General features: G+C 71.6%; 45 protein-coding genes and 1 pseudogene (1 of these 46 cut by a window edge). 29 read left to right on the top strand and 17 right to left on the bottom strand.

Annotated elements, in window-relative coordinates; genetic code table 11:
• Positions 1-647: the 5' portion of a sugar phosphate isomerase/epimerase family protein gene (locus tag ACFWPS_RS15040; RefSeq protein WP_383704945.1), read on the bottom strand. The gene continues 241 nt to the left of window position 1, outside the view; the window shows 647 of its 888 coding nt (coding positions 1-647); its start codon is at positions 645-647; its stop codon lies off the left edge, out of view.
• Positions 648-1,160: 513 nt separating this feature from the next.
• On the opposite strand from ACFWPS_RS15040, the gene ACFWPS_RS15035 reads away from it, so the two are divergent.
• Positions 1,161-1,859 carry a helix-turn-helix transcriptional regulator gene (locus ACFWPS_RS15035; RefSeq protein ID WP_383704942.1) on the top strand — a complete coding sequence of 233 codons (699 nt, stop codon included), beginning with the start codon at positions 1,161-1,163 and terminating at the stop codon, positions 1,857-1,859.
• Positions 1,860-1,890: 31 nt separating this feature from the next.
• The gene (locus tag ACFWPS_RS15030) at positions 1,891-2,403 is read left to right on the top strand and encodes a DUF3291 domain-containing protein (protein ID WP_383704940.1); all 513 of its coding nucleotides are present in this window, start codon (positions 1,891-1,893) and stop codon (positions 2,401-2,403) included.
• A 76-nt stretch (positions 2,404-2,479) separates the two neighbouring features.
• On the opposite strand, the gene ACFWPS_RS15025 is transcribed toward ACFWPS_RS15030, so the two are convergent.
• From ACFWPS_RS15025 to ACFWPS_RS15010, 4 genes are all read right to left on the bottom strand, one after another.
• A complete protein-coding gene (locus tag ACFWPS_RS15025) occupies positions 2,480-3,868 on the bottom strand; it encodes an MFS transporter (RefSeq protein WP_383704937.1) in 1,389 nt (462 codons plus the stop codon).
• Between the two features lie 303 nt (positions 3,869-4,171).
• Positions 4,172-5,074, bottom strand: a complete 903-nt coding sequence (locus ACFWPS_RS15020; protein ID WP_383704935.1) for a LysR family transcriptional regulator — start codon at positions 5,072-5,074, stop codon at positions 4,172-4,174.
• Positions 5,075-5,225: 151 nt separating this feature from the next.
• Complete coding sequence (locus ACFWPS_RS15015) at positions 5,226-6,929, bottom strand: NAD-dependent malic enzyme (RefSeq protein ID WP_383704933.1); 1,704 nt, start codon at positions 6,927-6,929, stop codon at positions 5,226-5,228.
• 261 nt (positions 6,930-7,190) lie between these two features.
• Positions 7,191-7,667, bottom strand: a complete 477-nt coding sequence (locus ACFWPS_RS15010) for a MarR family winged helix-turn-helix transcriptional regulator (RefSeq protein WP_383704931.1) — start codon at positions 7,665-7,667, stop codon at positions 7,191-7,193.
• A gap of 289 nt (positions 7,668-7,956) precedes the next feature.
• Here ACFWPS_RS15010 and ACFWPS_RS15005 point away from each other — a divergent pair, with 289 nt between their 5' ends.
• The 3 genes from ACFWPS_RS15005 (at position 7,957) to ACFWPS_RS14995 (ending at position 10,425) form a co-directional block, all read left to right on the top strand.
• Positions 7,957-9,051, top strand: a complete 1,095-nt coding sequence (locus ACFWPS_RS15005) for an MBL fold metallo-hydrolase (RefSeq protein WP_383704929.1) — start codon at positions 7,957-7,959, stop codon at positions 9,049-9,051.
• 161 nt (positions 9,052-9,212) lie between these two features.
• The gene (locus tag ACFWPS_RS15000) at positions 9,213-9,914 is read left to right on the top strand and encodes an SDR family NAD(P)-dependent oxidoreductase (protein ID WP_383704927.1); all 702 of its coding nucleotides are present in this window, start codon (positions 9,213-9,215) and stop codon (positions 9,912-9,914) included.
• 94 nt (positions 9,915-10,008) lie between these two features.
• Positions 10,009-10,425: a nuclear transport factor 2 family protein gene (locus tag ACFWPS_RS14995; protein WP_383704925.1), complete on the top strand. Its 417-nt coding sequence runs from the start codon at positions 10,009-10,011 to the stop codon at positions 10,423-10,425.
• A 122-nt stretch (positions 10,426-10,547) separates the two neighbouring features.
• Here the strand turns inward: ACFWPS_RS14995 and ACFWPS_RS14990 are convergent, their stop codons facing one another.
• The 5 genes from ACFWPS_RS14990 to ACFWPS_RS14970 all read right to left on the bottom strand — a co-directional run bounded on the left by ACFWPS_RS14990 (position 10,548) and on the right by ACFWPS_RS14970 (position 15,228).
• Complete coding sequence (locus ACFWPS_RS14990; RefSeq protein ID WP_383705116.1) at positions 10,548-11,246, bottom strand: LuxR C-terminal-related transcriptional regulator; 699 nt, start codon at positions 11,244-11,246, stop codon at positions 10,548-10,550.
• Between the two features lie 130 nt (positions 11,247-11,376).
• The gene (locus tag ACFWPS_RS14985) at positions 11,377-12,036 is read right to left on the bottom strand and encodes a response regulator (RefSeq protein WP_383704923.1); all 660 of its coding nucleotides are present in this window, start codon (positions 12,034-12,036) and stop codon (positions 11,377-11,379) included.
• Positions 12,033-13,406 carry a sensor histidine kinase gene (locus ACFWPS_RS14980; protein WP_383704921.1) on the bottom strand — a complete coding sequence of 458 codons (1,374 nt, stop codon included), beginning with the start codon at positions 13,404-13,406 and terminating at the stop codon, positions 12,033-12,035. The genes ACFWPS_RS14985 and ACFWPS_RS14980 overlap by 4 nt, the downstream gene beginning before the upstream one ends.
• Before the next feature lie 68 nt (positions 13,407-13,474).
• Positions 13,475-14,299 carry an ABC transporter permease gene (locus tag ACFWPS_RS14975; RefSeq protein ID WP_383704920.1) on the bottom strand — a complete coding sequence of 275 codons (825 nt, stop codon included), beginning with the start codon at positions 14,297-14,299 and terminating at the stop codon, positions 13,475-13,477.
• Positions 14,299-15,228 carry an ABC transporter ATP-binding protein gene (locus tag ACFWPS_RS14970; RefSeq protein WP_383704918.1) on the bottom strand — a complete coding sequence of 310 codons (930 nt, stop codon included), beginning with the start codon at positions 15,226-15,228 and terminating at the stop codon, positions 14,299-14,301. Before ACFWPS_RS14970 ends, ACFWPS_RS14975 begins: the two co-directional genes overlap by 1 nt.
• 429 nt (positions 15,229-15,657) lie before the next feature.
• On the opposite strand from ACFWPS_RS14970, the gene ACFWPS_RS14965 reads away from it, so the two are divergent.
• Positions 15,658-17,583, top strand: coding sequence for a hypothetical protein (locus ACFWPS_RS14965; protein ID WP_383704915.1), 1,926 nt, complete (start codon positions 15,658-15,660; stop codon positions 17,581-17,583).
• A 1-nt stretch (position 17,584) separates the two neighbouring features.
• Here ACFWPS_RS14965 and ACFWPS_RS14960 read toward each other — a convergent pair whose 3' ends face one another.
• Positions 17,585-18,784 carry a serine hydrolase domain-containing protein gene (locus ACFWPS_RS14960; protein WP_383704913.1) on the bottom strand — a complete coding sequence of 400 codons (1,200 nt, stop codon included), beginning with the start codon at positions 18,782-18,784 and terminating at the stop codon, positions 17,585-17,587.
• 277 nt (positions 18,785-19,061) lie between these two features.
• Between ACFWPS_RS14960 and ACFWPS_RS14955 the strand changes: the two genes are divergently transcribed.
• Positions 19,062-20,744: an RNA polymerase sigma factor gene (locus ACFWPS_RS14955; protein WP_383704911.1), complete on the top strand. Its 1,683-nt coding sequence runs from the start codon at positions 19,062-19,064 to the stop codon at positions 20,742-20,744.
• A gap of 79 nt (positions 20,745-20,823) precedes the next feature.
• Here the strand turns inward: ACFWPS_RS14955 and ACFWPS_RS14950 are convergent, their stop codons facing one another.
• Positions 20,824-21,501, bottom strand: coding sequence for a glycerophosphodiester phosphodiesterase (locus ACFWPS_RS14950; RefSeq protein WP_383704909.1), 678 nt, complete (start codon positions 21,499-21,501; stop codon positions 20,824-20,826).
• Positions 21,502-21,545: 44 nt separating this feature from the next.
• A complete protein-coding gene (locus ACFWPS_RS14945; protein WP_383704907.1) occupies positions 21,546-22,742 on the bottom strand; it encodes an adenosine deaminase in 1,197 nt (398 codons plus the stop codon).
• Between the two features lie 37 nt (positions 22,743-22,779).
• On the opposite strand from ACFWPS_RS14945, the gene ACFWPS_RS14940 reads away from it, so the two are divergent.
• Complete coding sequence (locus ACFWPS_RS14940; RefSeq protein ID WP_383704905.1) at positions 22,780-23,511, top strand: DUF4190 domain-containing protein; 732 nt, start codon at positions 22,780-22,782, stop codon at positions 23,509-23,511.
• Positions 23,512-23,593: 82 nt separating this feature from the next.
• Here ACFWPS_RS14940 and ACFWPS_RS14935 read toward each other — a convergent pair whose 3' ends face one another.
• Positions 23,594-24,166 (bottom strand): NADAR family protein, encoded by a 573-nt coding sequence (locus ACFWPS_RS14935; RefSeq protein ID WP_383704904.1) that lies wholly within the window; start codon positions 24,164-24,166, stop codon positions 23,594-23,596.
• 235 nt (positions 24,167-24,401) lie between these two features.
• On the opposite strand from ACFWPS_RS14935, the gene ACFWPS_RS14930 reads away from it, so the two are divergent.
• The 11 genes and pseudogenes from ACFWPS_RS14930 to ACFWPS_RS14880 form a co-directional block, all read left to right on the top strand.
• Positions 24,402-25,937 (top strand): gamma-aminobutyraldehyde dehydrogenase, encoded by a 1,536-nt coding sequence (locus tag ACFWPS_RS14930; protein WP_383704902.1) that lies wholly within the window; start codon positions 24,402-24,404, stop codon positions 25,935-25,937.
• A 52-nt stretch (positions 25,938-25,989) separates the two neighbouring features.
• On the top strand, positions 25,990-27,225 hold the full coding sequence (locus ACFWPS_RS14925; RefSeq protein WP_383704900.1) for a PotD/PotF family extracellular solute-binding protein: 1,236 nt from the start codon (positions 25,990-25,992) through the stop codon (positions 27,223-27,225).
• A 7-nt stretch (positions 27,226-27,232) separates the two neighbouring features.
• Complete coding sequence (locus ACFWPS_RS14920; RefSeq protein WP_383704898.1) at positions 27,233-28,378, top strand: ABC transporter ATP-binding protein; 1,146 nt, start codon at positions 27,233-27,235, stop codon at positions 28,376-28,378.
• On the top strand, positions 28,378-29,310 hold the full coding sequence (locus tag ACFWPS_RS14915) for an ABC transporter permease (RefSeq protein WP_383704896.1): 933 nt from the start codon (positions 28,378-28,380) through the stop codon (positions 29,308-29,310). The genes ACFWPS_RS14920 and ACFWPS_RS14915 overlap by 1 nt, the downstream gene beginning before the upstream one ends.
• Positions 29,311-30,111 (top strand): ABC transporter permease, encoded by an 801-nt coding sequence (locus ACFWPS_RS14910; RefSeq protein WP_383704894.1) that lies wholly within the window; start codon positions 29,311-29,313, stop codon positions 30,109-30,111.
• Positions 30,112-30,164: 53 nt separating this feature from the next.
• On the top strand, positions 30,165-31,592 hold the full coding sequence (locus ACFWPS_RS14905) for an NAD(P)/FAD-dependent oxidoreductase (protein ID WP_383704892.1): 1,428 nt from the start codon (positions 30,165-30,167) through the stop codon (positions 31,590-31,592).
• Between the two features lie 143 nt (positions 31,593-31,735).
• Entirely contained in the window at positions 31,736-32,179 is a 444-nt protein-coding gene (locus ACFWPS_RS14900; protein WP_383704890.1) for a hypothetical protein, read from the top strand.
• 79 nt (positions 32,180-32,258) lie between these two features.
• Positions 32,259-32,369, top strand: coding sequence for a helix-turn-helix domain-containing protein (locus ACFWPS_RS14895; RefSeq protein ID WP_383704888.1), 111 nt, complete (start codon positions 32,259-32,261; stop codon positions 32,367-32,369).
• A complete protein-coding gene (locus ACFWPS_RS14890) occupies positions 32,336-33,226 on the top strand; it encodes an RNA-guided endonuclease InsQ/TnpB family protein (protein ID WP_383704886.1) in 891 nt (296 codons plus the stop codon). The genes ACFWPS_RS14895 and ACFWPS_RS14890 overlap by 34 nt, the downstream gene beginning before the upstream one ends.
• Positions 33,190-33,459 (top strand): zinc ribbon domain-containing protein, encoded by a 270-nt coding sequence (locus ACFWPS_RS14885; protein WP_383704884.1) that lies wholly within the window; start codon positions 33,190-33,192, stop codon positions 33,457-33,459. The genes ACFWPS_RS14890 and ACFWPS_RS14885 overlap by 37 nt, the downstream gene beginning before the upstream one ends.
• A gap of 43 nt (positions 33,460-33,502) precedes the next feature.
• A pseudogene (locus ACFWPS_RS14880) lies at positions 33,503-33,679 on the top strand (hypothetical protein); the annotation flags it as partial.
• Here the strand turns inward: ACFWPS_RS14880 and ACFWPS_RS14875 are convergent.
• Entirely contained in the window at positions 33,618-34,505 is an 888-nt protein-coding gene (locus ACFWPS_RS14875) for a phosphatase PAP2 family protein (protein ID WP_383704882.1), read from the bottom strand. The pseudogene ACFWPS_RS14880 and the gene ACFWPS_RS14875 overlap by 62 nt on opposite strands.
• 192 nt (positions 34,506-34,697) lie before the next feature.
• Positions 34,698-36,032, bottom strand: coding sequence for a 4-aminobutyrate--2-oxoglutarate transaminase (gene gabT / locus ACFWPS_RS14870; RefSeq protein ID WP_383704880.1), 1,335 nt, complete (start codon positions 36,030-36,032; stop codon positions 34,698-34,700).
• 302 nt (positions 36,033-36,334) lie between these two features.
• Here gabT and ACFWPS_RS14865 point away from each other — a divergent pair, with 302 nt between their 5' ends.
• The 3 genes from ACFWPS_RS14865 (at position 36,335) to ACFWPS_RS14855 (ending at position 41,814) form a co-directional block, all read left to right on the top strand.
• Positions 36,335-38,497 carry an ATP-binding protein gene (locus ACFWPS_RS14865; RefSeq protein ID WP_383704878.1) on the top strand — a complete coding sequence of 721 codons (2,163 nt, stop codon included), beginning with the start codon at positions 36,335-36,337 and terminating at the stop codon, positions 38,495-38,497.
• Positions 38,498-38,646: 149 nt separating this feature from the next.
• On the top strand, positions 38,647-40,212 hold the full coding sequence (locus ACFWPS_RS14860) for a PucR family transcriptional regulator (RefSeq protein WP_383704876.1): 1,566 nt from the start codon (positions 38,647-38,649) through the stop codon (positions 40,210-40,212).
• A gap of 153 nt (positions 40,213-40,365) precedes the next feature.
• Entirely contained in the window at positions 40,366-41,814 is a 1,449-nt protein-coding gene (locus tag ACFWPS_RS14855; protein ID WP_383704874.1) for an aldehyde dehydrogenase family protein, read from the top strand.
• 155 nt (positions 41,815-41,969) lie between these two features.
• Here the strand turns inward: ACFWPS_RS14855 and ACFWPS_RS14850 are convergent, their stop codons facing one another.
• Entirely contained in the window at positions 41,970-44,891 is a 2,922-nt protein-coding gene (locus tag ACFWPS_RS14850) for a glycoside hydrolase family 3 C-terminal domain-containing protein (protein ID WP_383704873.1), read from the bottom strand.
• Positions 44,892-45,269: 378 nt separating this feature from the next.
• Between ACFWPS_RS14850 and ACFWPS_RS14845 the strand changes: the two genes are divergently transcribed.
• The 7 genes from ACFWPS_RS14845 to ACFWPS_RS14815 all read left to right on the top strand — a co-directional run bounded on the left by ACFWPS_RS14845 (position 45,270) and on the right by ACFWPS_RS14815 (position 56,402).
• Entirely contained in the window at positions 45,270-46,958 is a 1,689-nt protein-coding gene (locus tag ACFWPS_RS14845) for an extracellular solute-binding protein (RefSeq protein ID WP_383704871.1), read from the top strand.
• 27 nt (positions 46,959-46,985) lie between these two features.
• Entirely contained in the window at positions 46,986-48,035 is a 1,050-nt protein-coding gene (locus ACFWPS_RS14840) for an ABC transporter permease (protein WP_383704869.1), read from the top strand.
• Entirely contained in the window at positions 48,032-48,976 is a 945-nt protein-coding gene (locus ACFWPS_RS14835) for a carbohydrate ABC transporter permease (RefSeq protein ID WP_383704867.1), read from the top strand. Before ACFWPS_RS14840 ends, ACFWPS_RS14835 begins: the two co-directional genes overlap by 4 nt.
• 251 nt (positions 48,977-49,227) lie before the next feature.
• Positions 49,228-51,429, top strand: coding sequence for a 1,4-beta-glucanase (locus tag ACFWPS_RS14830; protein WP_383704865.1), 2,202 nt, complete (start codon positions 49,228-49,230; stop codon positions 51,427-51,429).
• Positions 51,426-53,411 (top strand): beta-galactosidase, encoded by a 1,986-nt coding sequence (locus tag ACFWPS_RS14825; RefSeq protein WP_383704863.1) that lies wholly within the window; start codon positions 51,426-51,428, stop codon positions 53,409-53,411. The genes ACFWPS_RS14830 and ACFWPS_RS14825 overlap by 4 nt, the downstream gene beginning before the upstream one ends.
• On the top strand, positions 53,408-55,645 hold the full coding sequence (locus ACFWPS_RS14820) for a glycoside hydrolase N-terminal domain-containing protein (RefSeq protein WP_383704861.1): 2,238 nt from the start codon (positions 53,408-53,410) through the stop codon (positions 55,643-55,645). The genes ACFWPS_RS14825 and ACFWPS_RS14820 overlap by 4 nt, the downstream gene beginning before the upstream one ends.
• 43 nt (positions 55,646-55,688) lie before the next feature.
• Complete coding sequence (locus ACFWPS_RS14815; RefSeq protein WP_383704859.1) at positions 55,689-56,402, top strand: hypothetical protein; 714 nt, start codon at positions 55,689-55,691, stop codon at positions 56,400-56,402.
• Positions 56,403-56,512 lie beyond the last annotated feature (110 nt).

The raw sequence follows: 56,512 nt of genomic DNA, 5'->3' as shown, positions 1-56,512 counted from the left end.
TTGGCGGCGAGGGAGGCGTCCACGTCCTTCATGTGGGTGTGGGCGATCCGCTCGGGTGCCTGCCGGGTGAGTTCGGCGGGGTCGGTGCCGCCGATGAGCAGGTGGCCGGTGTCGAGGCAGAGGGAGATCGAGGAGTGCTCCAGGACGCGGCGGACCTCGTCGCCGTTCTCGATCATCGTGCCGACGTGCGGGTGCAGGACCGCGCGCACCCCGCGCTCGGCGGCCAGTGCGGTGAGGCGGTCGAGGTTGGACAGGAGCAGCTTCCAGCCGTCGGCGTCGAGTTCGGGCCGGGAGTCGTAGCCGTCCTGGCCGGTGACGGCGGAGAGGACGAGGACCTCGGCGTTCGAGGCGGCATAGCCCGCCAGGAGCTGTTCCGCCTCGGGCAGCGGGTCGTGGCCGGGCGCGTGCAGCAGCAGCGGGGTGAAGCCGCCGACGGCGTGCAGGTCGTGGTCGGCGAGGACGCGGGCCATCGCCTCCGGGGCGGCGGGCAGGAAGCCGTCGGGGCCGAACTCGGTGGCGGCCAGGCCGACCTCGCGCATCTCCTTCAGTACCCGCTCGGGCGTCAACTGGTAGCCCCAGCCGGGCACTTCGCACACGCCCCAGGAGATGGGCGCGCCGGCGATCCGGTTCAGCTGTGGGGTGGTCATGCCGTGGCCTTTCGGTGGTTCCAGTGGGGGTCGGCGCCCGCGGCCGTCGGGCGGCGGGTGAGAAGTGCGTCGGGGAGGGGCGGGCCGCCCCGGCCGCGGTACGGCGCCACACCGCGGCTCCGGCGAGCGCCACCGTGCCCGCCGTCGGACCGCGGGACCGCCGAACGGGGACGTGACCTCGCGGGCCTGCCCGGCTCCCGGGCCGTCTGCCACCGACCGCCGATCAGCAAGTCCACGGGCGTCATCGCCCTCTCCGTTCGGGAAACCGTCAGAGCGCGGCCGTGGCGAACACGCCGATCGGTCTCGCACGGCCAACGGCCAGGCCGTTCGCGTGCTCGCAACGCTAGGTTCGCGAGGGAATTTGGTGAAGCCCTCGAATCCATCAAATTCCCGTCATCGGGGCCATCATTTTCCCGTGCGTCGTGCGGGTCCCGGCAGCACCGTCCGCCACGTCCGCCGCGGCGGCGGCCCGGGCCTTCTAACTCCAACCTGCGTTGTTCCTAGAATGGTGGGGTGAACGACATCGACGCGATCGCGGCGTTGCAGGATCCGGTGCGCCGCAGGCTGTACGAGTACGTGGCGGCGCAGGGCCGCGAGGTCGGCCGCAACGAGGCCGCCGAGGCGACCGGGGTGGCGCGCACACTCGCCGCGCACCACCTGGACAGGCTGGCCGAGGCCGGACTGCTCGACACCGGCAGCCGCCGCCTGACCGGGCGCTCGGGGCCGGGGGCGGGCCGGCCTGCCAAGGTGTACACGCGGGCGCGGGACGAGCGGATCGTGTCACTGCCCGCCCGCGACTACCGCACCGCCGCCGAGCTGCTCGCCGAAGCCGCCGAGCAGGCCGGGCTGGACGCCGGGCTCTGCGCGACCGCGCGCCGCCGCGGCGAGGCCCTGCGCGGCTCGGCGGCGCCCTGCGGCAGCCTCGACGAGGCCATGGAGGTGCTCGCGGCCCGCGGGTACGAACCGCACCTGGAAGGCGCCGGGGGCACCGACGAGACCGAGGGGGCGACCGGGGTCGCCGCGCCCGTCGTCCGTATGCGCAACTGCCCCTTCCATGCCGTCGCCGAACGTTTCCCGCCGCTCGTCTGCGGCATGAACCTCGCCCTGCTGGAGGGGCTGATCGGCGTCGACGGGCCCGTCCGGGCCCGTATGGACGCCCGGCCGGGGGAGTGCTGTGTGGTGCTGGAGCCTTCTAAAAACAATGGTGATTGACATAGAAGAGGGGGCGTGCTGGTATGAGGCCATGACCGCATCCGGGTACGACGCCCACCTCGCCCAGCTGAACGTCGCCACGCTCCGGTTCCCCCTCGACGACCCGCGCATGGCGCCGTTCGTCGAGATGCTCGACACGGTCAACGCCGCTGCCGACGACGCGCCCGGCTTCGTGTGGCGGCTCGTGGAGCAGGGGGCGGACGACGCCACCGCCCTGCGCCCGGCGGGCGAGGACGTCATCGTCAACCTGACGGTGTGGGAGACCCGGGAGGCGCTGTGGGGCTTCACCTACCGCAGTGACCACCTGGACGTGATGCGGCGGCGGCGCGAATGGTTCGAGCGGCACGTCGAGGCGCATCTGGTGCTCTGGTGGGTCCCCGCCGGTCATCTCCCGACCACCGGCGAGGCCCTGGAACGGCTCGCGGACCTGCGCGCGCACGGACCGTCGGCGCGCGCGTTCACCTTCGCTTCCTCCTACTCCGCCGACGAGGCCGCCGCCGACGGGGCCGCCCTCGGGGCGCACCACGTCGCGGATGTCCGGTGACGTTCGCGCGCCCGGCACGCGCCCGGCACGCGCCCGGCACGCGCCCGGCACGCGGCCGGACGCCGCCCGCCACGGGTCATGACGCCTGGGCGGTCTCCGGCCGGCCGTCGACGGGCAGGTGCGCCGGGGCGTCCGCGCCCGTGCCGGTGGTGAGATCGGTGCGGCCGGTCTCGCCGAGCAGGGCCAGGCACACCACCGTCAGCAGACAGAACCCGGCGATGATCGCGGAGATGAGCAGCGTCGCCCCGGAACCGGCGTCGGCCTGTACCTCGGTGAAGAGCAGCGGGGCGAAGCCGGCCCCCAGTCCCGCGATCTGGTAGCCGAGAGAAGCGCCGGTGTAGCGGCTCCGGGTGGAGAACAGCTCCGTGTACAGCGCGGCGAGCGGGCCGTACATCATCGGGTGGACCAGCGACTGCCCGAGCACCAGCGCCAGCACGAGCAGCCCGGTGCTGCCGGTGTCGACCAGCGGGAACAGTGCGAAGGCGTAGGCGCCCACGGCCACCGCGCCCGCCATGACCACCGGCCGCCGGCCCCGCCGGTCGGACAGCGCCGACCAGCCGATGATGCCGGCCACCGCCAGCGTGGAGGACACCGCGAGGCTGTTGAGCACCGTCTGCCGGGGGAAGCCGCCCTGCACCGCGTAGGAGATGAGGAACGTGGTCACCGTGCCCTGGAAGACGAACGCGGACAGGCCGACCCCGATGCCCAGCAGCAGCACCCGGGGGTGATGGCGCAGCACGTCCCACAGGGGCAGGGACCGGCGCGGCGCCGACGCCCGCGTCTTCTGCTCCCGCTCCGCCCGGGCGAACACCGGTGTCTCGGTCACCCGCACCCGGATGAACAGGCCGATCGCCAGCAGCACCACGCTGAGCAGGAAGGGGATGCGCCAGCCCCAGGAGAGGAAGGCGTCCTCGCCGACCGCGGCGGACGTCGCCGACATGGCCACCGTGGAGACCGCCATGCCGAAGGGGGCCCCGGCGTTGGTGAAGCTCGCCCACAGCCCGCGCCGGCCGGTCGCGTGCTCGGCGGACAGGAGCACGGCGCCGCCCCACTCGCCGCCCACCGCCACGCCCTGGACGATGCGCAGGAGCAGCAGGCAGACCGGTGCCAGGGTGCCGGCCTGGCCGTAGGTGGGCAGGGCGCCGATGAGGAAGCTGGCGACACCCATGAGGGACATCGTCACCACGAGCATCCGCTTGCGGCCGAGCCGGTCCCCGAAGTGCCCGAAGACGATTCCGCCCAGTGGCCTGGCCAGGTAGCCGGTGGCGAAGGTGGTGAAGCTGGCGAGGGTGGCGGCCGTGGGACTGAGGTCGGAGAAGAAGACGTGCGGGAAGACCACCGCCGCGGCGGTGGAGTACAGCAGGAAGTCGTAGTACTCGATGACGCTGCCCAGGAAGCTGGAGGTCACCGCCCGGCGCAGTTGCCGGGGTGCGTGTGCTGTCTGGTGGGGAGAAGCGGCCTGCATGTCGTGAGCTCCCTTGCCGGCGCTGAGGTGAGTCAGCCCGAAGCGGATGTGACATCGGTGGCGGGTGACGGGAGTACCCGTCGTGCGCGGGGGCTCGCAGCGCTGAGCGGCGAGGGACTGGCGTCGGCCCCCGGACGGCCGACCCCGGGATGTGGGGCATCTTTTTTGCCCGCGTCGAGATTCTGACCAACATTGCTCGACTCGTCTACCCTCCGGGCGCGAAGTTCGAAGACGACGACGAACGGACCGCATCCGCCTCGGCCACCCGTGCCCGCCGGCCTCCAGTGGCGCGACCGTGTTCCGTCAGGGCTGGGCCGCGGTGTTCAGGGCGTGGTCCATGAAGCGGCGGGAGGCCGGGGGCAGGGTGCGGGAGGCCGGCCAGGCGATGCCGATGTCACGGACGGCCTGCACATCGGTGAGTCTGAGGTAGCGGACGGGGAGGTCCGGGTTGGTCTCCGGATCCGTGGTGGCGTCCGGCGCGGCCGGGATCAGGGAGACGCCGAGACCCGACGCGACCAGGCCGCGCAGGGTCTCCACCTCCTCGCCCTCGAAACCGACGAGGGGGCTGAACCCGGCCTGGCGGCACAGGGTCTCGGTGACGCTGCGCAGGCCGTAGCCGGGCTTGAGCACGATGAACTGCTCGTCCGCTACCTCGGCCAGCCGGACGCGCCGGCGCTGGGCGAGGCGGTGGCGGGCCGGGACGGCGAGCCAGAGGGGCTCGACCAGGAGCCGGCGCCAGGTGATCAGCGGGTGGCCGGGGTCCCTGCCGGTGATGATCAGGTCCGCGGTGGCGTCCAGGAGGTGCTGGGCCAGACCGTTCTCGTCCGCCTGGTGCAGTTCGAACCGGACGGCGGCGAAGCGCTGCCGGAACCCGGTGACCAGCCTGGGTACGAGCCAGGTGCCCAGGGTGTGCAGGAAGGCCAGCGAGACCACGCCCGCGTCGGGGTCGACGACCTCGGCCACGGCCCGCCGCCCCCGGTCGTAACTGTCGAGCACGGCGTCGACGTACTCCTTGAACACCCGCCCGGCCGGGGTGAGCCGCAGTACCCGGCCGGCCCGCTGGAGGAGTTCCGCGCCGACCTCGCTCTCCAGCCGGTTCAGGGCCCGGGAGAGAGCGGGCTGGGTGATGTGGGCGGCCGCCGCGGCCTCCGTGACCGTCATGCCCTCGGCCACGGCCTGGAAGGAGCGGAGTACCTGGAGATCCATGCTCCTATTCTCGTGCCGCATCGGACGGGCCGTATCAAGGCGCCGGATGCATGGAAGACCCCCGTCGCCGGATGCGTGGAAGTCTCCCGGGGCGGTAACCGGGGCGGCCGGCCGCCCAGGGAGCCGGGCAACCGCCCGACGCCCCGGCCGGTCAGACGGCCTTGACGGGCGGGTACACCGGCTGCCACACGGCGGCCCTGACCTGCTTCTCGACGGAGTCGTCGACGGTCGTGCCGGCCACCCCGTCGGCGGCCGCGGCACGGGCCACCGCCACCGCGACCGCCACCGAGGTCTCGCGCAGCTGGTCGGTGAGGGGCAGGATCGGCGCGCCGGGGCCGTCGGTGTCCGTCTGGCCGGCGACGGCGTGCGCGGCCGCGACCAGCATGCCGTCGGTGACCCGGGTGGCCCGGGCGACGATCGCGCCGAGACCGAGGCCGGGAAAGACCAGTGCGTTGTTGGCCTGCCCGATCAGGTACCGGACCCCGTCCTGCTCGACCGGGCGGAACGGGCTGCCGGTGGCGATCAGGGCCCGGCCGTCGGTCCAGGCCAGCAGGTCGGCGGGGACCGCCTCGGCCAGGTCCGTCGGGTTGGACATCGGCAGGATGATGGGGCGCTCGGCGTGGGCGGCCATGGTGCGGACGATCTCCTCGGTGAAGGAGCCGCCCTGTCCGGAGGTACCGATCAGGACCGTCGGCCGGACCCGCTCCACCACCTCGGCCAGCGCGATGCCGCCGACCTTCTCGTCCCTGCGCCAGTCCGCGACCTCGGCGGCCGGGCGGGCGTAGCGGACCTGGAAGTCGCGCAGGTCCTGCTGGTCCTCGGTGAGCAGGCCGTAGCGGTCGACGCCGAAGATGCGGGCGGTGGCCTCCTCGGCGGTCAGCCCGTCGGCGGCCATGGCGTCCCGCAGCTGGTCGGCGATGCCGATGCCGGCGGTGCCCGCGCCGAAGATCACGACCCGGTGGTCGCGCAGCGGGACCCCGCTGGCCTTCACCCCGGAGAGCACGGCGGCGAGGTTCACGGCACCGGTGCCCTGGACGTCGTCGTTGAAGGTGAACTCGGTCGGGCGGTAACGCTCCAGGATGCGGCGGGCGTTGGCGGGACCGAAGTCCTCCCAGTGCAGCAGGGCGGTCGGGAAGAGCCGGCGGGCGGTGGTGACGTAGGCGTCGATGAAGGCGTCGTACGTCTCCCGGTCCACGCGCGGGTGCCGGTTGCCGAGGTAGAGCGGGTTGTCGAGGAGTTCCTGGCGGTTGGTGCCGACGTCCAGCATCACCGCCAGGGTGCGGTTCGGGTCGATGCCCGCCGCGGCGGTGTAGACGGCGAGCTTGCCCACCGAGATGTCTATGCCGCCCACTCCCCAGTCGCCGATGCCGAGGATCGCCTCGCCGTCCGTGGCGACGATCAGGTCGATGTCGCCCGGGCCCAGACCGGAGGCCGTCAGCGCGCCCTCGATGTCCTCCGGGGCGTGCACCGACAGGTACACGCCGGCCGGGCGCCGGTACTCGTTGCTGTAGTGCTGGATCGCCTTGCCGACGGTGGGGGTGTAGACGATGGGCAGCATCTCGTCGAGGTGGTCGCAGAGCAGGCGGTAGAAGAGCACCTGGTTGCGGTCGTGCAGCCCGGTGAGGTTGACGTTCTTGGCCAGATCGGTCGGCTGCGCGGCGTACTGCCGGTACGCCCGCTCGGCCTGCTGCTCCAGGGTCAGTACCGCCGGCGGCACCAGGCCCACCAGGCCCAGCATCCGCCGCTCCTCGGGGGTGAAGGCGGTGCCCCGGTTGAGGCGGGGCTGGGAGAGCACGGCACGGCCGCGGTCGGTGGTCTCGACGCGCCCCTCTTCGGCATTCCACTGGGTCGTCATGATCGGCTCCTTGCCGTTTCCGTATCGCTTCCAGGATCGCGTCCGGGACGCTCCGAGTCGCTTCCGGGGAACTGGTGATGCCGGCAAGCCTCGGCCGTCGGGCATGCATGCGTCCAATGCCTGGAACGCGGGTGATCCATGAACCTCGCGCATGGGTGGCGCACCACCTGGGTGTTTCACGGATTCCTGACGGCGGACCGGGGTCCCTCTGTGGCGCGCATCGCAGGCGCCACGGGGCGGGGTGGCGGTGCTTCTCGGTCGTCAGCCGCGGCGGGCGGTGGCGTAGGCGCGTTCGAGTTCCGCGACCGTGCTGAGGAAGTCGGCGCCCTTCAGCCGGTGCAGGGTCTCGGTGGCGAGGCGGTCGAGCGTGGTCCAGAGGTCGGCGAGCGGCTCGCGGAGCGCCTCGCCGTCGGCGGTGAGCGAGACGATGAAGGCCCGGCGGTCGTGCTCGGCGCGGGCCCGGGCGACCAGGCCGGCGTCCTCCATACGGCGGATCGACCGGGAGACCGTGGAGTGGTCAAGGCCGACCGCCTGCTGCAACTCGGCCTGGGTCTGGCCGTCCCGGTCGAAGAGCCGCATCAGGATCAGTTCCTGGCCGGGATGCAGGCCGAGCTTCAGGAGGAGTTCGGCGCCGTAGCCGTGCAGTTCGCGGGAGAGCGCGAAGAGCCCGAAGCTGACCGGGGCGCGCTCGACGAGGCTGGGCCGAGGCATCACCGGGTCGGGCTTCGCGGCTGGCATGGCACTCCTCGTCTGGCGGGCGGTGGCGGGCGGTGGCGGGCGACGGCGGGCGGAAACTCGCTGCCCGGCTGCTTCCGGGGCTGGGAATACCTTAGTCGCAGCGGGTGTTGAGGGCCGGTTCTCCGGCGGACTCCCGAGGGTCTCCGCATGTCCGGGGCCGCACCGTACCGGGAGACAAATTGCTTGCTTAGGCAAGCTGTTCGGGGCTACGGTAAGCGCGTTGCGCCGGGCGGGAGCCGATGGGGCGGATCGCCCTGGCCTGCCCGGAACCGTTCCGAAAGGAATCGACATGTCATCCAGCTCCGCATCCGGAACCGACCGCCGTTCGTTCCTCGCCAGAGTCGCCGCGGCCACCGCCGTGCCGGCGGCAGCGGCCCTGGTCGCCGGGGGCACCGCGACGGCGGCCTCGGCGGCCACTCCCTCGGCCGCCGGATCCTCCGGTGCCGGCCTGCCGGACTACGCGCCGGTGCCCGCGGGCTCCCTCGGTCCGGCAGTGAACAGCCAGGGCTACTACATGGGTCGCATCCAGCGCAATCTCTACTGGGTGACCGACGGCGACTACCAGGCCGCCTTCCTCACCACCCGGGACGGGGTCGTGCTGTTCGACGCCCCGCCGACCATCGGCCACAACCTGCAGCGCGCGGTCGACGAGATCGCCGCCGCCAACGGCACCAGCAACAAGGTCACCCACATCGTCCACTCGCACCACCACTCCGACCATGTCGGCGCCTCCGGGCTCTTCGGGCGCCATGTGGTCCGGATCGGGCACGAGGAGAACCGCCGGCTGCTGCTGCGCGACAACAACCCGAACAAGCCCGCGCCCGACGTGACCTTCGCCGACCGCTACACCCTGCACGTCGGCGGCGAGCGGGTCGAACTCGCGCACCACGGCAGCAACCACGCGCCCGACAACATCTACATCCGGTTCCCGCACCACGACACGCTGATGCTGGTCGACATCACCATCCCGGGCTGGGCCCCGTTCGGCGCGCTCAACTACAGCGAGGACATCCAGGGTTACCTCGCCGCCCCGGCCAAGGCGCTGTCGTACCCCTGGAAGCACCACATCGCCGGCCACATGGGCCGGCTCGGCACCCGGGCCGACGTCACCGTGCACCAGCAGTACATCGACGACCTGACCACGTCGATCGAGCAGGCCCTCGGGACCGTCGACTACGGCGTCTACGCGGCGAAGTACGGCAACAACATCTGGACCGTCGTCAAGACCTGGCTCGACGAGGTCTGCAGGCAGGCGGCGGCCCCGGTCGCGGCCAAGTACACCGGCACCCTCGCCGCGGCCGACGTCTTCACCGAGAGCAGCGCCTTCTCGCTGGTGGAGTCCCTCCGGCTGGACCTGGGCCTGGGCAGCGCCATCCACGACTGACGGGATCCCGTCTCCCCATCCCTGAATTATTGCTTACGCGAGCAACAAAGACGGCCGGTGCGGTACGTCGACGGCCGGGGCAGCCGCCGACGTACCGCACCGGCGCATGCGCCGCCCACGCCCTCCCCCCGCCCTACCCTCACCATCGTCAGGAGCACTTGATGCCTGAAACCCCCACCACCCCCGGGGTCGCCGTCGTCGTGGGCGGGGCCGGGGCCATCGGCGGCGCCATCGTGCGCGAGCTGACCGGGCGCGGCCATGTCGTACGGGTCCTGGACCGCGCCGGCGACATCGTCTGCGACCTGGCCGACGCCGAGGACGTACGGGCGGGTGCGCGCCGCGTGCTGGCCGAGAACGGGCGGTGTGACGTGCTGGTGCACGCGGCCGCCGCCACCGACCTGATGGACGTGGAGACCGTAGACCTGGAGGCCTGGCGCCGGGTCCAGGCGGTCAACGTCGAGTCCGCGGTGCTGCTCGCCCAGGCGTTCGTGCCCGGGATGCGGGAGCGCGGCTTCGGCCGGATCGTGCACATCGTCTCCGACACCTTCTGGAAGCCGCCGAGCCCGGACCTGCTGGCGTACGTGACCAGCAAGGGCGCGCTGATCGGCCTCACCCGGTCGCTGGCCGCCTCGCTCGGGCGGCACGGGATCGCGGTGACCGGAGTGGCGCCCGGGCTGACCCGGACCGCGTCCACCGCGTACCAGCCGGACACCGCCTTCGAGGCCTCGCAGGCCGGGCAGGCGCTGCCCCGCGCGCTGACGCCCGAGGACGTGGCGGCGACGGTCGGCTTCCTGGCGAGCGGCGCCGCCGAGGCGCTGACCGGCCAGGTCCTGACCGTTGACGGCGGCGGCCTGTTCACGTGAGCCGCGGATCGCTTGACTTATGTGGCTAGCCAAGTAATTATGTGGCTAGCCACATTAATGTGTGGCCCACTTCGCATCACGATGGGAACGAACCATGAGCGAGACCCTCACCGCCGCCGGACTGGTGCGGCGCAGCCTCGACATCTTTCTCTCCAAGGACATGAAGGCCTGGGCGGACCAGTGCGACGAGAACGTCGTCGTCGAGTTCCCCTTCGCCCCCGAGGGCAGCCCCGCCCGGCTGGAGGGCCGGGAGGCCGTCTACGAGTACCTGAAGGGCTACCCCGACCTCATCGACGTGCACCGGATCACGTCGGCGACCATCCACGCCACCGAGGACCCGGACACGGCCGTCGCCGACTGGAGCGTCACCGGCCGGGTGCTGGCCAACGGGAACCCGTACGAGATGAGTTACGCGACGTTCGTGACGTTCAAGGGCGGCAGGATCGTCAAGTACCGCGAGTACTGGAACCCGTTGGCGTTCATCAAGGCGCTGGGCGGCGAGAGCTTCTGAGCGTTCCGCTGGAAGGGCCGCGATCTGTCGTCTGCTGACTGCGGCGCCGTCGTGGCTGGTCGCGCCCACGCGGCGGAGCCGCATATGGATGCAGCCCCGCGCCCCTTCGGGGGCGCTGCCGCTCAGGCTGCCGGTCGGATCAGTCCCGACTCGTAGGCGAAGGTCACCGCCTGCACCCGGGCCCGGGCGCCGATCTTCGCGAGGACGTTGCTGACGTGGGTCTTCACGGTGGTCGGGGCGATGGACAGCCACTGCGCGATCTCGGCGTTGGTCCAGCCGGCGGCCACGGCGATCAGGACGTCGCGCTCGCGTTCGGTGAGGGTGCCGAGTCCCGAGGTGCGGGGGAGGGGGCGGACGGTGTGCTGCTGGCGGACGGCGTCGATGAGCGCGCGGGTCAGACCGGGCGTGATGACGGCGTCGCCGGCGGCCACCACCCGGATGGCCGCGGTCAGTTCGGCCGGGTCGGCGTCGTCGAGCAGGAAGCCGCCGGCGCCCGCCCGCAGGGCCGCCCAGGCGTCCGCCTCCTGCTCGGCCGCGGTCAGCACCAGGACCCGGGAGGCGGCCGCCGCCTCGCCGGTGAAGCCGGGGGCGCGGGTCCGGGCGGCCGGGCGGGCGATGCGCCGGATGGTGTCGATCGCGTCCGCCCGGGCGAGGTGGCTGTCCATCAGGACGACGTCGGGGCGGAGCGCGGCGCTCGCACGGATCGCCTCGTCCCCGTCCGCCGCCTCCCCGACGACCGTCAGGCCGGGCTCGGCGGCGAGGAGCATACGCAGGGCGAGGCGCTGGAGGGATTGGTCGTTGACGACGAGTACGGAGACCATGCCTGTCTTCTCCATGCGAGGTCCGTTCCCTGAACGAAACAGTTTCGTTCACATGCTACGCCCGGAGCCGCCGTACCGGGAGAGGGGGGTCCGACTGCCCGGCAGGCCGGTGCCGGGAGCGGCGGTCCGCCTACTTGGCGCGGACCAGTCCGGCGTCGTACGCCGTGATCACGGCCTGGATCCGGTCGCGCGCCCCGATCTTGGCGAGGACCCGGCCGACGTGCTTCTTGACGGTCGACTCGGTGAGCACGAGGCGCTCGGCGATCTCCGTGTTGTTCCAGCCCAGGCCGATGGCGACCAGCACCTCGCGCTCGCGGTCGGTCAGCGAGCGCAGCCGGGGGTCCTCGACGGCGGCGGTGGGCGCCAGCACCCGGTGGGCGTAGGCGTCCAGGAGCCGCCGGGTCAGCGAGGGGGCCACCACGGCGTCGCCGCTCGCCACCGCGTGGATGGCCGCGACCAGTTCCTCCGGGCGGGCGTCCTTGAGCAGAAAGCCGCTGGCCCCGGCGCGCAGCCCGTCGTACGCGTACTCGTCGAGGTCGAAGGTGGTCACGATGAGGACGCGGGTGCGGCCGCCGGTGGCGACGATCCGCCGGGTCGCCTCCAGGCCGTCCATGCCGGGCATCCGGATGTCCATGAGGACCACGTCGGGGCGCAGTTCGGCGGCGAGCCGTACGGCCTCCGCGCCGTGCTCCGCCTCACCGACCGGCTCAAGACCGGGCGTGCCCTCCAGCAGCATCCGTACGCCCATCCGCTGCAGGGGCTGGTCGTCGGCGATCAGTACGGTCGTCACAGCTGCTCTCCCGGAACCGGCGGGGCGGATGGTGCGGGTGGTGCGGGCGGTGCGGAGGGCACGTCGAGGACGACGTCGACCAGCCAGCCGGGGCCGCCCGCGCGCGGCCCGGCGACGACCGTGCCGCCGTACATCGCGGCCCGCTGCCGGATGCCGACCAGGCCGTGCCCGGCGGTGTCGCCGGACGGCCGCGGCTGCGGCTGCGGATCCGTGCCGGTGTCCGCGATCCGGATCCGTACCTCGCCCGGCGCGACGGCCACCGTCACCTCGGCGGACGCGCCCGGCCCCGCGTGCTTGAGGGTGTTGGTCAGCGACTCCTGGACGATCCGGTAGACGGTGAGCTGGACCCCGTCGCCCAGCGCGTCCGGGTCGCCCACCGTCCGGTACGTCACCGGCAGCCCCGCCGCCCGGACCCGGGCCAGCAGCGGGTCCAGGTCCCCGATGCCCGGCTGCGGCGCGAGTGACCGCTCCTCGTCGGCGCCCTCGCGCAGCACGCCGAGGACCCGGCGCAGCTCGCTCATCGCCTGCCGGCCGGTGTCGCCCAGGATCCGCAGGGCGTCCGCGGACCGCTCGCCCCGGTTGCCGGCGAGGACCGCCGCGCCGTCGGCGACGCTGACCATCACGGAGAGGTTGTGGCCGACGATGTCGTGCATCTCCCTCGCGACCCGGGAGCGCTCGGCGGCCGCGGTGAGCCGTACCCGCTGCTCCTGTTCGACCTCCAGCTGCCGGGCGCGGTCCTCCAGGGCCGCCAGGTACAGCCCCCGGATCCGGACCGTCAGGCCGACGGCGACCGCCGCGGTCAGCGTGCCCAGCAGGAAGAACGTGCCGAGCAACGGATGCTCGATCGGGGCCAGTGCGTAGACGCCCAGGGCCAGCGCGCCGACGCTGAGCCCGACCGCCCAGCCCAGCACGCGCAGGGAGCCGTTGCGGGCCAGGGTGTACAGGGCGATGAGCGTGGCGGTGCCCGCCCGCAGCCAGATCCCCGCCGACCACTCGACCAGGTTCACCGCGAGGATCGTGAAGTACACGGCGGCCGGGGCCCGCCGGCGCCACCACAGCGGAACGACCAGCGCGGCGACGAAGGCGTACAGGACAGCGGGCCGCAGCGCGTCCCGGGCGGCCTCGCCCCCGAAGGGGGACCCGTGGTCGACCATCAGCAGGTCGGGCAGGCTGATCAGCAGCATGAACAGCACCGTCGCGGTGTCGAGCAGCCACGGATGCCGCCGGTCCAGCTGCCGCCGGCGGCTGCGGTCGCGCAGCATCCGGCCCAGCAGCGGATGTGCCCAGGCCGCGTCGAACCCGGGGGACGGCGTGCTCGCCGTCCCCCGGGCGGTGTCCCCGGCGGCTGCCGCTCGGTGCGGCGTACTCATGTCGGCCATTGTCCTCGGGTCCAGAGGGTGTCTCGTGTGCCGGGCCCGGCTCGGACGTCGGTCCTGGCTCAGACGTCGGTCCTGGCCAGCCGGTACGCCGCCCCGGCCAGGGTCAGGGCCACCCAGCCGGCGAAGACGGCGATGCCCGCCCCGGGCGAGAGGGCGTCGGAGGACTGGTGCAGGGCGTACACCGCCTGGCCGGCGTTGCTCGGGAAGTAGGGGCTGAGGGTGTCGTACCAGGAGTCGGGCAGCAGCGAGGCCAGCCCGGGCAGGATCAGCAGGATGCCGACCAGGGACGCGATGGCCCCGGCGGAGTTGCGCAGCAGCACGCCCAGGGCCACGCCGAAGACGGCGACCAGACCGAGGTAGAGACCGGCCCCGGCCAGGCTGCGCAGCACCCCGTCGTCGCCGAGCGACAGGGAGATCTTCTCGCCGTCCAGACCGGGCGAGCCGAGACCGAACGCGGCCAGCGCACCGAGCGTGGTGAGGACCAGGGCGATCGGGCCGAGCACGGCGGCCTTCGCCCACAGCACCGGGAGGCGGCGCGGGACGGCGGTGAGCGTGGACCGGATCATGCCGGTGCTGTACTCGCCCGCCGACAGCAGCACCCCGAGCACGCCCACGGCCAGCGACGCGAAGGTCACGCCGGTCAGGGCCAGGCTGACCGCGTCGCTCGCGCCGCTGCTCCGGCCGGGCGGGCCGCCCGCCGTGGTGCCCGCGCTGTAGGTGTAGCTGGCGATCGTCCCGAACAGGACCAGCAGGAACACGGCGACCGCGAGGGTGATCCAACTGGAGCGCAGCGACCAGAACTTGGCCCACTCCGAGCGCAGCACCCGGCGGCCGGTCACCTTGTACGGCGCCGGGCGGGCGATGGCGATGCTGGTGACGGTCATCAGGCGGCCTTTCGTGCGGTGCCGGCCGGAGCGCTCTGGTACTCGACCACGTCCCGGGTGAGGTCCATGAACGCCGTCTCCAGGGAGACGGCCTGCGGGGTGAGTTCGTACAGCGGTACGCCGTGCAGGGCGGCGATCGTCCCGATCTCCCGGGCGTCCCGGCCCGCGACCAGCAGTTCCTCGGCGGACGAGGAGGTGATCGTGACGTCCGGTCCGGCCAGCAGCGAGCGCAGCTTCGCGGCCTCGCCGGTGACGACCTTCACGCCACCGCCGCCCGCCTCCCGGGTGAAGTCCTCGACCGTGGTGTCCGCGAGCAGCCTGCCCCGGCCGATGATCACCAGATGGTCGGCGATCAGCGCGGTCTCGCTCATCAGGTGCGAGGAGAGCATCACGGCCCGTCCCTCGTCGGCCAGTTGACGCAGCAGGTTGCGGACCCAGAGCACGCCCTCGGGGTCCAGGCCGTTGACCGGTTCGTCGAGCATCACGATCGCCGGGTCGCCGAGCAGCGCCGAGGCGATGCCGAGCCGCTGGCCCATACCGAGCGAGAAGGCGCCGACCCGTTTGCCGGCCACGCTGGTCAGCCCGGCCAGCTCGATGACCTCGTCGACGCGGCTGCGCGGAATGCCGTGCGTGTACGCGAGCGCCAGGAGGTGGTTGGCCGCGCTGCGCCCCGGGTGCACGGACTTGGCCTCCAGGAGGCTGCCGATCTCGTGCAGGGGCGCGGGGTGCCCGGCGTAGGAACGGCCGTTGACGGTGACCGAGCCGTGGGTGGGGGCGTCCAGGCCGACGATCATCCGCATGGTCGTGGACTTGCCCGCGCCGTTGGGGCCGAGGAAGCCGGTCACCTCGCCGGGTTTCACGGTGAAGCTCAGACGGTCGACGACGGTCTTGTCGCTGTAGCGCTTTGTCAGTTCGCGCGCTTCGATCATGGAGCTGGGCCTTCCTGCCTCGCACTCGGCCGCGGTCGGTCTCGTCGCGGTGTCTGCTGTCGAAGGTAGGAGCGGGCGGCGTCCGGACCCTGGGACCCCGGGGGAATCTTCGGCGGGGGACTGGTACCGGGGTACCAATGGCCGGTCATCCCCAGGGGCGACCCTCACGCCCCGGCTTCCCGGCGCCCCGGCGACCCTCACGCCCCGGCGCCCCGGCACTCGGGCGATCGGGCGATGGGGCGATCGGGGGTTCGGGGGTTCGGGGGTTCGGGGGTTCGGGCAATGGTTCATATCTCGCATGGCCATGACCCGGCGGCCGATTCACAGGGGCGGACCGCTTCTGCCGCTCCCCGGTCGCTGCTTCACTCCCTCCCGCCCCCCTGACGTCGATCGCCCCGTGAACAGCCTTGGGGCACAAGGGAGTTCCGCATGTCCACAGAGACCCGGAGGACCAGGGAACCGGCCGGCGCCGAGCGCGGGGTGCCCCTGCGGGCGCGGGTGCGCGCGCTGCTCGTCGTCGCGGGCGTCACCGCCGCCCCGGCGCTGCTCGCGCCCACGGCGGCGCGGGCGGCGGGACGACGGACCAGGACCGTCGCCTCGGGAGAGACCTGGGAGGTCACCGGGATCACCCGCCTCGACGAACTCGTGGTGGCGGAGGGCGCCGTCCTCACCGCCCCCGACGGCCGGATCCTCTCCCTGACCGTGAACGGCGTGGAGACGGGCTCCGCCCTGGACGGCACCTACGGCTGGACCACCGTGATCGCGGCGGGGACATACCGAGGCGATGTGGTCCTCACGCCCGCCGTGGAGCACCTGGAGTCCTTCGCGGGCGCCACCTTCCACCTCCGCCAGGCCGTCTACGTCGGCGCCTCCGGGGTCGTACCGGAGAGCTCGGTACTGTCCGCCGTACGCGGCGGCCGCCTCACCGACGCCTACGCGCGGGGCGTCGACCTCGTCTCCACCGGCGAGGCGTTCAACGGCTTCTTCGTCGCCGACGGCGCCTCCTACGTCGTGGAGCGTCCCCGCATCGGCTTCGACGGCAACGGCCGTCTGGACTTCGCCAGTTACGGCGCCGCCGTCACCGGAGCCGGCGACGGCACCCGTCTGGTGGTGGACGGCGCGGAGATCGACAACCGGGGTTCGGTCCGCACCGGGGTCATCGCCCGCGACGGCGCCCACGTGATCGTCAAGAACTCCCGCATCCACACCCGCGACGGTGTCCTCCCCGCCGACTACCAGCCCGGGTTCGGCGCCGACATGATGACCGTGCCCTGGATGCTGGGGCTCAGCGGCAACGTCCGCGCCACCAACGTCCTCGGCGAGAACACCAGGGCCACCTACATCGGCTCGCACATCTCGTCCGAGGCCTGGGGCGTGCTCTCCACCGACTCGGTCCGCAACTCCCGCCTCACCGCGATCAACAGCAACGTCACCCTCACCGGCGACTCCGGCTACGGCACCTACGCCGACGGCGGCAGCCAGCAGGACGTCTTCCTCGGTACCCGGTTCGACGTGGCCACTTTCGCCGCCATCTCCACCGGGAGCCCGGTCACGTTCGGGGACAGCACCCGGGAAGCGGTGGCCGCGCTCGACGCGGAACTCGATCTCGGGCTCACCGCACAGGAGCTGGCGACCATCGAGCCGAGGCCCTCGGTGGTCGCCTCACGCGGCTTCGGCGTGATGTGGCACAGCGGCGACGGCGGGTCGGTGACCATCGGCGGCTCCACCCGGTTCAGCACCGCCGAGACCATGTTCCTCGACAAGGCCAAGCAGGTCACCATCACCGTGGACGGCTCGGCGGGCGCGCGCCTGCACGCCGGCAACGGCGTCCTCGTCCAGATCATGGAGACCGACGACCCCGGCTCCATGACCGGCACCTACACCGAGCCCACCGGGGACCCGGCCAGGGACACCACCTTCGACGTCACCGCCGAGCACACCAAGGACGCCACCGCCGTCTTCACCGACATCGCGCTGCGCGGCGACTTCTACAACGCCATGCGCACTGGCAAGAACCTGGTCGTCTCCTTCGGGCGCACCCGCGTCGAGGGCGTGATCTCCGCCTCGGCGTCCCGGCACGCCGTGTCCACCATCACCTCGACGGAATGGCAGCAGATCAACCACGTCACCAACACCGCGCGGACGGCGGTCAACAACGGCGTGATCGTGAAGCTGGGCGCGGGATCGGTGTGGACGGTCACCGGCACGTCGTACCTGACGAAGCTGGTCGTCGACGCCGACGCGACGCTCCGGGCGAAGGCCGGCCGGACCCTCACCCTCACCGTCGACGGCACGGTGACCGCCCTCACCCCGGGCACCACCTACACCGGCGCGCTCACCCTCACCCCTGCTTGACCTACTTGAGCGCGGCGAGCGCGATCCGCTCGGCGACCGGGTTCGTGTCCTCCCCCTTCGCGTCGGTCGCGTTGACCGAGTAGACGAGGGTCCGGCTCAGGTCCCGGGTCCCGGCGATGACCGCGCTGTAGCCGTACCGGGACCCCGACTTGACCCAGTACACCCGGCCCTCGTACGCGAAGCGCTGCAGCCCGGCGCTGTAGGTGGCCCCCTCGATGTTCGCCGGGACCGTGAACATCTCCTCCAGCTGCGGTCCCGGCGGCACGATCCGTCCCCGGAAGAGGGAGGTGAGGAGCCGTTCCAGGTCGGCGGTGGTGGAGATCATGTCCCCGGCGGCGAACCGGTCCGCCTGGTTCCACTCCGTGACGTCCACGAACTCCGTCGTCCCGTCGGCCTTCGTCACCTTCTGGTAGCCGTGGTTGTGCGGGCCGCGGATGCGCGGATCGGTGCCCGGGAAGTAGGTGTCCCGCATCCCGGCGGGCCGCAGCACCAGCCGCTCGGCCACCGAGGCGTACGACCGCCCGGTCACCTTCTCGATCAGCAGCCCGAGCACGGTGTAGTTGATGTTGAGGTAGTCCTGCCGGGTGCCCGGCGCGAACTCGGGCCCCTTCGCCACCGCCGACCGCACGACCTGCTGCGGGGTGAGCGTGTCGAAGCGGTGCGCGTACTGCGCCTCGAAGGAGTCGCCCCAGCCGTCGCCCGCCTGGATGCCGCTGGTGTGGTTCAGCAACTGCCTTACCGTGATGGGCCGGAAGGCCGGCGTGAACAGGCCCGGGAGGTAACGCTGGACGGGTCGGTCCAGGTCGATCCTCCCTTGCGCGGCCAGCTTCAGCACGGCCGCCGCGGTCACCACCTTCGTCGTGGAACCGGCGCGGAAGCGGGCGTCCGGGTCCGCCGCCCGGCCGCTCGCCAGGTCGTGCACGCCCGCGCTGCCGCGCCAGACGCCGTCGGTGCCGCCCACCCGGACGAGCGCGGCGGTGGCGTCGGCGTCGGGCAGCCCGGCGATCGCGGCGCGCAACGCGTCCGTGTCCGGGCCGTTGGCGGCAGTGGCGGCAGTGGCGGCAGTGGCGGCAGTGGCGGCAGTGGCGGCAGTGGCGGCGGGCGCCGGGGCGGTGGCGAAGGCGGGGGCGGCCAGCGGTCCGGCCGCGAGGGCCAGGGCGAGGGCGGCGGCAGGTGCGGTGCTCCGGGTGCGGACACGCATGCGTGAGCTCCAGGGGAGGGGATGGGGTGGGGCGACCTGGTCATCCTCCAGGGGTGCGGCGGCCGCCGGATCGTCGGCGAGGAGGGCTGGTGGCCCTGAGCCGTCCCTCAACAACTGGCTCTGAAAATAGGGGAGTTGCAAGGGTTCTGCCCTTAGGGGGGCGCGAGCGGCGGGGAACCGGGAACGAAAAAGTGTTATCCCGGAACCCCGCACTCCGTCTCCACACTGTGATCCCCGACATTGCGAAGGCCACCGCCCCTGCTGAGAGGGTGCGGTTATGAGGACGGACGTGCAGCTGTCGCGGCAGTGGCGGGCCACGGTCGCGGCCGCGCAGGCGGGCGACCGGCGTGCGCTGGACGAACTGGTCGAGGGCTGGCTGCCGTTGGTCTACAACGTGGTCGGTCGCGCCCTCAACGGCCACGCCGACGTGGACGACGTCGTCCAGGAGACCATGCTGCGCGCCGTCGACAACCTCGGCACCCTGCGCGACCCGGACAGCTTCCGGTCCTGGCTGGTGGCCATCGCCATGCGGCAGATCCGGGACCGGGCGCGCCGCAGGCAGGACCGGAAACTGGACGAGGCGGTCCCGGACGGTGCCGCCGACTTCGCCGAACTCACCGTGCTGCGCCTCCAGTTGGCGGGTCAGCGGCGGGAGGTCGCGGAGGCCGTGCGCTGGCTGGACGCCGAGGACCGGCAGCTGGTGTCGCTGTGGTGGCTGGAGGTGTCGGGCGAACTCACCCGGCGCGAACTGGCGGCGGCCGTCGGCATCAGCCGGCAGCACGCCGCCGTCCGCGTCCAGCGGATGAAGGAACGGCTGGAGACCTCGCGCGGCATCGTGCGCGCCCTGGACGGGGCCTGCCCCGAACTGCGCGAGCTGACCGCCCGCTGGGACGGGCGGCCCGACTCCGTCTGGCGCAAGCGGCTGGCCCGGCACATCCGGGGCTGCGGCTACTGCGGCGACACCCGTGACTCCGTCGTACCGGCGGAACGGCTGCTGGTCGGGATCGCCCTGGTGCCGGTCCCGGTCGGGTTCACGCTGGCGCTGGCGCTGGGCGGCAAGACGGCGGCCGCGGCCGGTTCCGCGTCCGCCGGGTGGTCGGCGAAGGTGCTGGGCGCGCTGACCAAACCGGCGGTGGCGGTGACCGCCGGGGCGACGATCGTGGCGGGCGGCGCGTATGTCGTCGTACAGCGGCCGCACGACCCGGCGCCGCGGACCGCGGTGTCGCCGACCGCGGCGGTCACGCGTGCGGTACCGCAGGCGCCGGTGACCACTTCGTCGCCTTCCCCTTCCCCTTCCGCCTCGCCGTCCCCGTCGGCTTCGGCGAGCGCGGCGGTCTACGGCTCGGTCGTCGACGCGGTGGACGCGGCGCCGGACCCGGACGCGAAGCCGGGTGCGTTGCCGCACCGGCCGGAGGGCGGGATCACCAGCAGCGGCGGGGCGCACGCCGTTCTGAACCACCGCGGGGACAGCGTCACCCTCTCCGGGCAGGGCTATGTGCTGGTCCGCTGGCAGATCTCACCGCAGTACCGGGCCGGGAGCCTGGTCATGCCGTCCTGGACCGGGCTGAAGGGGAAGATCTTCCATGTGGCGTCCGGGGGCGGGCGGCGGATGGACGACCGGGTGAGTACGACGGACACGTCCGCGACGGGGATGGGGAACTCGGCGGTGGGGTACGCGGTGCTGCCGTCGGGGGCTCAGCAGATGTGGCAGAACGAGTACTTCTATGTCGACGGCAGCGCGACGTTCACGGTGAACGAGCGGGGGGCCGACTACGGGGTGAGTGTCTTTCCGTCGTCTTGGGACGCGGTGGAGAAGGATGTTCTGTACGGGCCGCCGGACGGGGCGATTCGGTATGGGCTGGTGCGGGATGACGGGGAGGATTCGGCGCCGGTTCCGCAGTATGTGACGCGGTCCGTGCCCAGTGATCCGGCGACTGTGGCTCAGAGGTCGCGGGTCTAGTGCGGGCCGGTGGGGGCTGGTCGCGCCCACGCGGCGGAGCCGCATGTCAAACACAGCCCCGCGCCCCTGACGGGGCGCCTCAGCGCAGGGAGTCGAGAAGGCCCACCCTGTTGGTCGTGATGGAGTCGACGCCCATCTCCAGCAGGCGGCGCATCGAGCGGCGGGTGTCCGGGGTCCAGCAGGAGATCAGGTAGCCGCTGTGGTGGATGTGTTCGACCAGTTCGGGGTCGAGCAGGCTGAAGCGGTAGTTCAGGTAACGGGGGCGGATCGCGGCCAGGAGTGCGGGGCGGACCGGTGCCAGGGTCTTGCGGGTCAGGGCGATCTCGGCGGACGGGTCGGCCGCCCGGACCGCCAGCATCGCGACGGCGTCCCCCGTGTAGTAGACGCGCTCCGCCGCGTCGCACTCCCGTGCCACGGCCACGATCCTCGCCACCGCCCGCTCGCCGGGGTCCCCGGGCAGGTCGAGCATCACCCGGCTGGCCTTCGTCGCCGCCAGCGCCTCGGCGAGGGTCGGGACACCGCCCGCGGTGAGGCCGTGCACCTCGTCCGCCGACAGGGTGCGCAGCGGGCGGTCGTGCTCCCACAAGCGCTTGAGCGTCTCGTCGTGCAGGAGGACGGGAACGCCGTCACGGGTGAGCCGTACGTCGGTCTCCACCGCGTCCGCGCCCCGGCGGAGCGCGGAACGCAGGGAGTCGAGCGTGTTCTCGCGGAAGCGGTAGGGGTCGCCGCGGTGGGCCACGGCGGTCACGGTCTGCATGAGCCCATCGTCTCAGGGCTCCGCACGGGTTCCGCAGGGGCTCGTCAGGGGGCGAGCCACGCCTTCGTGTACGCGTCGATCTCGGCCGAGATCCTCGTCTTGCCCGCCAGGTCCAGGAAGGACGCCTCCACCCCGTTCTTCGCGAGGTCCGCGATGCCGCGCTCGTCCAGGCCGAGGAGGCGGGCGGCGACCGCGTACTCGTTGTTGAGGTCGGTGCCGAACATCGGCGGGTCGTCGGAGTTGACCGTGACCAGGACACCGGCGGCCACGAAGTCCTTGATCGGGTGCTCCTCCAGGGTCCGGACCGCGCGGGTGGCGATGTTGGAGGTCGGGCACACCTCAAGGGCGATGCGGTGCTCGGCCAGGTGGGCGAGGAGCTTCGGGTCCTGCGCGGAGCTGGTGCCGTGGCCGATGCGCTCGGCGCGCAGGTGGGTCAGCGCGTCCCAGACCGTGCCGGGGCCGGTGGTCTCGCCCGCGTGCGGGACGGAGCGCAGGCCGGCCGCGACGGCCCGGTCGAAGTACGGCTTGAACTGCGGCCGGGGCACCCCGATCTCGGGGCCGCCGAGACCGAACGAGACCAGGCCCTCCGGGCGGAGCCGGTCGTCCGTCGCCAGCCGTGCCGTCTCCTCGGCGGCCTCCAGACCCGCCTCGCCGGGGATGTCGAAGCACCAGCGCAGCACCGTGCCGAACTCGGCCTCCGCCGCCTTCCGGGCGTCCTCGATCGCGTCCATGAAGGCCCGCTCGTCGATCCCGCGCCGGGTGGACGAGAACGGGGTGATCGTCAGCTCGGCGTAGCGCACCTGCTGGCGGGCCAGTTCACGGGCCACCTCGTAGGTGAGCAGCCGCACGTCCTCGGGCGTGCGGATCAGGTCGACCACCGACAGATAGACGTCGATGAAGTGGGCGAAGTCCGTGAACGTGAAGTAGTCGGCCAGGGCCTCGGGGTCGGTCGGGACCTTGGAGTCGGGGTGCCGGGCGGCCAGTTCGGACACGATGCGGGGGGAGGCGGAGCCGACGTGGTGGACGTGCAGTTCGGCCTTGGGCAGTCCGGCGATGAAGGCGTGCACATCGCGCGGGGCGGCGGGTTCGGTGTGGCGGTCGGACAAGGGTTCCTCCCCGGAACGGCGCGGGCCGCGTACGGCGGGGTACGGCCGTGGGGCCCTGCGCGGTGATCGGCTGATCGGTGACTCGGGGTCATCGTAGGCCGGGCCGCGGTCCGACCGGGGGCCGGGCCGTAGCATGGCGGCGGCATGCGCGCAGGAGAGGGGACATCGCACGATGGCTGACGAGGTGCCGGAGGCTCCGAAGATACGGCTGGACAAGGGTGAGGGCGTCGGTGAGGGAGCCGGGGCGGCGGCTCCGGTACCGCCGTCGGTCCATGACCAGCGGACGGCCGCGGCGATACCGGGGCCGGGCGGCTCCGCCGACGCACCGGCGCAGGGCTGGGCCAACCCCTTCGCCGCGCCGTCCGGCACGCCCCCGGCTCCGCCGGCGAACCCCTTCGCGGCGCCGGATCCCGCCGCACCGGCGCCCAACCCCTACGCCCCGCCCGCGCCGCAGCAGCCGCAGAGCGCGGCGGTGCCTCCGCCGCCGATCGCCCCGAACGGGCCCGGTCAGGTTCCCTACGGCTACCCCGGGGGCCCTGCTTCCGCCCCGCCCCCGGCGGGATACGGCTATCCCGGCCAGCCGCTGCCGTCGTATCCGGCGGCCGGGCCCGGGGGGTACGGCGGGTGGCCCGGGATGCAGCCGGCGCCCGACAACGGGCTGGGGACGGCCGCCATGGTGACCGGGATCATCAGTGCGATCGGGTTCTGTGTGGCGCCGGTCGCGCTGGTGATGGGGGTACTGGCCATCGTGTTCGGGTCGATCGGGCGGGCCCGGGTGAAGCGGGGCGCGGCGACGAACGGTGGGCAGGCGCTGGCCGGGATCATCTGCGGGTCGGCGGGGCTGGTGCTTGCCGCGGCGTTCATCACGCTGATCGTGGTGGCGGGGAGCCAGGGGAGCCAATAGAGGGCCGTTGTCCGGGTGCGGCCCGGTGGGGGCTGGTCGCGCCCACGCGGCGGAGCCGCGTATGGATACAGCCCCGCGCCCCTCAGGCAGGGCCGGTCCCGTCCGCCAGAAGCTGCTCCCGCGCCTCCATCAACGCGAACCCCAACAGGTTCAGCCCCCTCCACCGCGCCGGATCCTGCGCCCCCGCATCCGTCGCCGTCAGGCCGATCCCCCAGACGCGGTCCACCGGGCTCGCCTCCACCAGGACCCGGTCGCCGGTTCCCAGGAGAAAGTCCCGTAGCTCGGGCTCGGCGGCGAACTTGTGCACGCTGCCCTCGGTCACGATGCCGAAGCGCTCCCGCTCCCATATCGCCTCGTCGAAGCCCCGGACCAGTCGGCCCGCCTTCTTCGCCTCGGCGGGGTGACCCGCCGCCAGGACCGCCCGCTCCGCCTCCGCGTCCCCGAAGAGCCGGGCCTTTCCTGCCATCATCCAGTGCTCGGCGGTCGCGTACTCCACACCCTCGACCACGAAGCGTGACGGCCACCACTGGCTCAGGCAGCTCGCCGATACCTGCCCGTCGGGCCGCGGCCGGTGCCCCCAGAAGTGCAGGTACTTGATCCTGGCCCCCGCCCGGACCGCCCTGATCAGGGCCTCCACAGAATCGATCTTCGCCATGCACGCCAGTCTGGCAGCCACCACTGACACTCCGTCCTGCCCGCGCTGCGGAGCAGCATGTCGATTGCAGCCGCTGCCGACTCGACACCTGGTCGACAGATTCCGTCGCGTAACCAAAAGGCAACAACGGAATCACTTGTTGGTCGCCCCTTGCTCTGTCAGGATCGGCAGTCAAATCGAGCTGGAGCTACGCCACCCGCCTCTCGGGACGGGGTGACGGCGGAGGAGAAGCGACATGGACAACCCGGGCACCGCCACCCCGGAGACCTTCCCCGCGCAGGAGCGGCTCGCGGACGGCGCGCAGTACATCGCGGGACGGTTCGCCAAGGGCACGTCGGGCCGTAAGCACACCGTCGTCGACCCGGCCACCGGCGTGGACGTGTACACGTACGAGCTGGCCGGCACGGAGGACGTCGACCGGGCTGTGGCCGCCGCGCGGGACGCCTTTCCCGGCTGGGCCGCCACCACTCCCGGCGACCGCTCGGACGCGCTGCACCGGTTCGCCGCCGTGCTCGCCGACCGCGCCGAGGAGTTCGCCCGCGCCGAGTCCCTCCAGTGCGGCAAGCCCCTGAAGCTCACGCGCGAGTTCGACGTACCGGGGACCATCGACAACATCGCGTTCTTCGCGGGGGCCGCCCGGCATCTGCAAGGACAGGCCGCCGCCGAGTACTCCGGCGACCACACCTCTTACATCCGCCGCGAGCCCATCGGTGTCGTCGGCTCCATCGCGCCCTGGAACTATCCGCTCCAGATGGCCGCCTGGAAGATCCTCCCGGCGATCGCCGCCGGAAACACCATCGTCCTCAAGCCGGCCGAGCTGACCCCGCTGACCTCGCTGCTCTTCGCCGAGGCCGCCACCCTCGCCGGTATCCCCGACGGTGTCATCAACATCGTCACCGGGACCGGGAAGGAGGCCGGCGAGCACCTCGTCGGGCACCCCGACGTGGCCATGACCTCCTTCACGGGGTCCACCGGCGTCGGCAAGCGGGTAGCCGAGGTCGCCACCGCGACCGTCAAGCGGCTGCACCTGGAGCTCGGCGGCAAGGCGCCCTTCGTGGTCTTCGACGACGCGGATCTGGAAGCGGCCGTGCACGGGGCCGTGGCCGGTTCGCTCATCAACACCGGGCAGGACTGCACCGCCGCCACGCGCGCGTACGTGCAGCGGCCGCTCTACGAGGCGTTCGTCGAGCGCACGGCCGCCCTGATGGAGACCGTGCGGCTCGGGAACCCCTTCGCTCCCGGTACCGACCTCGGGCCGCTGATCTCGCACGCCCAGCGGGACCGGGTCGCCGGGTTCGTGGAGCGGGCGCGCGGCTACGCGCGCGTGGTGACCGGCGGGGAGGCTCCCGGAGGGGAGTTGAAGAGCGGTGCGTACTACCGGCCGACCCTGGTCGCCGACGCGCCGCAGGACAGCGAGATCGTCCAGTCCGAGATCTTCGGTCCGGTGCTGGTCGTTCTGCCGTTCGACAGTGATGATGAGGGCATCCGGCTGGCCAACGACACCCCGTACGGTCTGGCCGCCTCCGCGTGGACCAGCGGCGTCTACCGGGCGGGCCGCGCGACCCGCGAGATCAAGGCGGGGTGCGTGTGGGTCAACGACCACATTCCGATCATCAGCGAGATGCCGCACGGCGGCTACAAGGCATCCGGCTTCGGCAAGGACATGTCGACGTACTCGTTCGAGGAGTACACGCAGGTCAAGCACGTTATGTTCGACAATACGGCGGTGGCGCGGAAGGACTGGCACCGCACGATCTTCGGGGACCGATAGTCACAGCTCCGGCCGCTGACCCCGGCCACCTTCCCGAAAGGGCATCACACGTATGAGGCAGTACGAGCCCGACCGCCTGACACCGGTCGAAGTGGCCGCCATGCGGCGCAGCCTCCGTAACGGCCGGGCCGCCATGACCCGACGGTCGCTGCTCGGCGGCGCGCTCGCGGTGGGCGGCGTCGGGGCGCTGAGCGCCTGCGGCATCCCCGCGGCCGGCAAGTCCCAGGGCGGGGTCTCCGCCGACGACCACTCGGCCACGGAGAAGGTCGTCAACTTCTCCAACTGGCCCGAGTACATCGACGTGGACGACAGCGGGAAGAACCACCCGACGCTGGACGCGTTCCGCAAGCGGACCGGCATCACGGTGAAGTACACCGAGGACATCAACGACAACGACGAGTTCTTCGGCAAGATCCAGCCGCAGCTCGCCGCCGGCCAGGACACCGGCCGGGACCTGATCGTCCTCACCGACTGGCTGGCCGCCCGCATGATCAGGCTCGGCTACGTCCAGAAACTGGACGCGTCGAACCTGCCGCATGCCTTCGCCAACCTGTCGGACCAGTTCCGCAGCCCCGACTGGGACCCGGGCCGGGCCTACTCGTACCCCTGGCAGGGCATCTCGACCGTCATCGCGTACAACAAGAAGGCGCTCGACGGCGTCGAGGTGAAGACGGTCTCCGACCTTCTCGACAACCCCAAGCTCAAGGGCCGCGTCGGCTTCCTGACCGAGATGCGCGACAGCATCGGCATGACCATGCTCGACATGGGCAAGGACCCGGCGAAGTTCACCGACGACGACTACGACGCCGTCATCGCCCGCCTCCAGAAGGCCGTCGACAAGGGCCAGATCCGCCGCTTCACCGGCAACGACTACACGTCCGACCTCTCCAAGGGCGACTTCGCCGCCTGTATCGCCTGGGCCGGCGACATCGTGCAGCTGCAGGCCGACAGTCCGGACGTCGGCTATGTCATCCCCGACAGCGGCTACATGACGTCGACCGACAACATGCTGATCCCGAACAAGGCGCGTCACAAGACGAACGCCGAGCGGCTCATGGACTTCTACTACGAGCTCGAACCGGCCGCTGAACTCGCCGCCTACATCAACTACGTGAGTCCGGCCGCGGGCGTGCAGCCCTACCTTGCCAAGATCGACAAGTCGGCGGCCAGCAACCCGCTGATCGTTCCCGACAAGGCCATGCAGGCCAGGTCCCACGCCTTCCGCTCGCTGAGCTCGAAGGAAGAGACGGCCTACCAGCAGAAGTTCGCGAAGCTCACAGGGGCGTGACGACACCATGACGACAGACAACAGCGGCGACGTCCGCCTCACCAGCATCGGCAAGACCTACGACAACGGCTTCACCGCCGTACAGCCGATGGACCTGACCGTGCCGCAGGGCTCCTTCTTCGCCCTCCTCGGAGCCTCCGGCTGCGGCAAGACCACCACCCTGCGCATGATCGCGGGCCTCGAGGAGCCGACCAGCGGCACCGTGCACCTCGGCGACCAGGACGTGACCCATCTGCCGCCGTACAAGAGGCCGGTGAACACGGTCTTCCAGTCGTACGCCCTCTTCCCGCACCTCGACATCTTCGAGAACGTCGCCTTCGGTCTGCGCCGGCGCGGCATCAAGAGCGTGAAGAAGCAGGTCGAGGACATGCTGGAGCTGGTCCAGCTGGGCGAGCAGGCGCGCAAGAAGCCGCACCAGCTCTCCGGTGGCCAGCAGCAGCGGGTCGCCGTGGCCCGCGCGCTCATCAACCACCCGAAGGTGCTCCTCCTCGACGAGCCGCTCGGCGCCCTCGACCTCAAGCTGCGCCGGCAGATGCAGCTGGAGCTCAAGCGGATCCAGACCGAGGTCGGCATCACCTTCGTCCATGTCACGCACGACCAGGAGGAGGCCATGACCATGGCCGACACGGTCGCCGTGATGAACGCGGGACGCGTCGAGCAGCTCGGCTCGCCGGCCGACCTCTACGAGAACCCGAACACCACCTTCGTCGCCAACTTCCTCGGCACCTCGAACCTGATCGAGGCCGAGGTCGACACGAAGAACGGGGACGACATCATCCTCAAGGCCGGTGGCGGGAAGCTGGTGCTGCCCGAGGCGCGATGTTCGGCGCCGACCACGACCGGCGGCAAGGTGCTGGTCGGGGTCCGGCCGGAGAAGATCTCCCTCACGCACGCGGACGACGCGGGTTCCATCCCCGAGGGCCGCAACCGCATCACCGGCAAGGTCGCCGACGCCAGTTTCATCGGTGTCTCCACGCAGTACGTCATCGACAGCGCGGTCTGCCCCGAGTTCGCGGTGTACGTACAGAACGTCGAGCGCGACGGACGGCTCGTCCCCGGTGCCGACGTCGTCATGCACTGGAGCCCGGCCCACACCTTCGGTCTGGACGCCGCTCAGGACATCGACGCCGGCACCGAGGAGGAGGCCGCCTGATGGCCACGCTCTCCGAGGCGCCGCCGCCGCTGGCGGCCGCCGAACCCGAGACGAAGAAGCCCGCGCGCAGGCGCGGCAAGTGGACCCCCTACTGGCTGCTGCTGCCCGGCATCCTCTGGCTGGTCGTCTTCTTCGCGCTGCCGATGATCTACCAGGGGTCCACGTCGATCCAGACGGGCTCCCTGGAAGAGGGCTACAAGGTCACCTGGCACTTCGTGACCTACTGGGACGCGCTGAGCGAGTACTGGCCGCAGTTCCTCAGGTCCGTCTTCTACGCCGCCGCGGCCACGGTCCTGTGCCTGCTGCTCGGCTACCCGCTGGCCTACCTCATCGCCTTCCGCGCCGGCCGCTGGCGGAACCTGATCATGATCCTGGTGATCGCGCCGTTCTTCACCAGCTTCCTGATCCGCACCCTGGCCTGGAAGACGATCCTCGCCGACAACGGCCCCGTCGTGCACGTCCTGAACTCGCTGCACATCCTGAGCGTCACCGACTTCCTCGGCTGGACGGCCGGCGACCGCGTGCTGGCCACACCGCTGGCCGTCGTCTGCGGTCTGACGTACAACTTCCTGCCGTTCATGATCCTGCCGCTCTACACCTCGCTGGAGCGGATCGACGGACGGCTGCACGAGGCGGCCGGCGACCTGTACGCCAAGCCGTGGACGACGTTCCGGAAGGTCACCTTCCCGCTGTCGATGCCGGGCGTGGTCTCCGGCACGCTGCTGACCTTCATCCCGGCGGCCGGTGACTACGTCAACGCCGAACTCCTCGGCTCGACCGACACCCGCATGATCGGAAACGTGATCCAGACGCAGTTCCTGCGGATCCTGGACTACCCGACGGCGGCCGCGCTCTCCTTCATCCTCATGGCCTCGATCCTCGCCATGGTCACCATCTACATTCGCCGGTCCGGGACGGAGGACCTGGTCTAAATGCCCTTCGTCAACTGGCTCAAGAAGCGTCTCGTCGTCATCGCGGGACTGCTGACCCTCGGATATCTCCTGCTTCCGAACGTCATCGTCACGGTGTTCTCCTTCAACAAACCGAAGGGGCGCTTCAACTACGAATGGCAGCAGTTCTCACTGGACGCCTGGAAGCAGCCGTGCGGGGTCGCCGACATGTGCGGCTCGCTCTCCATCAGCCTCCGGATCGCCGCCCTGGCGACGATCGGCGCCACCGTGCTCGGCACGATGATCGCCTTCGCGCTGGTCCGCTACCGGTTCCGGGCCCGCGGCGCGGTGAACTCGCTGATCTTCCTGCCGATGGCGATGCCCGAGGTCGTGATGGCGGCCTCGCTGCTCACCCTGTTCCTCAACATGGGCGCCCAGCTGGGCTTCTACACCATCCTGATCGCCCACATCATGTTCTGCCTCAGCTTCGTCGTCACCGCGGTCAAGGCGCGCGTGATGTCGATGGACCCGCGCCTGGAGGAGGCGGCCCGCGACCTCTACGCCGGACCGGTGCAGACGTTCGTCAGGGTCACCCTCCCCATCGCGGCCCCCGGAATCGCGGCGGGCGCGCTGCTCTCCTTCGCGCTCTCCTTCGACGATTTCATCATCACCAATTTCAACGCGGGCTCCACCGTCACCTTCCCCATGTTCGTCTGGGGTTCGGCACAGCGCGGCACGCCCGTCCAGATCAATGTCATCGGTACGGCCATGTTCCTGGTCGCCGTACTGTTCGTCCTGGCCTCGATGGTCATCAACAACCGCCGCAACAGGCAAAAGGCATAACGGCACACGGCACCAAGGCATTGCCGAGAAGAACTCTGTAGGGAGTTGAAATCATGGCCCCGAGCGCCATGAGCCGACAGGCAGACTGGACCAAGTCTCTCTCCGAAGCGCAGCCGGTCCCGTACTGGCTGGAAGACCCCGGCAAGCCCCACCCCGAGCCCGCGCTGACCGGCGCCGACACCTGCGACCTGCTGGTCGTCGGCGGCGGCTACAGCGGACTGTGGACCGCGCTCAACGCCAAGGAGCGCGACCCCGGGCGCGAGGTGGTCCTGCTGGAAGGCCATGAGGTGGGCTGGGCCGCCTCGGGCCGCAACGGCGGCTTCTGCGCCGCCTCCCTCACCCACGGGCTGCCCAACGGCCTCGCCCGCTGGCCCGAGGAGATCCACCGACTTCAGGAGCTGGGCCGGCGCAACCTCGACGAGATCGAGGCCGCCGTCGCCCGGCACGGCATCGACTGCGAGTTCGAGCGCACCGGCGAGGTCGACGTCGCGACCGAGACCTACCAGGCCTGGGAACTGCGCGACTGGCACCAGCAGCTGGAGCAGCGGGGCCTCGCCGACGGCATCGAGTTCCTCGACGCCGACGCGGTGCGCGCACAGGTGAACTCGCCGACCTTCGAGGCGGGCCTGTGGGACCGCCGGGGCGTGGCCATGCTCAACCCGGCCAAGCTCGCCTGGGGCCTCAAGCAGGCCTGCCTCGCGCTGGGCGTGCGGGTGTACGAGCACACCCCCGCCCTCGCCCTGAAGGCCTACGGTGCCGGGATGGCCGTACGCACCCCGTACGGGGCGGTCCGCGCCCGGCAGGTCGCGCTCGCCACCAACATCTTCCCGAGCCTGCTCAAGCGGGTCCGCGCCTACACCGTCCCGGTCTACGACTACGCCCTGATGACCGAGCCGCTCACCGCCGAGCAGCTCGGCGCGATCGGCTGGAAGAACCGGCAGGGCCTCGGCGACTCCGCCAACCAGTTCCACTACTTCCGGCTGTCCGCCGACAACCGCATCCTGTGGGGCGGCTACGACGCCATCCACCACTACGGCGGCCGGGTGCGCCGCGAGTACGACGACCGCCCCGAGACCTACGCCAAGCTCGCCGAGCACTTCTTCACCTGCTTCCCGCAGCTGGAGGGCGCCCGCTTCACGCATGCCTGGGGCGGTGCGATCGACACCTGCTCCCGCTTCTCGGCGTTCTTCGGCACCGCGCACCAGGGGAAGGTGGCGTACGCGGCGGGCTACACCGGACTCGGCGTCGGCGCCACCCGGTTCGGCGCCGACGTGATGCTGGACCTGCTGGCGGGGGAGGAGACCGAGCGCACCCGCCTGGAGATGGTCCGCAAGAAGCCGCTGCCGTTCCCGCCCGAGCCGTTCGCCTGGACGGGCATCGCCCTCACCAAGTGGTCCCTGGCCCGCGCCGACGCCCACGGCGGGCGTCGCAACCTGTGGCTCAGGGCGATGGACCGGCTGGGGCTGGGCTTCGACAGCTGAGTCCATTCGGAGCCGATCCCGTTTGCAGTGTGAGCCAGGTCACTTCAGTCGGTCGGTGAAACCCGCGTAATGCCCCTCGGAGACCTCCCTCTCTTCCCGTGACGCGACGCCCGCGTCGACGAGTGAGATGGGGAGGTCTTCTGATGACTGGGGCGAAGACGGCGGTCGAATGGCTGGCATCCGTCGCACCGGATCCCGAGGCCTGCCGCTGGGAATGGGAGCGCAACCCGCTAGGGGTCGCGCTGCTGCCCGCCGGCAGGGCCTGGGACGTACTGATCCTGCCGGGCGAGCTCGGCTATCCGACCCTCGACGTGCTCACCCGCGTCCTCGACCAGCCGGGGCCCGTCCTGGTCGACTTCGGGGACAACCGGGTGGGCTTCTTCGTGCCGCCCGGCACGGCCGCCCGGTGGCTCGGCACCGGGATCCGCACGGCGGGGGCCGGCACCTGGATCGTCGTGCCGCATCCCGGGCGGTCCACCCAGGGGGTGCGGTGGCTGGTGGTGCCGGACGGGTCGGGGACGCTGACGGATCCGGCGCTGCTGGAGCTGGCCATGCATGAGGCGGCGGCGGGGTTGGCTGACGACTGAGCGCCGTGTCGGTCACTCGCACGGGTGATGTTGATCGAAGGCGTGCGCAGGACGGGAACGGAGTGGCTAGTTTCGTGGCATGTCACGTTTCCGGCTGTACCCGACGCCCGTGCAGGAGCAGCAGATGCTGCTGCACTGCGCGCACGCCCGGTACGTGTGGAACCTGGCGGTGGAGCAGCACGCGCGCTGAAGGACTTCGCCGCAGCCAGGAATGCGCGCTTCGCCTCGGGATTCGGTGAGCCGACCTGGCGCAGGAAGCACGTGCACGAGGGCTTCAGGGGCATCGGCACGGACCGTGTCCCGGAGTTCGAGCCGGACGGCAGCCCGAGGCTGAACGCCGGGGGCAGGCAGGTCATGGGCCGTTCGGTCGTGGTGCAGAGGCTGAACCGGCGGTGGGCGCGGGTGAAGGTGCCCGGCTGCGGCTGGGTGCGATTCCGCCTCACCCGTGTCGAACTGCCCGCCGCGAAGACGTTCCGGGTCACCTTCCGCAACGGGCAGTGGCATATTGCGTTCGCTGTCCTCCCTGAGCCGATCGACGCGCCGACGACGGGCGAGGTCATTGGGGTCGACCGGGGCGTGACCATCACGGCCGCTCTGTCCGACGGCCGGAAACTGAACTGCCCGCAGCTCACGGTCAAGGAGCGCGCGCAGATCCGCAAGCACCAGCGGCGTGCGGTACGCGCCCCGAAGGGCAGTGTGGCCAGGGCCGCCGAGCACGCGAAGGTCGCACGGCTGAAGGCGCGCGAGGCGAATCGGCGCAAGGACTGGTGCGAGAAGACCAGCACGATGCTCGCCAGGTCGTATGGCCTGGTGCGGTTCGAGAAGCTGAACATCAAGAGCATGACCCGCTCGGCGAAGGGAACCGTCGAGCAGCCCGGCAAGAACGTCCGGCAGAAGGCCGGGTTGAATCGGGGGATCCTCGCTCAGGGGTGGGGCCTACTGAGGCGTCGCACTGAGCAGAAGGCGCCCGGTCGGGTCGAGGATGTTCCCGCGCCTTACACGAGTCTGCGGTGCAGTGCCTGCTGGGGGCACCTCCCACGCCCTTGAGGCAGTGGGGGAGGATCGAGAAGAAGTCGCGCAGGAGCCAAGCCGACTTCGTCTGCGTGTCCTGCGGGTTCACCTGCAACGCCGATGAGAACGCAAGCATCAACGTCGCGGCAGGACAGGGCGGGATCCCCCGCCCCCGGCGAACCGCCGGTGCCGGAGGGGTGACAGCGGCCACCAGTCGTTCGAGCGCCCGTGAACCTCAACCCGCCTGGGTTGGAATCCCCCTCTTTTAAGAAGAGGAGGAGGATGTCAACGGGAAGCCGGTGAGCAAGCAGTATGGCCCCGTCCGAGGTCACCAAGACCCTGGACTGCCTGACGAAGAAGACGAACTGCGGCTCGTACACCACCCACGGCACCTGGCCGGCCCTGCGCGGCCTGATGACCTGGTCGGTCAACTGGGACCGGTTCTCGAACTGGGAGTTCCAGAAGAACTTCGACGCCTACTTCGGGTGAGCAGCAGTCCCAGTGACGTCAGCAGGACGGTGGCCAGGCACCAGCTGGCCACCACGTCCAGCGGCCAGTGCCAGCCGCGGCGGACCAGGCCGTAGGAGACCCCGAGGACCAGGGCCGCGCAGGTTCCGACGGCGATCCGGCGGGCCGCCGCGGAGGTGAGCCAGGGGAGGAGGAGCAGGGTCGCGGAGCCGTACGCGATCGCCGCCGTCGCCGTGTGGCCGGAGGGGAAGTAGCCGACCGCCGGGGGCACCACCGGGGTCCCCGGACGGGCGGTCCAGTCCTTGAGCGGCACGATGACCGCCGGGACCAGGGCCATCAGGACGGCGGCGGCCATGGGCGGCAGCCACCAGCGGTCTGTACCAGTGGCGCGGCCGCGCCGGGCGACGTAACCGATGACGAGCACCAGGACCGGGACCGCGACCTGCACGTTCCCGAGGTCGGAGAGGAGCTCGGAGAACCGGTCCGGGTGGACGAGTGCGCTGCTCAGGCGGCTGTCCAGGCGGAGCAGCGGGCCGTGGGCCACGACCTGCCAGGTGATCAGCGCGAAGAGGAGGGCCGGCAGGCCCAGAAGTCCCAGGAGTCCCACAAGGGGAAAACGGAGGAAGGAGGTCGGCCGCCCCGGAACAGGGGGGGTAGTTCCGGGGCGGCCGTCCGGATCGGAACGCCGCGCGCCCCGGGGGGTTTGGGGCGGGCGACCGTCCGATCGGTGAGGAGATCCGGAGCCGGAGGCCCCGGTTGTGTGCGCGAGGGCACGACCAGGTCGAAGCTGGGGAGGCCCCGGCCTGAAATCGCCCACAGTCCCCTGTGGGCGGGGTGTATCTCTCATCTGGATAGAACCTACGGCAGGGTCCGGTGCCGCGACAGGCGGAATCGCGTCCCGTCATGCACCTCGCACACCTTCTTCACACGGCCTGACGGGGGCCGCCCCAGCCCCCCACATCACGCCAGGTGGGAAGGTTGGGGCGGTGGTGGCACACGGGTTCGAGACCCTTTGCGCGGGCTTGGAGAAGCCTGTGGCTCAGATCCGCGCGAAGGCCTGCTCGATGATGTCGAGGCCCTCGCCCAGGAGGTCCTCGCCGATGACGAGCGGGGGCAGGAACCGCAGCACGTTGCCGTAGGTGCCACAGGTCAGGACCAGCAGTCCCTCCTGGTGGCAGGCCTTCGCGAGGGCCGCGGTGGCCTCCGGGTTCGGCTCCTTGGTGGTGCGGTCCTTGACCAGCTCGATGGCGATCATCGCGCCCCGGCCGCGGACGTCACCGATGACGTCGAACTTCTCGGCCATGGCGGCCAGGCGGGGCTTCATGATCGCCTCGATGTTCTTCGCCCTGGCGTTGAGGTCGAGCTCCTTCATGGTCTCGATGGCCCCGAGCGCACCGGCGCAGGCGACGGGGTTGCCGCCGTAGGTGCCACCCAGGCCACCGGCGTGCGCGGCGTCCATGATCTCGGCGCGACCGGTGACGGCGGCGAGCGGGAGACCACCCGCGATGCCCTTGGCGGTGGTGATCAGGTCCGGGACGATCCCCTCGTCCTCGCACGCGAACCACTGACCCGTACGGCAGAACCCGGACTGGATCTCGTCCGCGACGAAGACGATCCCGTTGTCCTTGGCGAACTGGCTGATCGCCGGCAGGAAGCCCTTGGCCGGCTCGATGAAGCCGCCCTCGCCGAGCACCGGCTCGATGATGATCGCGGCGACGTTGTCGGCGCCGATCTGCTTGCTGATCTGGTCGATGGCCTGGGCGGCGGCCTCCGGTCCTGCGTTCTCCGGACCGGTGAGCCAGCGGTAGGCGTAGGCGACCGGAACGCGGTAGACCTCGGGGGCGAACGGACCGAAGCCGTGCTTGTACGGCATGTTCTTGGCGGTGAGCGCCATGGTGAGGTTGGTCCGGCCGTGGTACCCGTGGTCGAAGACGACGACGGCCTGGCGCCTGGTGTAGGCACGCGCGATCTTCACGGCGTTCTCGACGGCCTCGGCGCCGGAGTTGAACAGCGCGGACTTCTTGGCGTGGTCACCCGGGGTGAGCTCCGCGAGGGCCTCGGCGACCTCCACGTAGCCCTCGTACGGGGTGACCATGAAACAGGTGTGGGTGAAGTCGGCCAGCTGGGCGCTCGCCCGGCGTACGACGGCCTCGGCGGAGGCGCCGACGGAGGTCACGGCGATGCCGGAACCGAAGTCGATGAGGCGGTTGCCGTCGACGTCCTCGATGATGCCGCCGCTCGCGCGCGCGGTGAAGACGGGCAGCACCGAGCCCACACCCTGCGCCACCGCGGCCAGACGGCGGGCCTGCAGTTCCTGCGACTTCGGGCCGGGGATGGCGGTGACGACGCGGCGCTCCTGCGGAAGTGCGGTCATGGGGGCTCCCTGATGAGTGGTGCGAACCGATGCGTGCCGGGCGCGTCCCGTCCGGTTGCTCCGGTGGTGCGTTTTCGGACGCTTTCCTTCTTTCTTCGCAGGCTAGGGCCGGGTGTGGGAGGTGGGGATGCTCCATGTGGGCGTTGTCCGGGAGTGCCGTTGTCCGTGGTGGACATAGTGCGGGCGGGGTGCCGCTGCCCGGCCGGACGGCTCCTCGGCCGCGTAAGCGGTGAACTCCCCTTGCGGGGGCATTAGATTGGCCGCTGACGGTGGACGGAACGGCTGGTCAGGGAGCGAGAGCGATGGACAGCGACGGGACGTGGGACACGCGGCGTACGCATGCGAATCCTGTGCCGCGTCCGGCGGGGCCACAGGACGCGGACCCGGTGCCGACCGAGGCGCCCGCGCTGCCGCCCCGGCCGACGGCACCGCCGACGGTGCCCCCGCTGCCGGACGGCTCGGCCTTCCTGACCTGGCTGCGGGCGCCCAGGCCGGAGGCCGCGCCAGGAGTGTGGCGGTTCGGCTACCGGCCCCGCGCGGCCAAGGAACCCGAGGAACTGCCCGCCCGGCAACTGCTCAGCGGCGCCCTCATCGCCTTCCTGGTGGGGTGGCTGGTCTGGTCCCTGCTGACACATGGGTACCTCGGGAACTGGTGGGGTCTGCCGCTCAAGTTGTTCCTCCCCGACTCGTGGCAGGGCGCGGACAGCAAACTCGGCGGGAACGTCGAGATCCTCTACGAGGGCTACGGGTACCTCGTCGCCCTTTCCATCATGCTCGTGGTGGGCAAGCTCGGCCGGTGGGGAGAGGTGTGGCGGCGGTTCGTGGCGCCTCGGTTCAAGCCCGCGGTGTCCCGCCAGGAGCCCCCGGCACCGGCGGAGGACCCCGCCCAGTGGCCCTACCTCCGTGCCGTCGGCGCGGACGAGGCCGCCGACCGGCTTGCCGGCGAGGCGCGCAGCGGGCTCATGCGGGACGTGGACCACGCCCGGATCGCCCGCGCCTGGCAGGGCGTAAGGAGCGGCCGGCACACCATGGCCGCCTTCACCGCGGCCGTGGTCAAGGACGGCGCCGCCGCCTGCCTGCACCCCTCCGGCGAACGCGACCTGCCCGCCCGGCACGCCCGGCACGACCTGGTCACCGGCCAGGTCCGGCTCGGCACGACGGCCGACGACCCCCGCAACCCCTACCAGTACCGGGGCACCGGCCTCGCCCTCGGCCCCGAACTGCTCGGCACCTCGCTGCTCGCCGTCGGCCCGGCCGGCTCCGGCAAGACCGGCTCCCTGGTCCGCCCGCTCGCCGAGTCGCTCTGCCTGCACGCGCTCGCCGGCCGTGCCTCCGTGGTCGTCGTCGGAGCGGCCGGCGCCGGCCTCGGACCCGCCGACGCCTACGACGTCGTCGTCCGTATCGCCCACCCCGAGTCGGTCTACGACCTCGACCTGTACGGCGGCACCACCGACCCCGACGAGGCCGCCGCCATACTCGCCGAGGCCCTCGCCGGCGACCTCGCCGACCCGCACCCCGGCAGCGACAGCCGCCGCTCCACCACCGTCCTCGCCCAGCTGCTCGGCCCGTTCAAGGCGGTCCACGGCCGCTTCCCCTCCGTCCCCGAACTCCGCCAGCTCCTCGACGGCGCCCCCGGCCCGCTCGCCGCGCTCCGCAAGGCGCTGACGTCGACCGGCCACGAGTCGCTGCTGCGCGAGCTCGACGCGCGGGAACGCCAGATGGGACAACCGGGGGACGTCGGGGCGGTCCTGGCCGACCGCATCGCGCTCCTCGACCGCCCGGCCTTCGCGGGCTTCTTCGACACCTCCGGCCAGTCCCGCCCCTTCTCCCTCAAGGCCCTCGACCACCCGGTCCGGGTCCGCATCGACCTGCCCGAGCGCGGCCACGCGGACGCCTCCCGCATCCTGGCCCGCCTGGTGCTCGCCCAGTTCACGGCGAGCGTGACGGTACGGGACGACCGCTCGCTCTTCTCCTGCCTGCTCCTGGACGACGCGACCGGCGTGGTGACGCCGGAGGCGGTCCGTGCCGTCCAGCGGCTGCGGTCGGCCAACGCGGGCGTGGCGCTGACCCTGCGCACCCTGGACGACGTACCCCGCCCGCTGCGCGGCCCCCTGCTCGGCGCCACCGGCTGCCGGATGGCCTTCGCCGGACTCACCCCCTGGGACGGGCAGGACTTCGCCGAGGTCTGGGGCAAGGAGTGGACCGAGGCCCGGGACGTCACCGACCGGCAGATCATCGCGGAGACCCCGGCGGGCAAGGCGCTGCACGTCGTACGCCGGGTGATCACCGGCAAGGCGCCCACCGCACGGGCGGTCACCGTCCGGCAGGTGGAGCGCGAGCGCTGGTCGGCCTCCGAGCTGGCGCACGGGGTCCCGCCCGGGCACGCGGTCCTGTCCCTCACGACGGTCAAGGGCGAGCACGCGCCCCCGCTGCTGGTGGACCTCAGGGGCGGCGGCCGGCTCTGAACACGGGAGCACACGCGACCGTACAGTGAGGCAGAATCGACAGAGGGCGTTCATACGGGACGGCCAAAGGCCATCGCCCTTGCTCACGACCCTCACCACGCTCACGTTGCTCACGTTGCTCACGACCGAAGAGAAGATCTGACGGCCTCATGCCACCGACGCTCGCCTCGCTCGTCCACCACTCCGCGCTCAAACTGACCGTGCGCGCGGGCGAGGACCGCCTCGACGTGCCCGTGCGCTGGGCCCATGTCAGCGAACTCGCCGACCCGGTGCCGTACATGGAGGGCGGGGAACTGCTCCTGATCACCGCGCTGAAGCTGGACGCGGAGAATCCGGAGGCCATGCGGAAGTATGTGAAACGCCTGGTGGGAGCAGGTGTGGTGGGCCTCGGCTTCGCCGTCGGAGTCAACTACGACGAGATCCCGAAGGCCCTTGTCGACGCGGCGGAACAGGAGGGGCTGCCGCTCCTCGAGGTACCGCGCCGCACGCCCTTCCTCGCCATCAGCAAGGCGGTCTCGGCGGCGATCGCGGCCGACCAGTACCGGGCGGTGACGGCGGGCTTCGCCGCCCAGCGCGAACTGACCAGGCAGGCGCTGAACGCCGGCCCGGAGGGGGTGCTGTCCGCGCTCGCGGCGCAGGTGGACGGCTGGGCGGCGCTGTACGACGCGTCCGGCGCGGTCGTCGCGACCGCGCCGGAGTGGGCGGGGCGCCGCGCGGCGCGGCTGACGGCGGAGGTCGAACGGCTCCGGGAACGCCCGGCACCGGCGTCCTCGGTGGTCGGCGGCCCCGACAACGAGGACCGGGTGGAACTGCACTCCCTCGGCACCGGCCGCCGCCCGCGAGCGGCCCTGGCGGTCGGCACGGAGTCGGCGCTCGGCACGGCGGAGCGGTACGCCGTCCACTCGGCCATCGCGCTCCTCACCCTCACGACGGAACGCTCCCGCTCGTTGCACGCGGCCGAGCAGCGGGTCGGGGCGGCGGTGCTGCGCATGCTGCTCGCCGGACAGCCGGACCATGCGCGCGGGGTCGCCGGGGACCTGTACGGCGGGCTGCTCGACGCCCCGTTCCGGATGATCGTCGCGGACGCGGGCGGCGAGCAGCCGGCCGCTCTCACGGAGATCCTGGAGTCGGCCGCGGCCCGTTCCGGTGAGGCGGTGCTGGTGGTGCCCGAGGGAGAGCGGCTGGTGGTGCTGGCCGCGGACGGGGGCGCGGCGGTGGCGGCGTGCCTGGAGTACGCGGCGGCGCGCGAGGCGGCGCGGGCGGCGGCGGAGCAGGGGGTCGCGGAGGACGACGAACCGGTCATCGGGCTGTCGGCTCCGTCCGGCCCGATCGCGGCGGCGGCCGCCTACAAGCAGGCCGAACAGGCGCTGTCCGTGGCCCGGCGCAGGGGCCGGATCCTGGTCGAGCACGAACAGCTGGCATCGGGCTCGGTCCTGCCCCTCCTCGCCGACGACGCGGTGAAGGCGTTCGCCGACGGCCTGCTGAGGGCGCTCTACGAGCACGACGCGACCGGCAGGGGTGACCTGGTGGCCTCCCTGCGGGCCTGGCTCTCCCGGCACGGCCAGTGGGACGCGGCGGCGGCCGACCTGGGCGTCCACCGCCACACGCTCCGCTACCGGATGCGGAGGGTGGAGGAGATCCTGGGCCGCTCCCTGGACGACCCGGACGTGCGGATGGAGCTGTGGCTGGCCCTGAAGGCGACGTCGACGGACTGAGCGTTTCCCGCCCGCCCGCCACCGTGCCAAACCGGCGCGCCCCGCACCCCCACCACTACACCCCGGACAAACGCACCCCTGCCCCCGCGGACCTACCGTGGAGGCGAACACCCTGTACACACCACCCCCAACGCGGAAGGGCCGGGACCCGCAATGACCTCCACCCACGCCTTCTGGCTCGCCGGCCGCCAGGTCACCGGCGAGGACACCTTCGACGTCACCAACCCGTGGGACGCCCGTCTCGTCGGCAAGGTCAGCGTGCCCACCGACGCCCAGGTCGAGGAAGCCGTCGCCGCCGCGTACGCCGTACGGGACGAGTTCGCCGCAACCCCGGCCCACATACGCGCCGCCGCCCTCGACCACGTCAGCCGCCGCCTCGCCGAGCGCACCGAGGAGATAGCCCGGCTGATCTCCGCCGAGAACGGCAAGCCGATCAAGTGGGCGCGAGGGGAGGTCGGGCGTGCCGTGTCCGTGTTCCAGTTCGCCGCCGAAGAGGCCCGCCGCTTCAACAGCGGCGAGGCCCAGCGCCTCGACACCGACCTCGGCGGTCAGGGCCGCCTCGCGCTGACCCGCCGCTTCCCGAAGGGCGTCGTCCTCGGCATCGCGCCCTTCAACTTCCCGCTCAACCTGTGCGCCCACAAGATCGCCCCGGCGATCGCGGCCGGCGTGCCGATCATCCTGAAGCCGGCCCCCGCGACCCCGCTCTCCGGCCTGATCATCGGCGACCTGCTCGCCGAGACGACCGGTCTCCCGGCCGGCTCCTGGTCGGTCCTCCCGGTCGCCAACGACAAGATGGCTGCCCTCGTCCAGGACGAGCGCCTCCCGGTCATCTCGTTCACCGGTTCCGAGAAGGTCGGCTACTCGATCATGGACTCGGTGCCCCGCAAGCACTGCACCCTGGAGCTCGGCGGCAACGGCGCGGCCGTCGTCCTCGGCGACTACGCCTCCGACGCCGACCTGGACTGGGCCGCGACCCGCATCGCGACCTTCTCCAACTACCAGGGCGGTCAGTCCTGCATCTCCGTGCAGCGGGTCATCGTCGACGCCGCCGTCTACGACCGTCTCCTCCCGCGCATCGTCGCCGCCGTCGAGGCCCAGGTCACCGGAGACCCCGCCGACGACAAGACCGACGTCGGCCCGCTGGTCAGCGAGGCGGCGGCCGAGCGGGTCGAGGCGTGGGTGAAGGAGGCCGTCGAGGACGGCGCCACCCTGGTCACCGGCGGCGACCGCGACGGCGCCAGCTTCGCGCCGACCGTCCTCACCGATGTCCCGGCCGACGCGACGATCTCCTGCGAGGAGGTCTTCGGCCCCGTCCTCACCGTGCAGAAGGTGAACGGCGAGGACGAGGCCTTCGCCGCCGTCAACGCCTCCAAGTACGGCCTGCAGGCGGGCGTGTTCACCCACGACCTCCAGCTCGCCTTCCGTGCCCACCGTGCTCTTGAGGTCGGCGGTGTCGTGATCGGCGACGTCCCCTCCTACCGCGCCGACCAGATGCCCTACGGCGGTGTGAAGCAGTCCGGCGTCGGCCGCGAGGGCGTCAAGTTCGCGATGGACGACTACACCTACGAGCGCGTCCTGGTCCTCACCGGCCTCGCCCTCTGACCTGCCACGGACAGACCTGAGGGCGACGAGACGGCCGCAGCCCGCTGTGCGGGGGCTGCGGCCGTTCGCGTACCGGTTCCTGAGCAGTCCGAAGGGGCCCGGCACCGATGCCTTCCGGTGCCGGGCCCCTTCTCCGCGCCGGCCTCCCCGGACCCTCAACCGGAGAAGCCGACATGCGCGAGCCGCAGCGGGCCGCGCAGCCTGATACGGACGTCGTGAACGCCCTCGGTGACCATGCCGGCGGTGAGCGAGGTGTACGTGTACCGGTCCGGCGTCGGCTCGGCGAGGGGCAGCACCGCCAGCACCGGGCCGCCGTCGAGGGAGAGTTCCAGCGTGCCCGAGCCCGACATCCGCACCGTCACCTCCGTGACCCCCGCGCCGAAGTCGCAGTCCCGGTAGACCAGTTCACCCGGGCCGTCGCCCTCGGGCGTGACCGCGTCGCCCTCCGTCCTCGTGCGGTCCACGATCGCGATGCCCGACTGCTCGTCGAAGTCGGCTGCCCGCAGGCCGTGTTCGAAGGCGACGGCCCGCGGTGCCGCCGGGTCGCCGTCCAGGACCACGGTCGTACGGAGCCGGATGTCCTCGCTGGAGCCGCCGGCCAGCACCTCGTACGCACCGCCCTCCAGGCGCCATCCGTTCCGCGCCACGTCCCAGAACTCGAAGGCGGAGAGCCGGACCTCGAACGCCACCTCGGTCCGCTCGCCGGGGCGCAGGGTGAGCCTGCGGTGGGCGAGGAGTTCGCGGCGCGGGCGCACCGACGAGGGTTCGACGGCCCGGCCGTAGAGCTGGGCCACCTCGTCCGCGGTCACATCGCCCGTGTTGGCGACCGTGAAGGAGACCCGGAGCGTTCCGTCCGCCACCTCGGTCGCCAGGTCCGTGTAGGAGAAGGACGCGTAGGACAGGCCGTGGCCGAACGGGAAGAGCGGGGTGCCCTCGAAGTAGAGGTACGTCCGGCGGGCGCCCAGTACGTCGTAGTCGAGCAGGTCGGGCAGGTCGGCGTCCGACGCGTACCAGGTCTGCGGAAGGCGGCCCGCGGGGGAGAAGTCCCCGGCGAGGACGCGGGCGAGGGCGGTGCCGGCCGCCTGCCCGCCGTGCGCCGTCCAGAGCACGGCGGGCAGCCGGGCCACGTCCACCGCGTACGGGTACGACGACACCAGCGCCAGCACCGTGTCCGGGTTCGCGGCGCGGGCGGCACGCAGCAGGCGCTCCTGGTGCGGGGGCAGGGCCAGGGTCGTACGGTCCTCGGTCTCGCGGCCGTTGATGTGCGGGTCGTTGCCCGCGACCACCAGGACCGCGTCGGCCGCGGCGGCGACCCTGGCGACGGCGTCCGTACCGCGTTCGACGATGATCAACTCGAAGATCGAGGCGTTCTCGGCGGCAACCTTCACGCCGTCGGCGGCGACAGAGACGTGGCGACCCGTGCCGAGGTGCCGGAGGAGGTGACCGTTCTCGTGGGGTTCCAGGCGGAACGTCTCCTGGACGACCCAGCCGCCGGGCTGGTCCGCGGCGGCGCGGACGAAGCCGTCCTCGGCGACCGAGAGATAGCGGCCGTCCGGAGCCCGCAGGGTGAGGACGCCCTCGCCCCAGTCGACCAGCGCGAACTCGGTGCCGGTGGTGCCGGTGGTGCTGGTGGTCAGCGGCGGGAGGTCGGTGCGGCCCGCGAGCAGCGCCGGATCCAGGGCGCTCTCGGCGCCGCGCGCCTCGTCGGCCGCCTCGGGGGCGGTCGGCACGTGCAGGAAGGAGCCGTCCGTGAGCCGCAGCCTGACCCGGTCCACGCCCTCCGCGAACTCCACGCGCTCCGCGCCGAACCGCTCGTAGAGCCCCTCCAGCGGAGTGGAGCGGTGGATCAGGGTGCCGCTGTACCAGTCGAGTTTGCACTCGTCGGCGAGCAGACCGACCACGGCGATCCGGGCGTCGGGCGCGAGCGGCAGCAGGTCGCCGTCGTTCTTGAGCAGGACGACCGCCTGCTCGGCCGCCTCCCGGGCGAGAGCGCGGTGCGCCGGGGTGTCGAACGCGGCGAACCCGGCAGAGCTCGGGGCCGCGTCGCCGTCCGCGTCGCCGTCCGGGCCGCCGTCCGGGCTGGCGTGCGGGCCAGCGTCCGGGCCGGCGTGCGGGTCGAACTCGCCGAGGCGGAAGCGGACCGAGAGCTGGCGGCGCACGGCCACGTCGATGTCGGCCTCCGTCAACAGGCCTTGCGCCAGTGCCCCCTGGACCCGCGCGACGATCTGCGAACTGTCCGTGCCGTGGTCGGTGAAGCTGTCGACGCCGGCGAGGAGGGCGGCCGCCGTGGCCTCCTCGTGGGTGGCGAAGTAGTGCTCGTGGTCGACCAGGTTGCTGGGCGCACCGGCGTCCGAGCAGACCAGCAGCTCCTCGTCGGTCCAGGTGCGCAACTGCTCGCGCAGGTACGGGGAGACGTGGTTGGGGCGGCCGTTGACCAGGTTGTACGCGGGCATCACCCCGGCCACCGCGCCCGCCTCCACGGTCTCCCGGAAGGCGCGCAGGTCGTACTCGTGCAGCACCCGCGGGCGGACCGAGGAGGAGGAAGTCGCCCGGTCCGTCTCGTTGTTGTGGGCCAGCCAGTGCTTCAGGACGGGGGCCGTGCGCCAGTACACCGGGTGGTCGCCGCGCAGGCCGCGGGTGTAGGCGGTGGCGATGGCGGAGGTGAGCTTCGGGTCCTCGGAGTAGCCCTCCTCGTTGCGGCCCCAGAGCGGGTGGCGCAGCAGGTTCACGGTCGGCGCCCAGACGTTGAGGCCGACCCGGTCGTCACGGGCGCGCATGGCCCGCACCTCCTTGGACACGGCCTCCCCGACCCGTCGTACGAGATCGGTGTTCCAGGTCGCGCCGAGCCCCACCGCCTGCGGGAACACCGTCGCCGGGCCCATCCAGGCCACCCCGTGCAGGGCCTCCTGGCCGGTGCGGAAGGCCGCGATGCCGAGGCGCTGCACGGCGGGTGCGAACTGGTGCAGGAAGGAGACCTTCTCGTCCGGGGTGAGCCGCGCCAGCAGATCGTCGATGCGCTTCGCGAACGGCAGGTGCGGATCGCGGAAAGGCGGCGCGGGCGGCGTTTGTGCGGTCACGTGCGGTTCCCCTTGCGATGGAGCGGCGAGGTCCTTTCGAAGCGCTTCGATGCTCATTCGACGCAGGGGTGGGTGTCAAGGGATGGTCGGCGATATTTCAAGTGGCGCATACGAAGAGGTCATCCCCCATACCTCGGAGGAATCTTGGGAGCGACCCTTGTGCACCCTCGGGTGTTCACTTAACCTCGCAGCAACATCGAAGCGCTTCGACTAGTAGAACAGTCGGTCAGCCGGCCCGCCGCTCAGTCGGCCAGCCGGTTCCCGCCAGGGACGCATGACACGGGTCGGGGGATCGCTTCAGCTCAGCCAGTTCCACTCAAGACACCGCAGCCGACGGCCACCGCCGGGTGTCCTGGTGCGCCATGAAGGGTTGACGCAATGACGCCGAACGCCGCTTCCGCCCCCTCCGGGCCGAGCCGGAGAAGTTTCCTCGCCTCCACGGCAGTCGCCACCGCAGCGGTGGCGGGCGGAATGCCGCTGCTCGCCGCCTGCGGGGCGTCGGACAGCGGTTCGGGAGGGGGCTCCTCGTCGGGCAAGGGCGCGCAGAAGCTGCTGCCGGCCTACGTCGCGAACAACGTGGTGACCCCGGACATCCCGTCGAAGAACGGCTCGGCGATCGGCTTCACCGGCAAGCTCGACCTGGCGACCCTGAAGACCTCGGTCCCGAAGAAGCTCGGCAAGGGCGGCAAGGTCACCGTCATGTCACCGTTCTGGGGCTCCCCGCCCAAGCAGGACAACCTGTACTACAACGCGATGAACGACATGATCGGCGTCGACGTCGAGTGGCAGAACCAGGACGGCAACACCTACGACCAGAAGCTGGGCGCGGTCCTCGCCTCCAGCGACGTACCGGACGTCGTGGTCATCCCGAACTGGAACATGGGCGGCAAGATACCCACCGCCATCATCAGCAAGTTCGCCGACCTCGGCCCGTATCTGTCGGGCGACAAGGTCAAGGACTACCCGAACCTCGCCGCCATCCCGACCGACGCCTGGCGGCGCTGCATCTTCGGCGGCAAGCTGCGCGGACTGCCGATGCCGTCCTCGTACGTGACGAACATCGTGCCCCTCTACCGCAAGGACATCTTCGACAAGGAGGGCTACGAGGTCCCGCGTTCGGCGGCCGAGTTCCTCTCCCTGGCCAAGGAGATCACCAACGCCAAGGCCAAACGCTGGGCCTGCATGGACATGAAGTGGACCGCCTGGCAGATGTTCGGCGTGCTCTCCGGCAGCGAGAAGCCGCTCGGCTGGAACCTCGTCGACGGCAAGCTGATCAACCGCATCGAGACCGACGAGTACCTCGAAGCGCTGGAGTGGACCCGCAAGCTCTTCGCCGCCGGGGTCGTGCACCCCGACGCCAAGCTGGGCAAGAACGCCCCCGACCCGGGCCCCAAGTTCGCGGCCGGCGAGTTCCTCATCTACGCCCAGGACATCAGCCAGTGGTGGAGCCGTACCGCCGAACAGGCCACCCAGAACCCGGACTTCAAGGTCTGGGGCATGGACGTCTACGGACACGACGGCGGAAACCCGCAGGTCTGGGCCGAACAGCCCGCCGGGATCTTCGCCTTCGTCAACAAGAAGGCCTCGGAGTCCGTCATCCACGACGTGCTGGCCGCCGCCAACGTCACAGCCGCGCCGTACGGCACCAAGGAGTACATGGCGACCAACTACGGCGTCGAGGGCACCCACTACACCGTCAAGAACGGCGTGCCCACCAAGACCACGCGGGGCAACAACGAGGTCATCAACGCCTACGTCATGATCGCCAGCCCCGCCGCGACCATCGCCCACCCCGACTTCCCCGACGTCGCCAAGGCCCAGGTGGAGTGGCAGCAGCGGATGGGCGGCTTCACCAGGAAGTCCAGCTTCTTCGGCCAGATGATCACCGAGCCGTCCCGCTACACCAACCTCATGGACGACTTCGAGACGCTGGAAGACGACATCACCCGCGGCCGCAAGAAGATCAGCGACATGCAGCAGGCCGTCGCCGAATGGAAGAGCAAGGGCGGCGACAAGCTGCGCGACTGGTACCAGAAGCTGCTCGACGACAACGGTTCGGCGAGCTGACCGGGCACTGAGGCAAGGAGAACGGCCGTGTCCCACAGCACGGTGCCTCGCAGCAGGGCCGAGGCAGACGACGACGGTACGGGGAGGACTCCCGTGGCCTCCGGCGGCGCCACCGGAACCAGGAAGAACACGAAGAACGCGAAGACCGGGAAGCTCGGCCTGCGCCTCAGATTCAGACGCGACCGCGCCCTGATCCTGATGACCCTGCCGGCGGTCCTGCTGCTCCTGGTCTTCAACTACCTGCCGATCCTCGGCAACATCGTCGCCTTCCAGGACTACGACCCGTACGTCAGCGACAACGGCATCGTCTCCATGCTGCACAGCGCGTGGGTGGGCATCGAGAACTTCCAGCAGATCTTCGCCGACTCCGCGTTCTGGAACGCGGTGAAGAACACCCTGGTGCTGTTCTTCCTGCAACTCGTGCTGTTCTTCCCGATCCCGATCGCCCTCGCGCTGCTCATCAACAGTGTGGTCCGGCCCCGGGTGCGGGCGATCGCCCAGGCGGTCCTGTACCTCCCGCACTTCTTCTCCTGGGTGCTGGTCATCTCCGTCTTCCAGCAGATCTTCGGCGGCGCGGGCCTGCTGTCGCAGTTGCTGCGGCAGCACGGCTATGACGGCCTCGACATCATGACCGACCCGTCGACCTTCAAGTTCCTCGTCACGGCGGAGGGCGTCTGGAAGGACGCGGGCTGGGGGATCATCGTCTTCCTCGCGGCACTGGCGTCGGTGAGCCCCGACCTCTACGAGGCGGCGGCGATGGACGGAGCGGGCCGCTGGCGCCGCATCTGGCACGTCACGCTTCCCGCCCTGCGCCCGGTGATCGCCCTGCTGCTGGTGCTGCGCGTCGGAGATGCCCTGACCGTCGGCTTCGAACAGATCCTCCTCCAACGCGACGCCGTCGGGCCGGGAGCCTCGGAGGTCCTCGACACCTTCGTCTGGTGGAACGGCGTCCGCAACCAGGACTTCGGCTACGCGGCCGCCGCGGGCCTCATCAAGGGCGTGGTCAGCCTCGGACTGGTCCTCGCCGCGAACAAGGTGGCCCATCTCATGGGCGAGCAGGGGGTGTACAAGAAATGACCGCCGTCACCGACAAACCGCCGCTGCGGGAGCGGCCGCCGTCCCGGTGGGCCGCACCGCCCCGCCCGGTCTGGGAGGAGGAACCGAGCGGGGCCGGCGTGGCCGGCAAGGGCCTGGTTCTCATCCTGGCCTGTCTCGGCGTCCTCTTCCCGCTCTGGATCGTGGTCGTCACCAGCCTGTCCTCCCGCAGGACCATCGACGAGGCCGGCGGCCTTGTGATGATTCCCAAGGGCATCACCTTCGTCGCCTACCGGGAGCTCCTCAGCGGCGGCCAGGTCACCCGGGCCACCGTCATCAGCGTCCTGATCACGCTCGTCGGCACGGTGTTCTCGATGACCGTCTCCGTCCTGTGCGCGTACGGTCTCTCGCGCATCGGGTCGCTGGGCCACCGCTGGTTCCTGCTGCTGCTGATGGCGACGATGTTCTTCAGCGCCGGCCTGATCCCGACGTACCTGCTGGTCCAGTCCCTGGGCCTGACCGACAGCTATCTCGCCCTGATCCTCCCGAGCGCCGTGAGCGTCTTCAACATCCTCGTCCTGCGCGGGTTCTTCATGGGCATCTCGCCGGAACTGACCGACAGCGCGCGCATCGACGGCGCCGGCGACTTCCGGATCCTGTGGCAGATCGTCATGCCGCTGTCCCGGGCGGTCCTCGCGGTCATCACCCTCTTCTACGCCGTCGGGTACTGGAGCGCGTGGTTCAACGCGTCCCTCTACCTCAACGACCAGGACAAAATGCCCCTGCAGAACGTCATGATCCAGCTCGTCCAGAAACAGCAGGCCCCGGTGGGACTCGCGCAGTCCATCAAGACGGGCGAACTGTCGGGGCTCGCAGTGCAGATGGCGGTGATGGTGATGGCACTGCTGCCGGTGGCGGTGCTTTCGCCGTTCGTCCAGAAGCACTTCAAGAAGGGGATGCTCACCGGGGCGGTGAAGGGGTAGCCGACGTCGCCTTCCGGGCGGGACGGCCGGGGAGCGTCGGCGACTGCGGGTGCGCGGGGGCTGATCGCGCAGTTCCCCGCGCCCCTTACGGGGCGCTGCAGTCGCGTCAGCTACATAGCTGCGGGCAGTCGTGCCGCTGGGGCGGCACGGGTGGGCGCAGCGGCACCCCGCAAGCGCGGGCGAGCGAAACCCCCCGACCCCCGCCCCCACCCCGGACCACCCACCCGACCCACGCCCACCGAAGGTTCCCCATGCCCACCCTGAGCCGCAGAACCGTCCTCGCCGGTACGGCAGCAACAACCGCCCTCACCGCTCTCCCGACGCTCACCGCCACCGCCCACGCGGCCGAGCCCCAGCCGCAGGCGCATGCGTACCGTTGGCGCAACGCAGTGATCGGCGGCACCGGATTCGTCACCGGCGTCCTCTTCCACCCCACCACCCCCGGTCTCGCCTACGCCCGCACCGACATCGGCGGCGCCTACCGCTGGGACGCCCGCACCGCCCGCTGGACCCCCCTCACCGACCACCTCGGCTGGGACGACTGGAACCTCCTCGGCGTGGAGGCCCTCGCCGTCGACCCCGCCCACCCCGACCGGCTCTACCTCGCCCTCGGCACCTACGCCCAGTCCTGGGCCGGCAACGGCGCGGTCCTGCGTTCGGACGACCGGGGCGCCACCTGGACCCGTACCGACCTCACCGTGAAACTCGGCGCCAACGAGGACGGCCGGGGCATGGGCGAGCGCCTCCTCGTCGACCCGAGGGACAGCGACACCCTGTGGCTGGGCACCCGGCACGACGGACTCCTCAGGTCGACCGACCGTGGGGCCACCTGGGCGGCAGCCCCCGGCTTCCCGGCCACCCCGTCCGCCTCCGGCCAGGGCGTCAGCCTCCTCGTCGCCGTCGGCCGTGCCGTCTACGCCGGCTGGGCGGACGGGGACGGCGGCGCGAGTGCCGTCAGCCTGTACCGCACCGCCGACGGGGCTGCCTGGGAGGCCGTCCCCGGCCAACCCTCCGGCACCTCCGCCAGGGTCCCGGTCCGCGCCGCCTACGACCGCCACGCCCGCGAGCTGTACGTGACGTACGCCGACGCCCCCGGCCCCAACGGCCAGTCGGACGGCAGCGTGCACAAGCTCGCCGTGGCCACCGGGCGGTGGACGGACGTCACCCCGGCCGCGCCCGGCGGCAGCGACACCTTCGGGTATGGAGGGGTCGCCGTCGACGCCCGCCGGCCCGGCACCGTCGTCGTCTCGACGAACAACCGGTGGACGGCCGTGGACACCCTCTACCGGACCACCGACGGCGGCCGCACCTGGACGTCCCTCAAGGACTCCGCTGTCTTCGACGTGTCGGAGACCCCCTTCCTGAAGTGGGGTGCTGACCAGCCCAAGTTCGGCTGGTGGATCCTGGCCGTGGCCGTGGATCCGTACGACTCGAAGCACATCGTCTACGGCACCGGCGCCACCCTCTACGGCACCCGCGACCTCGTCCACTGGGCCCCGCGGATCCGCGGCCTGGAGGAGACGTCCGTGGTCCGGCTGGTGTCGCCCCCGGCCGGGGAGGCGCACCTGCTGAGCGGCTCGGGAGACATCGGCGTCCTGTACCACGAGCGGCTCACGGCGTCTCCGTCCCGCGGTATGGCCACGAACCCCGTGTTCGGGTCGGCGACGGGGCTCGCGCAGGCCGCGGGCAGGCCGGCGTACGTGGTCCGCACCGGCTGGGGCGACCACGGCAACGGCGCCTTCTCGGACGACGGGGGCCGGACCTGGGCGCCCTTCGCCGCCCAGCCCTCCCTCGCCCGCGACGCACCGGGGCCGATCGCGGCCAACGCCGACGGCAGCGTGCTGCTGTGGTCCTTCGTGCACTGGGACGGGACCAAGTACCCCGCCCACCGGTCGGACGACAACGGCGCCACCTGGACCGAGATCTCCTCCTTCCCGAAGGGCGCCACGCCGGTCGCCGACCCGGCCGACCCGGCGCTCTTCTACGCGTACGACACCGACACAGGAACGCTACAAGCCAGCACTGACAGTGGCCGGACGTTCACGGCGCGTGCGACCGGTCTGCCCGCGGGAGACAGCCAGTTCCAGCTGGTCGCGGCCCCGGGCAGGGCCGGTGACCTGTGGCTGAGCGTCAAGTGGAACGGGTTGTACCGGTCTACGGACGGTGGTGCCACCTTCAGCAAGGTCGCCAGCTGCTGGGCCGCCTACACCCTCGGCTTCGGCAGGGCCGCCGACGGCGCCGACTACCCGGCGATCTACCTCGTCGGCTCCACGGAGTCCGTCACGGCCGTCCACCGCTCCGACGACGAGGCCGGAACCTGGGTCCGCATCAACGACGACCGGCACCAGTGGGGCTGGATCGGACAGGCCGTCACCGGCGATCCGCGCGTCTACGGCCGGGTCTACCTCGCCACCAACGGGCGCGGCATCCAGTACGGGGACCCGGTCCGATGACAGCCGGACGAAAGCCCCCGGGTCTCTCCGACGCCACCCGCGGCCGGATCCTCTTCGGCGGCGACTACAACCCCGAGCAGTGGCCCGAGGAGACCTGGCAGGAGGACGTCCGGCTGATGAAGGCCGCCGGGGTCAACTCCGTGACCATGGGCGTCTTCTCCTGGGCGAGGCTCGAACCGCAGCCGGGGGAGCGGGACTTCGGCTGGCTGGACCGGCTCATGGACCTGATGCACGACCACGGCATCGGTGTCGTCCTCGCCACCCCCACCGCGGCACCGCCGCCGTGGCTGGGGCGGCTGCACCCGGACACCCTGCCCCGGGACGCCGAAGGCCGCACCGAGTGGTGGGGCGGCCGCCAGCACTTCTCGCACTCCAGCGCCACCTACCGCCGGCACGCCGCCGCCATCACCGAGGACCTCGCCGCCCGCTACGCCGGCCACCCCGCCCTCACCCTGTGGCACATCAACAACGAGTACTGCACCTTCGACTACGGCGACGAGGCCGCCGCCGCCTTCCGCCGCTGGCTGCGGGAGCGCTACGGCACCCTCGACGCCCTCAACTCCGCCTGGGGCACGGCCTTCTGGAGCCAGGGCTACGACGCCTGGGACGGCATCCTGCCGCCGCGCCACGCCCACTACCTGAAGAACCCCACCCAGGTGCTGGACTTCCGCCGCTTCACCTCCGACATGCTCCTGGAGTGCTACACGGCCGAACGGGACATCGTCGCCCGGCACACCCCGCACATCCCGGTGACCACCAACTTCATGCCGCTCTGGATCGGCCAGGACGCCTGGCGCTGGGCGGCCGCGGAGGGCGTCGTCTCCGTCGACCTCTACCCCGACCCGCGGGACCCGCTGGGCGCCCAGCACGGCGCGCTCGTCCACGACCTCACCCGCTCCCAGGCGCGCGGCCCCTGGATGCTCATGGAGCAGGCCGCCGGGCCGGTCAACTGGCGCGGGGTGAACCACCCCAAGCCCCGCGGCCTCAACCGCCAGTGGTCCCTGCAGGCCGTGGCCAGGGGCGCGGACGCCGTCTGCTACTTCCAGTGGCGGCAGTCGAGGCAGGGCGCGGAGAAGTTCCACTCCGCAATGGTCAGCCACGCGGGGGAGGAGGGCCGTACCTACCAGGAGGTCAAGCAGCTCGGCTCCGAACTGGCCGCCATCGGCGCCGAGGTGACCGAACGTCATGTCAGAGCGGACATCGCGATCCTCCACGACTGGCACTCCTGGTGGGCCGGCGCCCACGAAGGCCGGCTCTCCACCGAGGTGGACCTCCCGGACGTCCTGCACGCCTGGCACCGGGCCCTGTGGGAGTCGAACCTCACCACCGACTTCGCCCACCCCGAACACGACCTGCTCGCCTACAGGCTGGTGGTCGTCCCGCAGCTCTATCTCCTCACCGACACCGCGATCGACAACCTCCTCGCCTACGTCCGCGGCGGCGGCACCCTCGTCAGCGGCTTCCTGACCGGCATCGCCGACGAGGACGACCGGATCCGTCCCGGCGGCATGGACGCACGGCTGCGCGCGCTGTTCGGCATCCGCACCCTGCACGAATGGTGGCCGCTGGACGCGGGAGAGACCGTCGCCTGCGAGGGCTTCCGGGGCACCCTCTGGTCGGAGGAGATCGAGGCCGCGCCCGGCGTCACGGAGACCGTGCGGTACCGGGGCGGGGAACTCGACGGGCTGCCCGCCGTGCTGCGCACCGGACGGGCCTGGTATCTCTCCACGCTCCCGGAGCCGGAGGCGCTGCGAGAGCTGCTCGGCCGGATCGCGGCGGACGCGGGGGTGCGCCCGGTCCTCGACGGCCTGCCCGCGGGCGTCGAGGCGATCCGCCGGGGCGAGTTGCTGTTCCTGTTCAACCACGGCCGTGAAGAGGTGAAGATCCCCTTCATGGGAACACATCGAGACCTGCTGACCGGTACGACCGTCACGGACGAGGCCGTCCTCGGCCGCTACGGAGTGGCGGTGCTCAAGCCATGACCGCCACCGGCAAGACCGAAGAAGCCACCGCCACAACCACCGCCGCCGGCCCCGTCCACGGCACCTGGGAGCCCGCCCCCGCCGCCCGCTGGGAGGACGCCTTCCTGAGCGGCAACGGCCGTCACGGCGTCCTCGTGTTCGGCGATCCGAACGACGACCGTGTCATCGTCACCCATCACACCCTCGTCCGCCCGAACGGCGGCGAACACGCTCGTCCGCCCCGTCTGGCGGCCGAACTCGCGGGCGTGCAGGACAGGTTGCTCGCCGGGGAGTCCGACGCCGCCGAGAGCTTCACCGACGGCCGCCCGCTCCAGTGGGTCCAGCCCTTCCACCCCGCCCTCCAGATCCGGCTGCGCAGGCCGCACGGCCGGCCGGACGGCTACCGCCGCTCCGTCGACTTCACCACCGGCGAGGCCACCGCCACCACCGCCGACCGGGCCAGCCGGGTCTTCGTCTCCCGCGCGGACGACGTGATCGTGCAGCAGGTCACCGGCACCGCGGCCCTCGACATCGCCCTCGACCACCGGCTCCCCGGCGCCCCGTCCGGCCTGGGCGTCGGCCACGGCGCGCTGCGCACCCCCGAGGGCGCCCTGCTCAGCCTGCGCGCCCGCTACCCCGGCAGCGACCGCGCCTACACCGGCGTCACCCTCGTCGCCGTCACCGGCGGCACCACCGAACTCGTCCCCCCGGGCGTCCGCGTCACCGGCGCCGAGTCCGTCCTCCTCCTCACCCGCGTCCGCCGCCACACCGGCGAACTCGACGTGACCGCCGAGGCGCGCGAACTGGGCGACCTGCTAGCCGACCGGCCGTCGTACGACGCGCTGCTCGCCCGCCACCTCGGCCCGCACCGCACCGCCTACACCCGCGTCACCCTCGACCTGGCCGCCGACCCGGCCGAACGCGCTCTCCCCGGGTCCCGGTTGCTGACAAAACCCGCCGGAGCAGCCCTCCTGGAACGGCTCTTCGCCGCCGGCCGCTACCACCTGCTCTCCGCCTCCGGCCTCAACCCGCCCCGCCTGACCGGCCTGTGGACCGGGGACTGGGAGACCGCCTGGTCGGGGGCGTTCACCACCAACGCCAACCTCAACCTCCAGACCGCCTCGGCGGCAGCCACCGCCCTGCCCGAAGTCACCGCGGCCCAAGCGGCCCTGATCCACCGCCAGTTGCCGCAGTGGCGGGAGAACGCCCGTGCCGTCTTCGGCACCCGGGGGGTCGTCGCGCCCACCCACACCGACGGCGAGTCCGGGTACTCGTACCACTTCGACCGCGAGTATCCGCACCAGCTGTGGACGGCCGGCGCCGACTGGCTGCTCAAGCCGCTCGTCGACCACGACGAGATCCGCGGCGACCGCGATCCCGGCACGGCGGCGGCGCTGGCCGAAGTGGCCCGGTTCTACGAGGACTTCCTCACCCGGACCGACGCCGACGGCCACCTAGTGATCGTCCCCTCCTACTCGCCCGAGAACCGGCCCGCGAACGCCAGTTGGGGTGCCGTCAACGCGGCGATGGACCTCTCCGCCGCCCGGCACGCCCTGCGCACCGCGGCCGACTACCACCCGGGCCCGGACGCCGCCCGCTGGCGCGCCCTCGCCGACCGGCTGCCCCCGCACCGCACCAACTCCGACGGCGCACTCGCCGAATGGGCCTGGCCCGGCCTCGACGACACCTACGACCACCGCCACCTCAGCCACCTCTACGGCGTCTGGCCGCTCGACGAGATCACCCCGTACGACACCCCGGAGCTCGCGGCCGCCGCCCACCGCGCGCTCGAACTGCGCGGCGCCGAGAACGACTCCGCCCACGGCCACCTCCACCACGCGCTCATCGCCGCCCGGTTGCGGGACGGCGCACGGGTCGCCGCCGCCCTCGCCCGGGTCCTGGACGGCGACTTCTTCCACACCTCCCTGATGAGCGCCCACTACCCGGACCGCCACGTCTACAACGCCGACGCCGCACACGCCCTGCCCGCCGTGATCGTCGAGGCCCTCGTCCAGTCGACCCCCGACCGGCTCGTTCTGCTCCCCGCGCTCCCGGCAGCCCTGGGCCGGGGTCGGCTGACCGGCGTCCGCACCCGCTTCGGCGCCGAACTGGACCTCTCCTGGACCCCCGACGGCGGGCGAGCCGTCCTCACACCGCACCGGTCGCTCCGCATCGACCTGTGGACTTCCTCCGGCAGTCGGCCGCTCGACCTCGTCGCCGGAGAAGACCACGTCCTCACCCTGGGGACGTGGTAGCCACCCCCACCCGCACCTCCCCCCACCCATGGAAGGGACACCCATGGCAACATGCACGCTCGGCAGGGTCGCCACCGCCCTGATCGCCCCCGCGCTCGCCCTCGGCGCCACCGTCGGCCTCGCCGCGGCCCCCGCCTCGGCCGCCGTGTGGAGCTCCTGCGACCAGTGGGGCAACACCACGCTGAACGGCTACACCCTCTACAACAACATCTGGGGCTCCGGCGCCGGCAGCCAGTGCATCTGGGCCAACTCCGGCACCAACTGGGGCGTCAACGCCAACCACCCCAACACCGGCGGCATCAAGTCGTACCCCAACGCCAAGAAGGTGATCAACAAGACGATCACCTCGCTGGGTTCGCTCACCAGCAGCTACAACGTGACCGTCCCGTCGTCCGGCGCGTACAACACGTCGTACGACATCTGGGACACCGGATACGCCAACGAGATCATGCTCTGGGTCAACAAGACCGGCGCCGTCGGACCGCTCGGTACCTCACAGGGCACCCTCACGCTGGGCAGCAACACCTGGACCGTCTACAAGGGCAACAACGGCTCGAACAACGTCTATTCGTTCGTCCGCAGCTCCAACTCCAGCTCCGGCACGATCGACATCCTGCCGATCCTGAAGTGGATCAAGGACACCAAGGGCTGGTTCGGCAACGTCACCATCGGTGACCTGCAGTTCGGCTTCGAGATCACGTCCTCGTCCGGCGGGCTGGACTTCACCGTCAACAGCGAGAGCGTCAGCAGCAGCTGAGCCGCCGGGGCGGGGGCGCCCCACGAGGGGGGGCGCCCCCGCCCCGGCCACCCCCGACAGCACGCCGCGCCGCCCGGGGGGTTGGGGGAGAGCGCGGGGGGGGGCGGGGC

It is taken from the genome of Streptomyces sp. NPDC058457 (assembly GCF_042720695.1).
Classification (GTDB): domain Bacteria; phylum Actinomycetota; class Actinomycetes; order Streptomycetales; family Streptomycetaceae; genus Streptomyces.
The sequence above is the reverse complement of the archived record's forward strand: the minus strand, read 5'-3'. Positions and strand labels throughout refer to the sequence as shown.

What these genes read in the sequence shown, in the direction of transcription:
- ACFWPS_RS15030 (WP_383704940.1), top strand. Translation starts at nt 1,891, where the DNA reads ATGACCGCATCCGGGTACGACGCCCACCTCGCCCAGCTGAACGTCGCC.
- ACFWPS_RS15025 (WP_383704937.1), bottom strand. Translation starts at nt 3,868, where the DNA reads ATGCAGGCCGCTTCTCCCCACCAGACAGCACACGCACCCCGGCAACTG.
- ACFWPS_RS15020 (WP_383704935.1), bottom strand. Translation starts at nt 5,074, where the DNA reads ATGGATCTCCAGGTACTCCGCTCCTTCCAGGCCGTGGCCGAGGGCATG.
- ACFWPS_RS15015 (WP_383704933.1), bottom strand. Translation starts at nt 6,929, where the DNA reads ATGACGACCCAGTGGAATGCCGAAGAGGGGCGCGTCGAGACCACCGAC.
- ACFWPS_RS15010 (WP_383704931.1), bottom strand. Translation starts at nt 7,667, where the DNA reads ATGCCAGCCGCGAAGCCCGACCCGGTGATGCCTCGGCCCAGCCTCGTC.
- ACFWPS_RS15005 (WP_383704929.1), top strand. Translation starts at nt 7,957, where the DNA reads ATGTCATCCAGCTCCGCATCCGGAACCGACCGCCGTTCGTTCCTCGCC.
- ACFWPS_RS15000 (WP_383704927.1), top strand. Translation starts at nt 9,213, where the DNA reads ATGCCTGAAACCCCCACCACCCCCGGGGTCGCCGTCGTCGTGGGCGGG.
- ACFWPS_RS14995 (WP_383704925.1), top strand. Translation starts at nt 10,009, where the DNA reads ATGAGCGAGACCCTCACCGCCGCCGGACTGGTGCGGCGCAGCCTCGAC.
- ACFWPS_RS14990 (WP_383705116.1), bottom strand. Translation starts at nt 11,246, where the DNA reads ATGGTCTCCGTACTCGTCGTCAACGACCAATCCCTCCAGCGCCTCGCC.
- ACFWPS_RS14980 (WP_383704921.1), bottom strand. Translation starts at nt 13,406, where the DNA reads ATGAGTACGCCGCACCGAGCGGCAGCCGCCGGGGACACCGCCCGGGGG.
- ACFWPS_RS14975 (WP_383704920.1), bottom strand. Translation starts at nt 14,299, where the DNA reads ATGACCGTCACCAGCATCGCCATCGCCCGCCCGGCGCCGTACAAGGTG.
- ACFWPS_RS14970 (WP_383704918.1), bottom strand. Translation starts at nt 15,228, where the DNA reads ATGATCGAAGCGCGCGAACTGACAAAGCGCTACAGCGACAAGACCGTC.
- ACFWPS_RS14965 (WP_383704915.1), top strand. Translation starts at nt 15,658, where the DNA reads ATGTCCACAGAGACCCGGAGGACCAGGGAACCGGCCGGCGCCGAGCGC.
- ACFWPS_RS14960 (WP_383704913.1), bottom strand. Translation starts at nt 18,784, where the DNA reads ATGCGTGTCCGCACCCGGAGCACCGCACCTGCCGCCGCCCTCGCCCTG.
- ACFWPS_RS14955 (WP_383704911.1), top strand. Translation starts at nt 19,062, where the DNA reads ATGAGGACGGACGTGCAGCTGTCGCGGCAGTGGCGGGCCACGGTCGCG.
- ACFWPS_RS14950 (WP_383704909.1), bottom strand. Translation starts at nt 21,501, where the DNA reads ATGCAGACCGTGACCGCCGTGGCCCACCGCGGCGACCCCTACCGCTTC.
- ACFWPS_RS14945 (WP_383704907.1), bottom strand. Translation starts at nt 22,742, where the DNA reads ATGCTACGGCCCGGCCCCCGGTCGGACCGCGGCCCGGCCTACGATGAC.
- ACFWPS_RS14940 (WP_383704905.1), top strand. Translation starts at nt 22,780, where the DNA reads ATGGCTGACGAGGTGCCGGAGGCTCCGAAGATACGGCTGGACAAGGGT.
- ACFWPS_RS14935 (WP_383704904.1), bottom strand. Translation starts at nt 24,166, where the DNA reads ATGGCGAAGATCGATTCTGTGGAGGCCCTGATCAGGGCGGTCCGGGCG.
- ACFWPS_RS14930 (WP_383704902.1), top strand. Translation starts at nt 24,402, where the DNA reads ATGGACAACCCGGGCACCGCCACCCCGGAGACCTTCCCCGCGCAGGAG.
- ACFWPS_RS14925 (WP_383704900.1), top strand. Translation starts at nt 25,990, where the DNA reads ATGAGGCAGTACGAGCCCGACCGCCTGACACCGGTCGAAGTGGCCGCC.
- ACFWPS_RS14920 (WP_383704898.1), top strand. Translation starts at nt 27,233, where the DNA reads ATGACGACAGACAACAGCGGCGACGTCCGCCTCACCAGCATCGGCAAG.
- ACFWPS_RS14915 (WP_383704896.1), top strand. Translation starts at nt 28,378, where the DNA reads ATGGCCACGCTCTCCGAGGCGCCGCCGCCGCTGGCGGCCGCCGAACCC.
- ACFWPS_RS14910 (WP_383704894.1), top strand. Translation starts at nt 29,311, where the DNA reads ATGCCCTTCGTCAACTGGCTCAAGAAGCGTCTCGTCGTCATCGCGGGA.
- ACFWPS_RS14905 (WP_383704892.1), top strand. Translation starts at nt 30,165, where the DNA reads ATGGCCCCGAGCGCCATGAGCCGACAGGCAGACTGGACCAAGTCTCTC.
- ACFWPS_RS14900 (WP_383704890.1), top strand. Translation starts at nt 31,736, where the DNA reads ATGACTGGGGCGAAGACGGCGGTCGAATGGCTGGCATCCGTCGCACCG.
- ACFWPS_RS14895 (WP_383704888.1), top strand. Translation starts at nt 32,259, where the DNA reads ATGTCACGTTTCCGGCTGTACCCGACGCCCGTGCAGGAGCAGCAGATG.
- ACFWPS_RS14875 (WP_383704882.1), bottom strand. Translation starts at nt 34,505, where the DNA reads ATGAGAGATACACCCCGCCCACAGGGGACTGTGGGCGATTTCAGGCCG.
- gabT (WP_383704880.1), bottom strand. Translation starts at nt 36,032, where the DNA reads ATGACCGCACTTCCGCAGGAGCGCCGCGTCGTCACCGCCATCCCCGGC.
- ACFWPS_RS14865 (WP_383704878.1), top strand. Translation starts at nt 36,335, where the DNA reads ATGGACAGCGACGGGACGTGGGACACGCGGCGTACGCATGCGAATCCT.
- ACFWPS_RS14860 (WP_383704876.1), top strand. Translation starts at nt 38,647, where the DNA reads ATGCCACCGACGCTCGCCTCGCTCGTCCACCACTCCGCGCTCAAACTG.
- ACFWPS_RS14855 (WP_383704874.1), top strand. Translation starts at nt 40,366, where the DNA reads ATGACCTCCACCCACGCCTTCTGGCTCGCCGGCCGCCAGGTCACCGGC.
- ACFWPS_RS14845 (WP_383704871.1), top strand. Translation starts at nt 45,270, where the DNA reads ATGACGCCGAACGCCGCTTCCGCCCCCTCCGGGCCGAGCCGGAGAAGT.
- ACFWPS_RS14835 (WP_383704867.1), top strand. Translation starts at nt 48,032, where the DNA reads ATGACCGCCGTCACCGACAAACCGCCGCTGCGGGAGCGGCCGCCGTCC.
- ACFWPS_RS14830 (WP_383704865.1), top strand. Translation starts at nt 49,228, where the DNA reads ATGCCCACCCTGAGCCGCAGAACCGTCCTCGCCGGTACGGCAGCAACA.
- ACFWPS_RS14825 (WP_383704863.1), top strand. Translation starts at nt 51,426, where the DNA reads ATGACAGCCGGACGAAAGCCCCCGGGTCTCTCCGACGCCACCCGCGGC.
- ACFWPS_RS14820 (WP_383704861.1), top strand. Translation starts at nt 53,408, where the DNA reads ATGACCGCCACCGGCAAGACCGAAGAAGCCACCGCCACAACCACCGCC.
- ACFWPS_RS14815 (WP_383704859.1), top strand. Translation starts at nt 55,689, where the DNA reads ATGGCAACATGCACGCTCGGCAGGGTCGCCACCGCCCTGATCGCCCCC.